This window comes from Mucilaginibacter sp. (genome assembly GCF_039921305.1).
In the GTDB taxonomy this organism is placed as follows: Bacteria; Bacteroidota; Bacteroidia; order Sphingobacteriales; family Sphingobacteriaceae; genus Mucilaginibacter.
In genome coordinates this window covers 1-57,671 of the sequence record NZ_JBDSCA010000034.1, presented here as the reverse complement: position 1 = coordinate 57,671, position 57,671 = coordinate 1, and the positions used below count along the sequence as shown (strand labels likewise).

The following is a 57,671-nucleotide window of genomic DNA, read 5'->3' as shown; positions in this document are numbered from 1 at the left end:
CGGCATAACCAGGGCTACACAAGATAGTCATCCGTCAAAGAATCAACGTATGCCTTCTTTCGCTATGCAAATTTAATAGAAAAAATATATTCAAAAAAACTTGTTTTTAATGACAGTACCTTGCGGCGATAAATAACCACCCGGACTAATATTCCGCAAACCAATTATCCCCGAAAAGGGCGCCCTAACCTCTGTTTTAGATATCTGAGCCTTAGCCAGATCAGCCTGCGCTTTATATGAGTTTAACGAGGTAAGCGAAATATCATACTCCTCTTTACTAATAGCCTCTTTGCCTAACAATACCTTGTTACGATATTCGGTTTGTTCAGCTAGTTTAATTTGTACCTGTATTTGCTTTAGCGAAGCTTGAAGGTCCAGATCATAAACCTTAACCAATAGCTGCCCTTTGTTAACGTGGCTACCTTCGCTAAAATAAATTCCGGTTACATTACCCGCGGTTTCGCTGCGTAGGTCTACCTGCTCATTGGCTGCTATGCTGCCCGTTACATCTATCGAATTGGCAAACGCTGTATCCTTAACGATCATCACATTAACCGGAATTGGGCCACCCCCTTTTTTACCTTTTTTGGCACCGCTGGTTTGCGCGCTGGCTTCTTTAGCTTTGGCGCTAAACAGTCGGTTATAAAACAAGTACCCTATTACTAAAATTAACAGGGGATAAATAATGTACTTAGGCTTCATGGTTATGGTTTGATATTACTTTTTTAACTTTTTTGCGGAATGATACCAGGTTCGAGTCTAACGGCTTTAGGTTTACCGCCATTTGTTTTAATACTTCATTAAATATATCTAGTTTTTCAGAGCTAATACCTTCAGTGGCTTTTTTATTGAGTAGCTCAAATGATGCTTTAATAGCTGGGATATCTTTTTCTGCCTTGGCTGTTATTTTGATCAGTTGCTCGCGCCTGTCGCTGGGGTTAATTTCGCGGTAAACGTAACCCTTAGCGGTAAGTGTATCTATAATATTCACCATCGCCGATTTATCTTTCCCCATAATTTCGGCCAGTTTTTTTTGCGTTGGCTGACCCTGGTGCTCGGCTATGAGTAGTAAAAGATAGTGGTAACGGCTAATATCCATATCTTCTACCCGCTTTGAAAAAGCGCCCAGGTAAATTTTTACCAGTTGCATTAGCTTGCGCGAAATAGGTTCTTCCAATGGTGTGTAATTTATGCTTATACAAAGCTATTTAGTTAGTATATAAAATAGTTATATGTATCAACCATATTACAGACTTTTGCCGACCTATAAGTCTGTTTTGTATCTGTTTGTATTTTCGTAAACTTGCTAACTATGAAATATCGTTTCCTCGTAGTTTTTTATATATCGCTAACATACATCATGAATTTAAACGCATCGGCGGCAGCTCAACCAACCTCAATTAATTATACAGTCACTTTTCCAGAAGTTCAGGCTCATTATATTAATGTTGAAATGACCATTAGCGACTTAAAACAAAACACCGTTGATGTTAAAATACCCATTTGGACACCCGGCTCATACCTGATTAGGGAGTTTGCCAAAAACGTGGAGGGTTTTACCGCCCTGGCTAATGGCGTGCCGCTAACTGCTTATAAAACCAGCAAAAACACCTGGCACATTCAAAACGGGACGGCTACAACCATTAAACTAAACTATAGGGTATATAGCTACGAAATATCGGTACGTACCAGTATTGCCGATGCCTCTTCGGCATTTTTATCAACCTCAGGGTTATTTATGTACCCTGCTGGAATGCTGAACCAGCCTTCAACCATACATATCGTACCCTATCAGGGCTGGAAAACCGTATCAACAAGCTTAGATCCGGTTAACGGAGATCAGTTCACTTTATACGCTCCCGATTATGACACTTTGTTTGATTCGCCTATCCAGGTAGGTAACCAGGATGTATTTGGTTTTGAAACCGGCGGTGTTAAATACGAAGTAGCCATGTGTGGCGGCGGCAATTACGATAAAGAGCGTTTAAAGCACGATCTGGCAAAAATTATTGATGAAGAAACTGCCATCTTCAATGAGAACCCCAACAAGCGTTACGTATTTATAGTTCACAACTATTTAAAAGGTGGCGGCGGGCTTGAGCACTTGCGCTCGACAGTTTTAGGCGCAACACGCGACGGTTATACCAACGAAACTACTTACCATAACTTTTTAGCCTTAGCCGCGCACGAGCATTTCCACTTATGGAACGTGAAACGCTTAAGGCCCATGGCGCTTGGTCCATTCGATTATGAAAACGAAAACTATACTACCAATTTATGGATAGCCGAAGGTTTTACCACCTATTATCAATCAGTGATCGTTAGGCGAACCAACTTATACCCCGCGAAGGATTTTTTGAACATTATAGCGGCCGATTTAAGCTTAGTTGATAACCAGCCCGGCACCAAAATGCAATCGCTAAGTGAAGCCAGCTTTGATACCTGGATAAAACTTTATCGCCCGAACGAAAATTCGACAAACACCACCATGAGTTATTATAACAAAGGTGCTGTTATCGCGATGCTGCTTGATCTGGAAATTATCCAGCAAAGTAAAGCCAGGCAATCATTAGACGATGTAATGAAATACGCGTACCAGGAGTACTATAAAAAGCAACAGCGCGGCTATACTGATGCTGAGTTTAAAACCACGCTCGAAAAATTCACCGGAAAAAACCTCGATGGCTTCTATAAAAAGTACATTAACGGTGTCGACAGTATAGATTATTCAGCATACCTTAAGTATGCCGGTTATAGGGTGATTGATACCTTGGTTGATACCAACTATGCATACCTTGGTATTAAAGCAACAACTACCGCTACCCGGCACGTGGTTAGTGTTGTAACACGAAACAGCCCGGCTTGGGTAGCCGGACTTAGCTTTAACGACGAGATCATTTCCATTGATGGCAAAAGCATCCCCGATCTGGATAAATATATTCTTACTAAAAAGCCCGCAGAAGCTATCATGATCGATCTGATTCGGGATGGTTTACCTAAACAGTTCAAAATAACCTTATCCCGTAATCCGCAGGTTAAATACAAACTGGAAGAGATAGCCCAACCAACTGATGAACAACTTGCCGTGCGTAAAAAGTGGATGAAGCTTTAATGGAAATTTACTGCAGATAATATCTTTTTAATTAAAAAAAATTAAAACAATTTCTCTTGTATTAACTTTTAATATACAGTAAGATAATTGTAATATTTTTTAACTTAAATAAATCTGCCATGAACTCATTATTGTATATCGTAGCCGTTATTCTTATCATAGGATGGGCTTTAGGAGTGTTTATGTATTCGGCCACTGGTTTAATACACGTATTGCTGGTAATAGCTGTTATATCCTTAATATTAGGATTGATCAGAAGGCCAACTGCTGTTTAAACAGAGTCATTATTCTAAGATTCATAAAGCCTGGGAGTTGTATACTCACCCGGGCTTTTTTATGTCTATTCGAGCCATAAAGTGAAAATATACAATTTATTTTCTTTCAGTGAAAAGCAACATAACTAAACTTTACCAATCGTTTTTTTTAACTGTTTGGATACTTTTTTCACTGTAGTTTTATAAAATCTATTCATAATTATAATTTTTATTTGGTTGGATTATTTAAAGATAATTGCCTGTAATCATCTTAAAACCTTTTTTTAAGAGCATGGTTATATCAGGCAAATAGTTTTTACAATACTAAACACTTATTAATTTATAGCTATGAAAACTAAACTACCAGAGTATCTTCTATGTGAAGACCCCACAAGTGAAAAGGAGAATTTATTTATCTATCATGTTCAAAGCCGGTCATTGGTGCACATCATGCATACAGATGCTATTCCTGATGCAGGGGATATACTATATATCAATCGTCGGCATTTTGATTATACCTACAGCAATAATTTAGGTAAGACAGAAAAGATCATGTTCGTAGCCGAGATTGTAGATTCAAGTAACGTTATTGAGCAATCTATTTTAGAGCAATGTGCCCACTGGTACGCCTGCTACCTGGGCTGGGAAGAAAACTGCGACGATGTAAAGAAATCAATATAACAAAGCCCCTCAAATTTGAGGGGCTTTGTTATTTAAGAGTAAACTCGCATTAACTGCTCGGCTTTAATTAATGCGCGCTCAATGCCATCGCGCTGGTCTTGTATCAACGCTGTCAGTTCTGTAGTTAAATCCGCCCCGTCGGTTAGTACCTCATCATAAGCGGCAATAGCTGCTTTTTCACCTTCTATACAAGCTTCCAAAGCAACATGCTCTTCGTCGCTGCTTAGTTTGTATTTAATATCGGTCCATAAACGGTGCAGCATACCCACAGTGCCGCCGGTTTGATTATCCGAGTCGCCCCCTAAAAGGCGTATTTGCTCTTTTAACTCATTGGCGTAGCCAGTACGCTGTATCACATAATCGGTGAAAAGAGTAGTAAACTCAATCCCTTTAGATTGGTCAGCCGCTTTTTTGTATCCTTCAACACCGTCGTTACATATTAACAGTAAATGTTCTAACTGTTTTTTCGATTTATCATTTGTATTTTCCATGTCTTTATCCTCCTGATATTTGTAAGGTTTGCTTTGTTGTTTATCTACAGTAGTAACACTATATAGACTAACTTGTGTTGAAGCAGCTGCGTTTTTTTTAAGGCGATTAAGCGCCCTTTTTCGTCTTCAAACTATTCATTAATTGATCGTACAGATCATCGCTGCTCGCTTTCTTAACTTTTAGTTTTTTGATGGTTGGGCGTTTACCTTTAGCTTTCTCATGAATGATCTTTAACAGCTCGTCATTATAATCATCCTTAAATTTCGATACATCAAATTTCTCGGCATATTGGTTGATCAGCGTTAAGCCCATATCCAATTCCTTTTTCCCAACTTCTTTATCACTTGGTACATTTAAATCTTCGGTTGATCGTATTTGCTGCCCAAACCTGATCCGGGTAACTACCAGCACATTTTCCACAGGGTGAACTATACAAAGGCTTTCGGTACTGCGCAACACAAAGCGTGCAAGACCCGCCTTCTTTGATTTTTTAAGCGCCTGGATCAACAGCGCATAAGCCTTGCTGTTTTTGCTATCTGGCTCTGTATAGTACGATGTTTCATAGAACATGGGGTTCACGTCCTCAATATCAACAAAGCTTTCAATGGCAATTTCGCGGCTTTTCTCGGGCGCGGCATCTTCAAAATCGCGCTCCTCCATAATCACATAATCTTCGTCTATCTTGTAGCCTTTAACTATCTTATCATAGGGCACTTCTTTATGCGTTTGCTCATTAACCCGCTGGTAGCGGATGCGTGAATGATCGCGCGAATCCAGCATGTCAAAATCAAGCGAACTGGTTTGCACCGCCGAATATAATTTGATGGGGATATTAACCAACCCAAAACCAATTGAACCTTTCCAGATAGATCTCATAGCTAAAAATTATATAGCTATAACTAATGAGCGCTCAAAGGGTTTGCGTTGAGGGTGAGAAATCAGATCAGCTTGGTACGGCTAAGAATGATCGAAAGGTGCTCGGTCAATATCTGCCCCATGTTATGGCAGTGTTTAAAGGCCGGACTATTGTGGTGGGCTCCCAGGTCGGCTGCAAGGCTCAATACCTTTTCTTTGGGCGATATCTCTTCCGCGCGCATCACATCCAGTAATTTATTCAGCCGTAATGCAGCGGTACGCGCTCTGTGCGATATTAAGCTGCGTTCCTCTTCCTGATATTGGCGCATGGTGGTTTCGTTAATATATTTCATGCCCAGGTTTACCAATACATTGTTCTCCTTAAAAAAGTGAGGCAGGTAAAATTTCCGGCGGCCTTCGTATGATTGCTGATCGAAATCAATAGCCCGTATCCGGTATTGGTTCCCCTCAATATCGGGTGTAATATCAACCACAAAATTGTACGATCGCATATCGCCCAGCAATCGCGCAAAGCAACGCTCATTAAACTTCACAAACTCCTTACATATCCTGATCTGGTTAAATTTGGATGTTTGCAGCCGGTGATCAATAAATACATCACCTGGCAAACCTGGAATATGCTCTTCTATTAAAGTATTACCGTTGGATAAATAGATGATCCGGTTAGGCGATAAGATATGCTCCAGCTCTAACCCATAAACCCGAGATGCATCGGCAGTTTTGATGTAGAAGTGATCGTAGTTATCATTCAGCTTATTGATGATCCTGATACGGAACGGCCTTGAATTACCAAACGTACAGTAATCAATCCGCGCTACCGAAAGGTGCTCCATTACGGCAATATCACCATCGGTATGCAGCAGGGCATAAATATAAGTAAGGCTCGGGAAAAGCTCCCGCATTTCGCTCTGATCGTAATAAACCGTTTGCCAAAGCGTATCGGTACCATCCTTATTTAACAGAGGTGTATGCAGGTTAAAGCGTAACAGATCCGAATACTGAACCGGCAATTTTACCTCTCTGTCATACTCTATCAGGTAATCCCGTAAGGTATCAATAATGGGGTAGAAGTACTTTTTGCGTGATGGGACATCTTCTCTCGGTTGTTCAGACATGGTTCAAACTTATACCTTTAAAGGTAATGTTTTAAAGGTATAAGTTGAGTATGCTGCTTTAGTTAACTATTTCAAACACGGCCTTCACCTGGAAACTCAGTTTTATGGTTCGATAACCAATATCCGTTTTTTGTGCGTCGGACATTGATAGATAACCTATTGAGGTATTACTTTGCGGGGTAAAATAGCCGTATCCGGTATTCGTATCCATTTCATTTACATCAATAACACCCCCTAATTTTTCACCAATACCAGCCAATAAATAAGTGGCTTTTTCTTTGGCAGCAAGTAGCGCCTTTAATTTCAATTCCTTTTTTAACGCCGGGGCTTTAGAGTATTCACTGCTTTCAACACCTGTATTTTGAATGCCTTTTTCATCCAGGCTGCTTAATACCTTGTTAATCGCATTTAGATTATGCAGTTTAATGCGGTACTGTTTGGCAGCTAAAAAGTTGACATCTTGCTTTCGCTGGTAGTATGTATAGCTCGATGCATTATTGATGGTGAAATCTTCTTTTGGTATGCCCGCTTCGGCGATTGCCTTTTCCAGTTGTTTCTCTAAAACATCAATACTTACTCGGTTTTTGCCATCCATATATTCCTTTAGCGATATCCCAAAGTAAATAATATCCGGCGTTACCTCGGCTTCAGCTACTCCGCTAACTTCAATTTTACGACGTAAATCAACGTTTTGCGCGCTTGCACCAAGGTTTACTGCAATTAATAGGGCTAATAATGTTTTTTTCATGATGGGTTGGTTTTAAGCTAATTAACAACATTAATTAGCTTATCCAATCCCGTTTAACATTTTTTAACGTGTGCTCTCAATAAACTACTTAGCTATCTCAAACACCGCCCTGATCTGGAATGTCAATTTGATCTTTTTATAATCAATATCCGGCGATGCTACATCAGCAGTGCTTTTGGCCATGTACATTACATTGCGTGTCATGATACCAACATTGTTATTGTCGTCTACTTCGGTAACCTCAATGGCGCCGCCAATCTTTTCGCCAATGCCGCTTAATAAAAATGTGGCTTTATCCTTGGCCGCTATAAGCGCTTTCAGCTTCATTTCCTTTTTAACCTCGTCCATTTTGCTGTAGTCGGTTCCTTCAATGCCTGTGCTTACAATCGCTTTGCTATCCAGGCTGCCTAATACCTGGTTTATTTTATTAAGGTTATGCAGTTTAATGCGATACTGTTTGCTGGCCAAAAAGTTAGGGTCCTTCTTTTTTTGATAGGTAGTATAACCCGCTATGTTGTTAATGGTGAAGTCTTCCTTCGGGATACCGGCATCGGCTACAGCCTTAACCAATTGGGCTTCCAAAGCATCAATACTAATCCGGGTTTTACCATCCATATACTCCTTGAGCGATATGCCGAAGTAAATGATATCAGGCGTAACTTCGGTTTCCGCGGTCCCGGTCACTTCAATTTTGCGGCGCAGGTCAACACTTTGCGCGCTCGCGTTCAACGTAAATAATACGGCTATGGCTAAAATTATTCTTTTCATGGTGATTGCTTTTTTTAAGATAGACGAATCAAAGTTCGAAAGTGTAACACACTTATTTAAGATATGTTCTAACCCTATGATTGGCAGCACAATAATTTTCATCCATTTAACTATATTTGGACATAAACTGATCTTAAACATGAAACTAAACTATAGCCACTTGCTGGCTCTTGCTTCTGCTTTAACCTTGGCGGGATGCGGTACCAAAACAACCGAAACCAAATCATTTGGCCCCATAACTGCCGATGATATTAAAGGCCACATAGCCGTTTTAGCTAACGACTCACTTACCGGCCGCAAGCCATTCACTTCCGGCGAAACCAAAGCGACAAACTACATAGCCGGCCAGTTCAAAAAAATGGGATTAGAGCCCGGCAACAACGGCAGCTATTTTCAGGATGTGCCCATGGTCGAAATTGCCAGTACCCCTACTCCAACCATGGAGATAACCGGCAAAACCAACATCAGCCTCAAATCACTCGAAGATTTTGTAGTACTGAGCCGCCGTGAGCAGGATAGTGTTCAACTCAAAAACTCACCCTTAGTATTTGCAGGCTACGGCGTTGTTGCCCCCGAATACCACTGGAACGATTATGCGGGACTAGATGTGAAAGGTAAAACTGTAGTGGTACTGGTTAACGATCCAGGCTTTAAATCAGGCGATCCAACTATCTTCAAAGGTGATACCATGACCTACTATGGCCGCTGGACCTATAAATATGAAGAAGCTGCCCGCCAGGGTGCCGCCGGACTCATCATCGTTCACCAAACCGAACCCGCGAGTTACGGCTGGCCGGTGGTTAAAAACAGCAACAGCGCAGCCAAACTATACTTGCAACAAGCCGATAAACATATGGGCCGCTGCAAAATGGAAGGCTGGATAACCGAAGCCGCCGCCAATAAACTATTTGCCGCCGCGGGCATCACGGGCGATATCCGCGCGCTGGCCCGCAAAAAGGATTTCAAAGCTATACCCCTGAACCTAAACCTATCGGTAGGGATCAGTATCAAGCGTAAATATGCCATGTCGCACAACGTAGTAGGCATCATTAAAGGCAACACTCAGCCCAACGAAAGTATCATCTATACCGCTCACTGGGATCACTTAGGTATTGGCCCGGCTGTAAAAGGCGATTCCATTTATAACGGAGCCGATGATAACGCCAGCGGTGTAGCAGCGCTATTAGGCATCGCTAAAGCATTTACTCAAAGCAAAGATAAGCCTAAACGCACCATCGTATTCCTATCGGTAACGGCAGAAGAGCAAGGGCTATTAGGTTCAGAATATTACGCCACACACCCCATCTTCCCCATCAACAAAACTGTGGCTAACTTAAATATGGATATGCTTGGCCCTTTCGGGGAGACTAAAGACGTATCCATCACCGGCAAGGGCCAGAACGATTTGGACGAGTACGTAGCCGACCAGGCCAAACAATTCAACCTTACCGTAACCGGCGATACCCGCCCGGGCGCAGGTAGCTATTACCGGAGTGATCACTTCAACTTTGCCAAAGTAGGCGTACCTGCATTAGATATGAACAATGGGGTAGATGTGGTTGGCAAAGGAGCCGAATGGGGCAAAGCCCAAAAGAAAGACTTTAACGAGCACAACTACCACCAGGTAACCGATAATTACAGTGCCGATATGAACTGCACCGGCATGGCCCAAGCTGCCAACATCCTGTTCAACATCGGTACCAAATTGGCAAGCGAAACCACTTTCCCCGGCTGGAAACCAACATCAGAGTTCAAAGCCATACGGGATAAATCAAGGGGTAAATAGCACAGTAATTCTAACCATCAACCAACTTACCACGTGTCATTTGCGAGCCTGCCTGTCGGCAGACAGGGTACGAAGCAATCCCAACTTACAGAGCCACTCTGCAAGTTGGGGATTTATATTAATAACCAAACTAACTACAGTAACATTTAAGGGGGGAAATAGTAGGATTTAAATGAAATAATCATCATTAAGTCATTCCCCCAACACTGGCGCGAACGTCCCGCTCGTGACTACTATTTCGAGGCCTCCGGCCTTAAGTGCAGCAAGGGGGAAATAATAAGAATATTTCATCTTGATTCCTGAGTCTTACCTCTTGATTCTCTTTCCATACAATATACAAAAAAATCGCCAAAAATCCAATTATGCTATCTCCTGTGCCATCTGCTCTACCCTCGATAAAGCACTTAAAAAGCTCTCCAGATGAACAGGCTTTGATAAATAATCATTCATCCCCGCTTTTAAACAATCTTCTTTATCCTCAGGCATGGCATTGGCCGTCATGGCAATAATAACGGGCTGTTTCATTTTACTGTTCCTTATCATTTGGGTGGCTTCCAGGCCGTCCATCATTGGCATTTGTATGTCCATTAAGATCACATCAAACGTATGTAGTTCCGTTAACGATAGTACTTCCAATCCGTTCTCTGCCATCATCGGCTGGTAACCCAGTTTGTTCAATATCCGCAATATCAGTTTCTGATTGATCAGATTATCTTCGGCTACCAGTATATTAAGCGGGTACCTCTCGGCAAACTCAGGGGTTAATAATACCGGCATGGTTTTTTCGGACAATACAGGTTCTGGGTTTTGTTGCAGGCTGGTTTGTATTACCTTGCTTAGTTGTTGCTGCTTAACGGGCTTGGTTAAAACCGCGGTAAATAATCCCGGATATTTACTTTTGGCCTCATCACCTATCGAACTCAGTAAAATAACAGGCAGGTGGGCATATTTATTTTTGATGATAGTAGTTAATCCAACACCATCCATATCAGGCATCTGCATATCGGTTAATACCAGATCAAACCGGTGCGTGCTTAGTAGCTTAATAGCCTCATCTGCCGATTCTGCCATCACCGGTATCAGTTTCCAAAAACTAAGTTGTACTTCTAAAATTTTCCGGTTGGTTTCATTATCATCAACAACCAAAATAGTTTTGCCCTCCTGTCCGCTAACCACATCCGGAAGGCCTGTGATCTTCTCCTGTATACCCACTTCAACCTTCATGGTAAAGTGAAAAACAGTGCCTACGCCAAGCTGGCTTTCGGCACTAATGCGGCCATCCATCAAGTGTACCAGGCGTTCACAAATAGCCAGCCCCAGCCCACTGCCACCATACCTGCGCGTGGTTGACGAGTCTACCTGCGAAAAAGCTTTAAACAAACGCGGCAGCTTATCTCTCGGTATGCCTATTCCAGTATCTTTAATATCAAATACAAGCTCAAGTGTGCCGTCAGTATTTTTGCGCACCAAGTTAATACCCAAAAACACCTCGCCATGGCTGGTGAATTTTATCGCATTACCTATCAGATTGATCAATACTTGTTTTAGGCGCATGCTATCGGCGATCAATTGCAGCGGAATTTCATGCCCTATCTGGTAAATCAGGTCCAGACCGGATTGCGCCGCTCTTCCGGCAAAAATATCCATCACCTCTTCAACACATTGCCTCAAATTAAAATCATGCGGATCAAGCTCCAGCTTACCCGATTCTATTTTCGAAAAATCCAGTATATCGTTAATTACATTCAGCAAAGTTTCGCCACTGCTTTTAATGGTTGCGGCATATTCCCGTTGTTCGGTATTCAATACGGTTTCCTGTAAAAGCGATGCCATACCCAAAACTCCGTTCATTGGCGTGCGTATCTCATGGCTCATCGTAGCCAGAAAAATACTTTTAGCCTGATTTGCCCTTTCGGCATCCTCGCGTGCTTCCTGCTCATGCTGCCTTTGCGATAACAATTCTTCGTTCAAAGCGCGCAACTCTTCACTCTGTGCCTGTAACTCCTCACTTTGTACCTGCATTTCCTCGTTCAGTTCCTGTAACGTTTCTGATTGTGTTTGCAGCTCTTCGGTACGCTGGTTAAGGTTATAAATGTACCTGCGCAATGTGGTTTTTAGTAAATTAAAATCGGTATATAGTTTTTCAATTTCGGTACTATTGGGCATAATGCCTTTATCAGTAGGCAGATCCTGTATATCCCTAAAGTCCGAACTAATAAATGCCGACATCCGTTTATTCAACTCCCTGATATCTCTGGTCAGATACTTTGAAAGCATCAGGCTCAGCAAGGCTATCAAAAGCAGCAATATTGCCGAAATTGTGATCAGTACCTCGTTAAACCGCGCCCTTATTTCACTTATTTTTTCGGTAACTAACTCATTGGTATGGGTATATTGCTCATCAAAAAGGTTAATAAAATACTGTGTTTTTGGTGCGATACCAATTTCTTTATTAACACCCAGTTGCTCGGCATAGTTTAGCAGGTTACTAAAACTGTTTTGATAAGCCACTAATTGATCATAGGTTTTACTCCCTTTAGGTTGCTGATCAATCAACTCCTGTGCCTGCTTAAAAAACAATTGAGCATACTCCATTTTGCCTCGCAACATATAATCCTTTTCATGGCGCCTCAGTTGCAGGATACCGATTTTAGATACCTTGCTCGAATCTTCTATCCAATGGGCATGTTTCCGCATTTCACCCTCAAGGCCGCGGTCTTCAAAACCTTTTTTTAAGAATACAGACTTTAGCGACCGGCCCGAAAACAAGGTCTGCTTACTCAAACTGATCAAACTATCCAGCTCATGGGCAACATGAATATTGTTTTGAATGCTTTTCAGTTTCAGATCGATTAAATGCTTGCCAATGCTGGTTTGCAGTATTAAAAACCGGTCAATATCTCCTTGTTTGCCCAATGTATAAAACGAAGGCTCGTGATAACCCGATAGCATAAATTTTTGCAGGTAACCCGTACTTTCAAGATACTGGATCTGGATATTGGTTAGGTTTGCCGAAAAAGAGCGAAGCTCAGTTTGCCGCCTATCTATAAACTGATAAGTAACCATCCATATTAAAATGGCTATTGTAAACGATAAAAAGCTTAAAAGAAGCCTTGCCTTAAAGGATTTAAGCAATTGAATATGGGGAAATTTCACCCGCAATTTTACGTATATTGTAATATTTGGCTGTTAACACGGTGTTAACTTTTTGTTTTCATCAATGCGGCTTTATGTTACCCGATGTACATACGCGCCCACCCAAAACGCAAAAAGTCCATGAACTAAATCACAGACTTTCACAATATCACGTTTCACCAATCAACTAATTCACCAGTGAACTAATCAACCAACCTACTCTTCCACCATCTCACTGTTCAAACTTTGCTCTTCAATATGCTCGTGTTTAAAATAGTGTTTCTGATAGATCAATATCAAAATAACGCCAACCGAAATAGCCGAATCGGCCAGGTTAAATATCGGGCGGAAAAAGATAAAATCCTGACCACCCCAAAACGGTAACCATTGCGGAAAATATCCGCTGATTAGCGGAAAATAGAACATATCAACCACACGGCCATGAAATATCGGCGCGTAACCATATATCACCCCGTAAAATGTCGAATCAATAATATTACCCATAGCGCCTGCAAATATGAGCGCCAGGTTCATGATCAAACCACGGTGATATTTATGCTTTATCAGGTAAACCAAACCATAACCAATACCACAAACCGCGGCAATGCGGAATAGTGTTAAAGCCAGCTTGCCTAAATCGCCGCCAAGCTCAAGGCCCCAGGCCATACCGTTATTTTCGGTATAGTGCAGCATGCCCCTATGCCCCAAAAATCGAATTTCCTGCCCAATGTACATATTATGCTTAACCCAAATTTTAATTAATTGGTCGGCAATAATGATCAGTGCGGCAGTTAAAAAAGGTTTTAAGTAAGCTACCTTCATTTATTGCTTTAATTTGGCTTCCATGCTCAACGTAGTGTGAGGTACCACGCGTAAACGCTCTTTAGGTATCAGCTTGCCGGTTTCGCGGCAAATGCCATAAGTTCTGTTTTCAATACGCATTAAAGCGGCTTCCAATTGCTCAATAAACTTTTTCTGACGGGCTGCCAATTGGTTGATCTGCTCTTTTTCCAGCGTAGCCGATCCATCTTCCAAAGTTTTGTAAGTACCCGCGGTATCATCAGTACCGTTCGAATTTGGGTTGCTTAACGACGAAGCTAAGTTGTTCAATTCCTCTTTAGCGCCTTTTAACTTATCTAAAAGTAATTGTTTAAACTCTTGTAATTCCGAGTCTGAATATCTGGTTTTTTCGTTTTCTGTCTTCATTATACTTTCCTTATAACAATCAATATTTCATTTTCATCAATCAGGGCTTTATCGCCATTGCTTAATTCATCATCAAGCGTTAAGTTATCTGCCAAAATTTCGGCGCAAATATAGGATAAATTCTTACTTACCGCACTCTTTATAAATGTGTTATCTGTTTTAACGCTTACGCTTATTTTATCGGTAACCTCAAAGTTTTTCTCCTTACGCAAATTCTGTATCCGGTTAATCATCTCGCGCGATAACCCTTCCTGCTTCAGCTCTTCGGTAATCGTAACATCTAAAGCCACGGTTAGTTTGCCTAAATTTGCAACTTGCCATCCCGGTACATCCTCAGCAATAATTTCAACATCGCTTAGTAGTATCAGGTATTTAGTATCAAGTATCGAGATTTCGCCTTTAGTTTCTATTTCTGTAATTTGTTCAGCGGTAAAATTAGTGATCGTTTCAGCCACTATTTTCATATCCTTACCAACCTTAGCGCCTAAAGCTTTAAAGTTTGGTTTTATCTTCTTCTTTACAAACCCGGCGGTATCGTTTATATACTCAATGTTTTTGATGTTCGTTTCCGATAATATCAGCTCTTTAACCAACTCAACCTGGTGCTCAAAGTTTTTGTTTAAGATAGGCAATAATATCCGGCCCAAAGGCTGTCTAACATTAATACTTACTTTTTTACGTAATGATAATACCAGCGACGATACATCCTGCGCTATCTGCATCCGTTCTTCCAGGTCTTTATCAACCAATTTCTCGTTGTAAACCGGGAAATCCGCTAAGTGAACAGATTCAACACCTTCTTTACCCGTGCTGCTGTTCAAATCGCTAAACAAACGCTCCGCGAAAAACGGCGCCACCGGCGACATTAACTTGGCAATGGTAGTTAAACAAGTATATAACGTTTGATAGGCCGATAACTTATCATTCGAATTATCAGATTTCCAGAAACGGCGGCGGCTTAACCTTACATACCAGTTGCTCAAATGCGCGTCCACAAAATTCTGGATAGCACGGGTAGCCTTGGTAGGCTCAAAATCGGCATAAAACTCATCAACCTCTTTGGTCAAGGTGTTTAATAACGATATGATCCAGCGGTCAATCTCCGGCCTGTCGCTTAACGCGATCTCGGCTTCACTGTAATTAAAGTTATCAATGTTAGCGTAAAGCGCGAAGAAAGAGTAAGTATTATAAAGCGTACCAAAAAACTTACGCCTTACTTCGTCAATACCCTCAATGTTAAACTTTAAATTATCCCAGGGCGAGGCATTGCTGATCATGTACCAGCGGGTAGCATCGGCGCCGTATTGGTTAATGGTTTCAAACGGATCGGCGGCGTTACCTAAACGCTTGCTCATTTTGTTGCCGTTTTTATCCAGCACCAAACCGTTGCTCACCACGTTTTTAAACGCGATGCCTTTGTTGCCAACCTTTTTATTAACCGCTTTAACCTCGTCGCTTGCTTCGCTCAGCATTACCGCGATGGCATGCAGGGTAAAGAACCAGCCACGGGTTTGATCCACACCTTCGGCAATAAAATCTGCCGGGTAAGCATCCGCGAATTGGTCCTTATTCTCAAACGGAAAATGCCATTGCGCATAAGGCATAGCGCCGCTATCAAACCAAACGTCGATCAGATCAGGCTCGCGGAACATCTTTTGGCCCGTTGGCGATACCAATACCACATCATCCACATAAGGACGGTGCATATCTGCCAACCTGAAACCTTTTTCCATAAAGCCGGCGTCAGCGGCAGCATCTATCTCCGCATTCAATTCTGCAATCGAACCAATACATTTCTCTTCGCCGGTTTCACTTCTCCATATCGGCAGCGGAGTACCCCAGTAGCGTGAGCGCGATAAGTTCCAGTCCACCAAATTTTCCAACCAGTTGCCAAAACGGCCCGTTCCGGTTGATTCTGGTTTCCAGTTAATGGTTTTATTCAATTCAACCAGCTTATCCTTAACCGCCGTAGTTTTAATGAACCAGCTATCCAGCGGATAGTACAAAATAGGCTCATCCGTACGCCACGAGTGCGGGTAGCTGTGTTCGTATTTCTTAACGTCGAAGGCTTTATTCTCAGTTTTTAATTTGATTGATATTAAAACATCGGTCGGTTTAAAGCCCGGTACTTCGCGTTCTTCTTTGCTGTAATACTCTTCTTTAACATAATAGCCGGCATAGTCTGTCACCTCGTCAACAAACTTACCTTGCTTGTTCACCAAAGGCACTTCCTTGCCTGTTTCGTCATGCACCATTACACTCGGTACATTGTTTTCTTTACAGGCCCTAAAGTCATCCGCGCCAAAAACCGATGCGGTGTGTACAATGCCCGTACCATCTTCGGTAGTCACAAAATCCGCAGGTATCACACGGAAAGCATTCGCCTCCAAATCGGCATTGGTTACATAGGGCATCAACTGGTGGTAACGCAATTCCAAAAGGTCCGAACCTTTAAACTCACATAATATATTCCATTGTGTCAATCTACCCTTTTCGGTAAGGGTTTTTGGATCCCTTGAATAGTAAACTTGTATTGCGTTTTCAGTGTCTAAATAGGGTAAATATTCTTTAAAGCCTTCAACTATAGCTTCATCATCCCCTTGAAAATAGAAGTATTTCTTAAATAGGTTTTTTGCTAAGATTACATTTACCTTTTTGTAAGTATAAGGATTGTATGTCTGAACTAAAATATAATCAATGTTAACCCCCACCGCTAAAGCACAATTCGAAGGCAATGTCCACGGAGTAGTGGTCCAAGCTAAAAAATAAAAGTCGTCTCCAAAATATTCCTGATTGCTTAAATATTGGGATAACGTTTTCTCACCAAAAAGGGTTTTTTCAATGAATTTTTCAAGCAATTTTTTAGTGACAGGATTTTCGGTGGCTAAACTTTTTTGAAAATCCAACTTAAACTGCGCCACAATGGTAGTATCCTTCACCATTTTATAAGTACCCGGCTGGTTCAGCTCGTGCGAACTCAACCCAGTTCCCGATTTTGGCGAATACGGTTGCACGGTATAACCCTTGTACAACCAGCCCTTTTTATAAAGCTCGCTCAGTATCCACCAAAGGCTTTCAATATATTCATTTTTGTAAGTGATATATGGGTCGTCAAGATCAACCCAGTAACCCATTTTTTCGGTCAGGTCGTTCCAAACATCGGTATAGCGCATCACCTCCTTGCGGCAGGCATCGTTATAATCCTCAACCGAAATTGATTTACCGATATCGTCCTTTGTGATCCCCAACGATTTTTCAACCGCCAGTTCTATAGGCAAACCATGCGTATCCCAGCCGCCTTTGCGCTTAACCTGGTAACCTTTTAAAGTTTTATAACGGCAAAAAATATCCTTAATACTCCGCGCCATCACGTGGTGGATCCCCGGCATGCCATTGGCGCTCGGCGGACCTTCATAAAACGTGTACGGCTTACTGGCCGGCCTGCTCGTAATACTTTTCTCGAATATGTTGTTCTGCTTCCAAAACTCCAATACTTCGTTCCCTATTTGCGATAGATTAAGCTGCTTATATTCCTTGTACATCAATACGGTACCTCAATTTTTAAGAGGTGCAAATTTAAGGAATATAATATAAAAAAGGGAAGTTTTTTGGTTATCCGCATCCATTTTTAAACCAACCAACTCTCAAACTGTGTCATTGCGAGGAACGAAGCAATCGCACGGAAGCCGGGCAGTCATATAAGTTGTTTGGGCGCTCCCTTCGGGCCTGGCTTTACGCTCATACTGCACAGGCCTTAACCACTGGCTGGTATCCGCTGCAATCCATAACGCGAAACCGTACCTGATAAATATTCTGAGATCGAATATCTCATATCCAAATCAACCATTAACTTTACACCATGAATCCCAACTACCGCAAACCCCTCATACTTTTCGTAACAAGTTTCGCACTCATTGGTGCAGGTATGGCTTGTAAACTATGGCATTTGCTACCCGTAAATATATCCGGAACCATTTTCGGCGCGGGTATGCTGGTGCAATTGTTCTCTATCCTGTGGTTGATATTTGTGATTTTGAAGCCGAAGAAGAAATAATAATCAAAGTGAATTTGATCTAATTCTTAAATTGATCTTTCCCCTCCATGTCAGCGAAGTACTTGTGCGGCTTGCGCACAAATGCCTATGGCAAAAAATCTTTTTGTTGATTTAGTTTTTTGGTTTGGATCAAGCCGAAGACATATGGAACGATACCAAAACAACATATCAACAAAGCCATTAAAAAACACACTTTCTTCATGAGAAATAGGCTCTTTCAGGAATAAAATATTCGTTATGTATCAATATAATAGATAAATGCGAAGATATTTTTTTAATACTATATTAATAACTATATTGTGAATATTAAATACTGAATATATCGTTATGAAAAAAATATTTTTACTTTTTTCGTTTGTTTTCGTTTTTCAAGCAGTGCTTTATGCACAGCAAGCACAAAATACAGATGAAGAACCCTTCTTTTATGAAGTTTCGGGGTTAATATATGTAAATCATTATGATGCAGCTAATAAGATACCAGAAACCGACTATTTTAAAATTCCAAGAGAGCCTTTAAAATTTAAGATTGTAGGAAAAGAAAAAAATATACATAATCAAAATGATTATGTAATTATTAAATTTTTACCTATTACGGTAGATAATATTACAAAAGGAGGGAAGTCTCTTACTGGTGATGATGTATTTATTAATTCAGAGGACAACGATGAATATTTTTGGATTAATAAGGCTGATTTAGATACTTATCTGGCTAATGGACTCATCAAAAAAAGCTATGTAACTCCCAATATAAAATTTGATTATGGGGCAAGTGTCTCTCTACCCTTTAAATACAGATTAAGTACAGCCGGTCAAAACTCAAAAATAACTCCTGACGTAACACTTGGTGGTTATGCTGGTTTTAAATCGAGGATAAGCAAATCCCAACCTTATTATGTTACATTTCCTATACTTACCCTAGGCCTTTCAACCATTTCAATTAATGATAATACTGTTACACCGACTTCTCCAGGTTCAACATCTCCTTCTGTTGCGGACGGGCTGGTCTTAGGTGTTACAGGAAGTACAGGCATTGTGTTCCGATTTGATGATTTCCAAATAGGATTTATTGTTGGAATAGATAGAGCAACTGGAGAAATTGGGAAAAATTGGATATATAATGATAAACCGTGGTATTCTCTCAGCATTGGATATACATTTCTTCGCAAACCAGATGTAGGGAAATAGCTCAACGTAATAGGGGGATTCTAATAAATCCCCCTATTACTCCCACCATCAATCGGTATCGTGGTCCCGGTAATATAAGCCGCTTGTTCCGATGCTAAAAAGGCAACCAGCGCCGCCAGTTCTTCCGGCTTACCAATGCGCCCAACAGGTATCCCGGCGGTACGTTCTTTAAGCGCCGCTTCATAATCTCCCGCTGGCAAAGTTTCCTTAACGCGTCCGGTGAGTATCAATCCCGGTGCAACATTGTTTACGGTTATCCCATAAGGGCCAACCTCGTCGGCCAGCAGCTTAGCCATGCCAACCACACCCATCCGCATACTGGTTGATAGCACCGAATTAGCCATAACCGATTTCACCGACGCGCTGATGATGTTAATGATCCTTCCACCGCCCGCCGCTCGCATGTGTGGTATCACCATCCGGCTGGTACGTGCAACGCTTAACAGGTTCTGGTTAAAGGCAGCCAGCCATTGTTCATCATCAAAACTCTCAAATTTATTGAAGGGTGGCCCGCCAGCGTTGTTTACCAAAATATCAATGCCGCCATAGGTTTTAAGGCACTGGTTAACTATATTTTGCAATTCATCGGGCCGGGTCACATCAACCGGCACGGCAAGAATATTCGGCTGATTGGTCTCCTTGCTGATCTCGGCAGCTGTCCGCTTCAACTCCGCCTCATCCCGCGATCCAATAACCACCGTTGCGCCCTCCTCAGCCAGCATGGTTGCCACCGCCCGGCCCAAACCTTTACTGGCGGCAAGCACCAGCGCTACCTTATGTTGCAGATGTAAATTCATAGTAAAGTAAAGTTAACAACATAGGTGTAATTAGTACACAATATTATAGAACTAAAACCCAATATAAAACGTTATCTTTATGAATAGCAAACACATCACATGAAAAAAGTATTGGCTCTTACCGCGGGTTTTGTAGTTAGCACAAGTTTATATATGCTCATATCCACGTTTTTGTTCGAAAACTCACTTATCAAATCCATAGCACCATCGTTTGTATGTGGCGTTGGCACTATGGCCATCATCGCATTGTTTTTTAACAAACGCAGAATGCAATTGATCCCGATAAAGGTAAAAAAGAATTAAATATCCTGCGCCTGGGTATCAATGGGAATACCTTTTCGTTTATCGATATACTTTTCGGCACTCAATAAAAAGGCAGGTAACAGGGTAAGGTTACATATCATGGCCACCAGTAAAGTTACCGATAGCAGTATCCCCAAAGCAACCGTACCCCCAAAGGTTGAAGCCGCGAAAACCCCAAAGCCAAAGAATAATATAGTCGCGATATAGATCATACTGATCCCCGTTTCGTGAATAGTATCGCTGATGATTTGCGAAATACTTTTGCTGGTAGTACGCAATTCGTTACGGTAGCGGGTTAAAAAGTATATGGTTTGATCGGACGAGATCCCCATCGCGATACTGAATATTAAAATTGTGGAAGGCTTAAGCGCGATACCCAGATACCCCATCAAACCCGCGGTAATTACCAGCGGAATCAAATTAGGCAGTATCGAAATAGCGATCATCCGGATGCCACGGAACAATATCCACATCACCAAAGCGATCAGTACGATAGCCAAACTCAAACTCTCGTAAAGGTTTTTCACCATGTAATTGGCGCCCTTCACAAATATCACACTGCTGCCCGTTAGCTCCACATGGAACTTCGCCGGATTAAATATCGAATCAATCCTCGGCCTCAATTCATTGAATATCACATTCAACTTTTTAGAGCCAACATCCACCATCTGGAAGCTTACCCGGGTAATCTGTTTGGTGCTATCCAAATAATTGCGCAGCATGTTTTTGCCCTTACCCGCGTTGGCTGCATAACTTAAAATAAAGTTTTGCTCCATACCATCCGGCAAACGGTAATAGCTGCTATCGCCGCCATAAAATGCCTGGGTTGAGTATTTCAAAACCTGTGTCAGCGATATGGAACGACTAAACTCCGGGTACGCCGATATCATATTCTCCAGCTTCTCCACCTTGTGGATGGTGCCCAGGTTCATCAATCCATTCTTCCGTTTCGAGTCAATGCTCAACTCCAAAGGTAAAACCCCTTTAAAGCTCGATTCAAAAAATTTCAGATCGGTAAACGTACTGCTCTTTTTGGGCAGGTCGTCAACAATATAACTGTTTACGTTAATATGTAGTAAACCGTAAAAGCTTATTAGCAATAAAACAACAACGCCAATGTAAATAGCCTTGCGGCGATTGTGTACTAAATAATCAATTTTGGTTAATAGCGCTCTGATAAACTTACCATCCTTAATTCCGCTTTGGCTTTTACCGGGCGCAGGCAGGTAACTAAATATAATAGGGATCAGGATCAGCGTAAGCGCGAAGGTTATCATAATACTAACCGATGCAACCAGGCCAAACTCAGTGAGTATCTCACTTTTGGTAAAGCATAACACAGCAAAGCCAATAGCGGTAGTTACGTTAGCGATGAAGGTGGTGATACCAACCTTTTCTATCACAACATGTAGCGATAGCATCTTATCCCCGTTAAGGGCAAACTCATGGTAGTATTTATTGAGCAGGAAGATGCTGTTCGGTATCCCGATGATCACAATAAGCGGTGGTATAATTCCCGTTAAAAGGGTGATATTATAACCCATTAAAACCAACAGACCCAAACTCCAGATCACCCCAAATACCACTACGATAACCGAGAATAAAACCGGGTAAAGCGACTTAAAAAAGATGAGCAATATTAAAGCCGTTATCCCCAACGATAGGCCCAAAAACAAAACAAACTCGTGCGATACCAATTTACTCACCACCGTGCGGATATAAGGCTGCCCCGAAATATGTACTGTGATATTTTGCTTAGCTTCAAACGGCTTAACCTCGGCTAAAATGGCAGCTATAACCTTATCGCGTTGCGGAGTGTTCAATATTTTACTATCCAACGATATCGCCATCAAAGTCGATTGCTTATCACCGCTTAAAATCAAGCCCTTATAAAAAGGCATTTGATAAATCTGGTTTTTTACGCTATCAACCTCCTGTTGCGATGTTACCGTATCGGTGATCAGTGGCTTCAAAACAAAGCGGTGTTCAAGGGTGTCTTTCTGTAGCTTATAAATATTGGCCATCGAAACTACGCCGGTAATGCCTTTAATGTTATGGATCTTATCGCCTAAACGGTACCAATCGTTAAAAAAACTTTGTTTGAACAGGTTTGGCGATTTTACACCCAAAACCATAGCGGTAGCATCTTCACCAAACATTTTACGAAACTTGGTGAAGTTGATATAAGCCGAATCGGTAATGGGTAATATTTTGCCTGCGTTATAAGTGAGTTTTACTTTGCTGGCCTCAAAACCCATAAAAGCGCTTAGCCCTAATACAATAAAAAGTATGGGCAGTCGGTTTTTAAGTATGAGGTTGGCTAATTTTTTCCAGATCATATAACGCGCAACAATTTTAATAGCGGGGTGCAAACCTACGAAATTTGCTTTAAACAATATTTATTGAACGATATTGTGACAATATGCTAATTTAGTGTACGATGAATAAACTGTGGAAAAGCTTTAGTTACGCGTTTAAAGGATTGGCCTATGCCTACCGCACGCAGCTCAACCTCCGTATCCATTTAGTAATAACCGCTATCACTTTACTATTGGGATGGTATTTAAACCTCACTGCAAACGAATGGCTTTGGATACTGCTTTGCATCACCATCGTATTATCCGCCGAATTGCTCAACACATCCATCGAAACCTTAACCGATATGGTTTCGCCAGGCTATCACGAAAAGGCCGGCCATGTTAAAGATATCGCCGCCGCCGCTGTTACCATTACCGCGGTATTTGCCGTTATTACGGGATGCCTGATTTTTATCCCTAAACTCATCCTGCTGTTCCATGCTGCATAAAACCCGTGGCATTGTTTTTAAAACCACCAATTATGGCGAAAGCAGTGTAATTGTACAGGTATATACCGAAAAATTCGGATTACAATCTTACATCATCAATGGCGTAAAAAAGGCCCGGGCTAAAATCAGCCGCAACATGCTGCAGCCCTTGTACCTGTTGGATATGGTAGTTTATCACAAAGGCAGCGGAAGCATACAGCGTATTTCTGAATTAAAGAATGCGCCTACCCTAAATAATATTGCTTACGATGTGGTAAAAACCAGCATAGTGATGTTTTTAAACGAAGTGCTCTACAAATCTGTAAAACATACCGATCCCGACGAGAACCTGTTCGGCTTTATCTTCCACGCCATCGAGTGGTTGGACCACGCCAATGAGGGCCTTGCCAACTTTCACATGCTATTTCTACTAAAGCTTACCCGATACATGGGCTTTTATCCGGAAGTGAACGTAGATATCAACGCCGATTTTTTTGATATGAAAGAGGGTGTGTTCAAACGTTACAAGCCCGATCATGCCTTGTACCTTTCGCCACCCCATACCCAAAACTTTAACAAACTCCTGCAATACTCGTTCGAAAACATGCACGTGCTTAAGCTGGCTAAAGATGAGCGCCGTTACCTTATAGCTAAACTATTAGAATACTATGCCCTGCACATTGAAGGTTTTGGCTATGTGCATTCGCACGAGATACTCGAAGAGGTTTTGAGTTAGGCAATTTTAGCCATCACTTTGTTGATCACCTTTTCAAGCTCATCAATATCAAAAGGCTTTGCCAAATAAGCATCCGCACCAGCATTTGCCGCCAAAGTATGAATATCATTATTAGCCGAAAAGTAAATTACGGGGATGTTTTTAAGCAGGCTATTAGCCTTTAGCAGTTGCGTAGCCTGCATGCCACCTATGTCGGGTATCCAATTATCCATCAAAACAACATCAGGCTCAATACCTGTTACCTTTTCTAAAATATCGTTGCAATTGGTAAATGTGTGAACCTCCCAATCCTTTTCTTCTAAAATGTAGGTGCAAATAGAAAGGATGTCCTCGTCGTCATCAAAAATGATAACTCGTTTCGGGGTAGTAGCTGGCATTACAGGATATGGATTAGATGTAGATCAAATATAGAATTAAGCGCTAAATAACTAATACACATCAATATTAAAAATGTTTTAAAAATGTGTTTTAGCCGAAAATAAAAAAAATGAAAAAACATTTGGCATAAATGATTAACACTTCTATATTTGCAGTCCCAAAACGAACGAGGCATTAGCCAAAAAGTTTGGAAAGACGGGAGTTTAGCTCAGCTGGTTCAGAGCATCTGCCTTACAAGCAGAGGGTCACTGGTTCGAACCCAGTAACTCCCACTTTAATAAAAAAGCACTTACAGTTTAAAAGCAGTAAGTGCTTTTTTATTTGCATACAATATGCATATAGACGCTATCTATTTAGTCTTTCTTGTGCCGTCTCGGTGAATCCATATATTTAATCAACATAATTCTTTAGAAGGAAAACCTATTAGAACTCTTAAATTGCAGTGTATGTGGTGCTATTAGTGTTATCAAACACTGCTATCTTTATTCCAACCTATTATTTATTATGATCATAGAAATCAATGTTATTCGTATCAATTTCATATTGATGCTGCATCGATAGTGTAACGTTTAGCTAATAATGTTCATACAACGTTATCCGTATATAAACTAACACTATAATATGGATCATTTAGACAAAAAATTGCCTTTTTATTACTAATCATGACTTATGTTGTCATAATTCGGCAAACTAATATCGAAACTTATAATTGTTAAAACAACAATTAATTAACATTAGCTTATCTAGGTTTTATTAGCCCCTATTGTTTTTTTAGAAACAACCAATGCCGGGACCGCTAAGTTTACGAAAGAAATACTCGCTTCAAGAACGGGAAATACCGGATTACCCCTGGTATTTTTTATTGTTGTTTTGTGCCCTATTCAGGACTGGTAATTGGAACGCACATCCTTTGATAATGATAGTTAGGAGCATAATAGTAGTATTGCCATATGGATAATACGCAATAACATAGCGGAAATACCCGATCCTAAAAAATAAAAACCCAAGCTGGGGCTGGTTGTTAACATACAGTCATCAGGCAAAATACCTGGTAAAAACATCTACTTATTATACTATGGAACAACTTATATACCCAGGCGGAGCTTTCCCGCTTGGGGCAACCTGGGACGGCAAAGGCGTGAACTTTGCGCTTTATTCTGAAAACGCTATTTATGTTGAGCTATGTCTGTTCAAGAGCATTAACGACGAACAGGAACACATCAAGATTCCGGTTACCGAACATAACAATTTGATCTGGCACGTTTATTTACCCGGAATTAAGCCCGGACAATTATATGGCTACCGGGTACATGGGCCGTATGAACCCGAAAACGGGCACCGGTTTAATCCCAATAAATTATTGATCGACCCGTATGCCAAAGCTATTTCGGGCATAATTGAATGGAACGATGCACTTTTTGGCTATGAGATGGGCAATGCTGACGAAGATTTTAGTTTCAGTGAGCTAAATAGCGCCCTCTTTATCCCAAAATCGGTGGTTATTGATCATAAATTTGATTGGGGTGATGATAAAGCGCCAAAAGTGGCTTATTACAACACCATCATTTATGAGGCGCATGTTAAAGGTTTCACCAAATTGCACCCCGATATTCCAGAAAACCTGCGCGGTACGTATGCCGGCTTGGCTCAGCCCGCAAGCATTGCTTACTTAAAAAAATTAGGTATAACCGCGATTGAATTAATGCCGGTGCACTATTTTTTAAGCGACAGGCATTTGCGCGATAATGGGCTTACCAACTATTGGGGCTATAACACCATTGGATTTTTTGCCCCGGATGCGCGATACGCGGCTGGCGATAAAGTAAACGACCAGGTTTTTGAATTCAAGAATATGGTTAAGGAGCTGCATAAGGCCGGAATTGAAGTTATATTGGATGTAGTATATAACCATACCGGCGAAGGAAATCATATGGGCCCAACGCTGTCTTTTAAAGGGGTTGACAATGCATCGTATTATCGTTTAACCGACGACAATAAACGATACTATAAGGATTATACCGGTACTGGGAATACTTTGAACGCCAACCTGCCTAATGTGCTGCGCCTGATGATGGATAGCCTGCGGTATTGGATATTGGAAATGCATGTTGATGGCTTTAGATTTGATTTGGCTGCTACACTTGCGCGCGAATTGCACGAAGTTAACCGCTTAAGCGCCTTCTTTGACATAATACACCAAGACCCGGTTATATCGCAGGTGAAGCTGATAGCCGAACCTTGGGATATAGGTGAAGGCGGGTACCAGGTGGGTAAGTTTCCGCCGGGATGGGGAGAATGGAATGGGAAGTTCCGTGATGATATCCGTGATTTCTGGAACGGTTCTGAAAGCATGCTGGCCGACTTTGCAGGTCGTATAACGGGGAGTTCAGACCTCTACGAGGATTACCGCCGACCAACGGCGAGTATCAATTTCATAACGGCACATGATGGATTTACGCTAAACGATCTGGTATCGTATAACGAAAAACACAACGAGGCCAATGGCGAGAACAACAACGATGGGGAAGGACACAACCGATCATGGAATTGCGGCGCCGAAGGACCAACGGATGATGCGGATATAAATGAATTACGCTCAAGGCAAAAGCGGAATTTTTTAACCACACTTTTTTTATCGCAGGGCGTACCTATGCTGGTTGCCGGTGATGAAATGGGGCGCACCCAACAAGGTAATAATAACGCCTATTGCCAGGATAACGAGATCTCATGGCTCGACTGGGAACATCAGGATACTGAACTGCAGGAATTTACCCGGCAACTGATTCATTTGCGGCGAGAGCATGCTGCATTCTCCAGAAAAAGCTGGTTCAAGGGTGAGCCGCTAAAAGACGATGGCATTGAAGATATTGCCTGGTTTTTATCCGATGGTTCACAAATGTCTGAAGAGCACTGGCAGCAAGACTATGCCAAATCTTTAGCGGTATTTTTAAACGGCCAGGGTTTGCATGCGGTAAACTCCGAAGGTAATAGGGTTGTTGATGATAACTTTTATATCATATTTAACGCTCACAACCAGCCTTTGGATTATAAACTTCCAGAAAAAAAATACTCGGCAAACTGGCAGGTGCTTATTGATACCAGTAAGCCTGTTTTTAATCCAACAAATAAAGTTTATGAAGCCGCTGAAACAATTCATGTTGAAGGACGCTCAGTTATTTTATTGCAGCATCAGTTAAAGTAAAATTGCGGAAGCAAATATTTATAAACGATAGATAGGGGGTAGCTTTTAATGATGAGGGCTTGGCCGGGCGAGTTGCCGCTCCCTATCCTATCAATAATAAATTGTCTGTGCCCTTCTACAGTACGCTGCTTGTAACCAGTTTATCCGCGGCTTGCTGTTGATATAACAGCATTATATTGTAGTAAGGCGCTTTTTCTTGCGATTTCTGTTCAGCCAGATCATAAACCCGGTAACGGGTAATGATGCCGCTATCAAGCCCGAAAAGAACCAAATAATTTTACCTGGCAAGCCTAATCCAAAATTGCCGATATGTAAATTGCGGTTACTTTGAGCAACCTTATCGTATGCAGTATAATTCCGGTAAAGATCAGACTTTAAAATCTTGCCCGTATACTGGTTAAAATAAATAGTATTTTGCCTGCGCACCATCATAGCAGGGTAGCGCATCAAAACACGTATGGGCGCTACGCTATCTGCAGACGGGGTGATAAAGGTTTCCCGGGCACCTGGGTCTGATTTAATAAGATAGGCATAGGCGCTATCCAGACTATAATGTTCGCCTGTTGCCGGTTTTTTTGACTTTACTTTCTTTTCCTTTTTTGGCACAGCCTGGCCCGTTAAAAAAGCAACCGCGCCTTTGGCCGAATCATAGCAAAAAAAGATGCCCGTTAGTGAGATAACGATCAAGACAATTACCGCATAAAAGCCCAAAACGCTATGTAACTCCCAATTTAACAATTTCCAGTTCTTAGTTCGGAAATTTATGGTGACTGCCTTTTTAAAAAACCGTACTTGCTTAGGCCACCATAAAATAAGGCCGCTAATGCACATGATAAAAAAGATCAGCACGTTGCACTTGATGATCACAGCACCAACATCACCTAATAGTAAATGCGTATGTAGCTCCTCATCTATCGAAAAGAAATCGCGGCTCAAACTCTTTACCGCTATAATTTTGGCTGTATAGGGATCAACGCTAATGGCCTTCTCTTTTTTACTGTAGAAGATAATGGCCGCGTCCTTATCTTCCTTAAAGCGGATACTGGTGATCTTTTCTTTCGGAAAATGGGCCCGGACGGTATCATTCATTTGAGTAAAGGATAACCGGATGTTGCCGGCGTTTTGCACATGATAAAAATCATGCTGAAATATTTCCCGGCCTTCCTGCTCAAAAACATATATCGCGCCGGTAATTCCAACAATAAAAACTACCAGGCCACTGGCTAAACCTAAAATAAGGTGGAGTTGCCTGATGATTTTTTTAAATGTCCATTTCTGTTTAGCCATAACGGGTTGTAATTATCAATTAAAATTTAAGTGCGAGACTAAAAGTACCGCGGGTGGGATTTTGAGGCGCTAAGCGGAAAGACCAGTATTGTTCGTTGGTTAAATTATCCAGTTTAAAACCTATACGGAATTTAGGGCGATCGTAAAATGCCGTTGCATCAATTGTGGTATAGGATGGTATGGTAAACTGAAAGGCAGTTGTATTGGATTGGTAAGATGCACAGGCATAATTACCCCCTACACCAAAACCGAGGCCCTTGATTGGCCCCTGCGGTACGCGGTAGCTTAACCATACGTTAGCCATTTTGGCCGGGCCGGCATTGGCGGGACGCAAGCCCAGCACCGAAATGGCTCCCTGAGTGATCTTACTGTCGTTATAAGCATAGCCTGCAATGATGTTAAATCCTGTAAATGGGTTGGCTATCAATTCAACCTCGATACCTTTACTTAGCTGGGTACCGGCCTGGGTAGAGAAGCCCGGATGAGCGGTATCGTCCATCGTGGTATTAGTTACCGAAATATTATAGTAGCTTATAGTTGAGCTTATTTTATGTTCCCAGAGATCAACTTTGGCGCCTCCCTCCCATTGGTTAGCATATTGGGGTTTAAATGGGCTGCCATCAAAGCTGGTTGCTGTTCCATTGCTGAACCCGTTCATGTGGTTCCCAAACAGAGAAACCTGATCTTTCACCAATTGATATACCAAACCGAATTTAGGTGAAAAGGCCGTTTGATCAAATTTTCCGGTGGTTTTGTCATCAGCCGGGGTGTAAGAACCGTAATTGCTGTACCGGTCTACACGGATACTGGCCATCGCGTTCAGTTTGTCAGTAAGGTTAAATACGTCGGATACATAGGCAGCGTACGAGCCTTGATGTACTTGTAAATAAGAGCCTGCCGTTGGTGGTAAAGCGGCGATAAGCGCTGATACTTTATCGCTATTGAAGTTATTGTAAGCGGCACCTGGATGTTTATAATTGATGGCTGGCATGGTAACACTATAATTGGTGTTATTGCTTCGCTGATCATAATATTCAAAGCCGGTTACAACACGGTTACGGAAACCCGCGATCTTAAAGTCACCGATAAAATTCTGCTGCAGGTTAGTAATGTAATAAGGATAATCTTCTTTGATCGCCTGCTGTTTAATGGCCGTATCCGAAATACTGAGTGCGGTAACGAAGCCCTTCGTAGTCGAAAACGTTTTATTGAACATCGTTTGCGACTTCCAGTGATCAGATAACTTGTAATTGATTAATACATACATATCGATCTGATTACTGGTGTAGTCCAGGCTGTTATTGGCGAATGAACGGTTATAATCGATACTCAGATCGCGGATATTGTATATTTTACCCTTAGTATCCGGTGTCAAACGGTAAGCCGAGGTAGCGTTAAAACTGCCGATCTCGGCATTTACCTGCACCGATAGGCGTTCATTGACCTGATAGGTCAGGCTTGGTGCAATAAAAACACCACGATAAAATCCAGCATCCTGAAAACTATGCTCATTATGCAATGCAGTATTCACACGTAACAATAAGGTCTTTTCCGTATTCAAAGGCATGTTCACATCAGCGGTTAACCTGTTCAGGTCAAAACTACCCGTCTGGTAAGATATCTCGGTTTTTGTGCTATCAAAGGGTTGTTTAGTTACCCGGTTAAAAAGGCCGCCGAACGAAGCCAGGCTGCTGTTAAATAAAGTGCCTGACGGCCCCTTAATAGCTTCAATCTTCTCGATATCAGCCGGGTCTACACTGTTAAAATTATAGCCTGCAACGCTGTTTCGTACAAAGTTGGCAGTTACAAAACCGCGCGACAATAAAGTGGTACGCCCGTTGTTATAAACCAGGGGCACACCGGCGCCAGGGATATTTTTAAAGCCATCCACATAACTGGTTACTACCTGCTCTTTCATTAATTCACTGGTCACTACGGTATAAACCTGGGGGTTCTCCAGGTTCTTCAGTGGTAACCGGGCAACATCCTCGGTTTCCTTTTTCAGGAATTTGTTATACTTCGCGCTCTTAATAATTACCTCCTGCAAATCTTTACTGCTTTCGGCCATTACAAAGTTAATGGTCAGTGTTTCACCAGCGGTCACCGTAACTATCTTGGTTTGGGTTTGCAACCCGATAAAACTGGCGATCAAGGTGTATTTTCCGGATTTGACATTTTTGATTACGTAGTGACCATTTTGTCCGGCGGTGGCCCCTTGATTAGTTTCCTTAATGGCCACACTAACAAATTCAGCGGCCCTGCCATCGGCAGTTTTAACATTGCCTTTTACTGAGCCGGTTTGCTGGGCAAAAGCCGAAGTTGTTAAAAACAATATGGAAAAAGTAAGGAACAGTTTAAATGCAGTTTTTTTTGCACACGAAACACCGCGAAACAGAGAATAAGTCATAGTTTTGTTCAAATGATAAAGGGTTGATAGCTCATTATTATTGCCCGGTATAAAGTTTCGACGCAGCATACCGGGTTTTTTTGTGCAAAGTTATTCTTATTTAGATTAATTACAAATAAAGGATTGCCTTTTATGGTAAATCTTTACGTTCAAGGTTTATCTCATAGAATATATTAGTAAAAAATCTTCCCATAGCTTCAAGGCTCATTGGTGTAGGTGGGTTTGATATATGTAAATAAGGCGAGTAGATTTATTAACCGCTAAGTGGCTACATTATTGATAGTTGCAATAAGCTCAAACAAGCGTTAAAGCCGGGTTGGGGAACTTTTCCTGGGCTTGAGCCTGTTAGGTTATCTTATTGGGTTGTGGATGGCATTGGTATTGGGGCTGGCTGGCACAATGTGGAATTGACCTACCGCTTTAGCTCTATTTACTCCCCTACGGGCTTTAAATAACAGGGTTTTCCTTTATATTTGCCAACAGACTATAAAGTAAAATGGCATCAGGTTTTTTTGCGATCTTGGACGACATCGGTGCATTAATGGATGATGTTGCGGTAACGACGAAAGTTGCGGCCAGTAAAACTACCGGTATATTGGGCGACGACCTTGCTGTTAATGCCGAAAAAGCGACGGGCTTTTTAGCTTCACGTGAATTGCCCGTGTTATGGTCTATTACCAAAGGTTCTTTGCTTAATAAATTGATCATAGTGCCCCTCGCTTTATTATTAAGTGCGTTTTTCCCGGTGGCGATTACAATTATATTAGTTTTAGGCGGATTTTACCTGGCGTATGAGGGCGTTGAAAAGATCATTGAATATTTTTTTCATCGTGCAAAAACGGCTCACCAAGTCATTGAAACCAATCAAGAAAATAATAAAGATGCCGAAAAAGCAAAAATTAAAGCCGCGGTAACAACCGATTTTATCCTGTCGGTAGAGATCGTCATTATGGCACTGGGCACTGTTTTAGAAGAAACTTTGCCGGTGAAAATTATCACGGTTTCGGTTGTTGCTGTGCTGGCAACGATAGGTGTTTACGGTATAGTGGCCCTGATTGTGAGAATGGATGATGCCGGGTACCACCTCATTAAAAGCTCACACAACAAAGGCTTGTTCTCAACTTTGGGCGCTTTACTGGTTAAATCTTTACCAGTTGTAATCAAGCTTTTAGGCTTAGTAGGCACAATCGCTTTGATCCTGGTCGCAGGCGGTATATTTCTACACAACATCACCTATTTGCACCATTTATTTACCGGCCTGCCATCAATCCTTACTGAGTTTGCACTTGGGTTAGCTGCCGGCTTAATCGTAGTAGCAATAATAACTGGTGCTAAACGAATACGGTTATCTTTGAGAACATAGGTATTATTTAAAGGATGTGTGTCTGGCCAGGATACATACGCCGTGGGTGAATTATATAGCTTTGACCATTAGTTTTTTATAAACTGACGTTTGATAAACGGTGTCAAATTTATTAATTGCTAATTTTGCCACAGATAAAACATTGAAATGTCTATAACTACCGAAGACCAAAAAATTGGAATGCAGCAGGCAAGTGATGCTGTTGCCATCACACTTAAAAAGATGCGCGAGTTTGCTAAACCGGGCATTTCAACAAAAGAACTTGACAATTACGGCGGCCAATTGCTGGTACAGATGGGCGCACGTTCTGCACCTATGTTAACCTATGGCTTCCCCGGGCATACGTGTATTAGCATTAACGAAGAGGCTGCGCACGGCATACCATCAGCCAATAAAATTCTGAAAGAAGGTGATCTGATAAATATTGATGTATCGGCAGAACTAAATGGCTATTGGGCTGACAATGGCGGATCCTTTGTATTGGGCGAAGATATCCACGGCCATGGCAAACTGATAGAAGCATCGAAAGAGATATTGCGAAAGGCAATCAGCAACATTAAAGGCGGTGTCAGAATATCGGAGATAGGCAGGTTGATAGAGACTGAAGCCAAAAAAGCTGGCTACACTGTAATAAAAAATCTAACCGGACATGGTATTGGTCGCAGTTTGCACGAAGAACCCCACGAAATAGCCAACTACTGCGACAGGTTTAACTTTACGCGTTTCAAAAAGAATTCGGTTGTAGCGATAGAAACATTCATTTCAACACGGTCAACAATTGCCGATACTCAAGCCGATGGCTGGACACTGAGGGGCAATAAAGGTGGCTTTGTTGCGCAGCACGAGCATACCATTATGGTAACTGGCGGCCAGCCGGTGATTTTTACAGCAAAAAACGGCATTTGGGATTAATTATTCGTTTAACGGCATGTAAACCAGAAACAGCAATCCTAAACTTAGCAATCAAATATTTCTCCAGTTATTTGGCTATATCGTAAAGGCATCAAAAACACTAAAGCGGATAATATTGACAAGGTTTGAATAATTGAATGAACCTTCGTTTGCCTAATGCTATCCCCCTGTCAATAAATACATCTCAAAGCCACCAATTAAAGGACAATGATACCTGTCCCCTTTACTTGACCTGTTTGCCCCTCTTATTTCTCTGGGCTTTGCCATACTTTCGAACATTTAAGACCACTGGCTCAACATGACACCTTTGTGATCAGGAGAGATGGGGTGTATTTGCAACCGATAAGACAGAAAACATGACTGAGGAGACAAAAATTAATTACGTGATCTGCGCTGATATTGGCGGTTCGCACATAACCGCTGCGATGATCGATCTAAGGAACTGGTCGATCGTGGATGGTAGCTATACAAGGATGATCGTAAACTCAAAGGGCAGCAAAGCTGATGTTTTGAGCACCTGGATAGCCGCACTCAAAAACACCAGTGTTGGTTCGGGGCAATCAGCACAACATATTGCATTAGCGATGCCAGGGCCGTTTGATTATGAAAACGGGATCTCTTATATTACTGGTTTAAACAAGTATGAAGCTATTTACGGTCTCAACATCAAGCAATATATCTCAGAAGAAATGGGATTAGAGCCTAAAAACATAAGGTTTCGTAATGATGCCGAGGCTACAATAGCTGGTGAAGCAATGGCAGGTGCCGGTGTAGGTTTCGAAAACGTGATGGGCGTAACACTGGGTACCGGATTCGGGTCGGCGCAATATCGCGATGGCCAAACAAAAGATCTCAACCTGGGCGGACAGTCATTTAAGGATAGCATTGCAGACAATTATTTATCAACACGGTGGTTTCTGAAACGTTATTATGAGCTAACGGGGCTTTCTGTTGTGGGTGTTCATGAATTGGCAGAGCTCGCTCCGATAAGCCAAACCTCAAAAGGTATATTCAAAGAATTTGCCGTTAATATGAGTGATCTATTGATGGATCCTGTTTTTTTGCTGAAGCCTGATGTGCTGATCCTTTGTGGAAATATCGCCAAAGCGTCTGGCCTATTCCTCCCCCAGTTATGGAAGCGACTTAACATTACCATTAAATTAGCGCAGTTGGGCGAAACTGCAGCGTTGATCGGTGCTGCGGCATTGTTTGATTCTGTTCAAGTTAATGGTGAATTAAATCAATTAAAATCCGCCAGGTAGGTAGGATATATCATTGCACCTACCGAGGGGCATCTAAATAAACTGAACGACCTGGGTAATCGTGCTAGTTCTGCGATTTACTCTATCGCAATTAAGAATAATTGGTGTCGCAATCGTATTATTAAATCAAGCAAAAAGAATACTCATTATGGACAAAAATTTTGCTTTTCCCCAAAAAAGAGCCAATAATGCCTTTTTAGCTTAGTATTCCCCCGCTGTTTGACCCAACGCACCCCTTCGAAAAGTAAAGCTACCAATTACTTTTGAAACCATAATTGTTCCCGATCAGACCAATTTTCGGCAGTAACAATTTTAACCAATTATTTATTTTAACTCATCAAATTATGGGAATTTGTACTTTTTTAAGTAAAAGGAGAAACGGGGCGCTGTTATTACTCGCTCTTTGTTTCTTTTCTTTTTCCGCTATGGCTCAGAATAAGTCCGTAAGCGGAAAGGTGGTAGATGCCGGCACCGGCGAAGCCTTGATCGGCACGGCTATCTCGGTCGTTGGCACAAACACCGGTGTTGCTGCAGATGTTAACGGTAACTTCACACTCAATGTTCCGCCAAACGGCAAACTACAATTTAAAAGTTTAGGCTATATAATAGTCACTTTAAACGCCGATTTTACAAAGCCGATGTTAGTCAAATTATCTTCAGACAATAAAAATCTGGATGAGGTAGTTGTTGTGGCTTACGGTACTCAAAAAAAGGCCACCGTTACCGGCGCCATTGCTACGGTAACTTCAAAGGTATTTGAAGACAGGGGCCCGACCAATAACCCGATAGCAAACTTACAGGGACAAATTCCCGGAGTTGTGGTAACCAGAACATCGGCACAACCAGGAAGGGAGAACTGGAACTTTCAGATAAGGGGAGCTACATCGGTTAATAACCAGGACCCTTTGGTTATTTTAGATGGAGTTGCTTTGAACAATAACAATGAGCTAAACTCTATCAACCCTGATGATATTGAGAGCATGTCTGTTTTAAAGGATGCCTCGGCTTCCATTTACGGGGCACGCGCAGCCTATGGTGTTGTACTGGTTACCACCAAAAAAGGGAAGGCTGGTAAGATGCAAGTTCAATACAGTCCAACCATTTCCGAAAAACTAATTGGCTTGCAGGCTAATATGACCAATGTTGAACAATGGGCGAACGGTTTGAAAGAGGCAAAAATAAACGACAACTATGGAGTAGTGCCTACCACTGATCTATGGTACCAGATGTCAAACTTCGCCCTGGCCAACAACGGCACAGTTGTTTTGGCATCTCAGATCCCAGGATATAATGGCTCCGCTATAACTGCCGGCCTATTCTATAACGGGCTTCCTGTCCCTCAATTCGGCGATGTTAAAGAACTGGACTTTACCGATACCCGCATGTCACAAATTCTTTGGGGCAGAGCTACCTCTACTCAGCACTCCCTTACCTTATCAGGCGGAGGAGAAAAAAATATTTACCGTGTATCCTTAGGGTATTTGAATGATGGTAGTCAACTGCAATTTGGAAATAATGGTAGCCAGCGTTATAACCTAAGATTTAACAATAGTTATAAATTCAATGATAAAGTTAGTTTGGAAACTAATGTATCGCTCGAAAAAAACGACGTGCAGCAGCCTACCCTATACACTACGGGCAGCTATAGTGCATTAGGCAACGGTTTTCAACCGGGTATACCAGCGTTTACCCAATCAGGCAGGCCATACCAATGGGGTGGAGTAATCAGCCCTCCGGGCCAGTTAAGGGATGGTGGCGACAATTTGGAATATAATACTCGCGCATTGCTTAATACCACGCTGAACTACAATTTTTTAAAACACTTAACCTTCACCGGAACCGCGGGTTATAATGTTTGGTTTCAGGATGACAGGGTTCAGGCTAAGTCCATACAATTTTATTCGTACGATGATAAATACCTGATCTCTACTACACCAAGTATAGGTACAGCCGGAAACACCACGGGTAATGAAAATTATTTCCGCCAAAACATTAACGATCCTTATTATAATCTGATAGCCAGGGTGACTTATGCCAATACTTTCTATAAACACCACGACGTACTGTTGATGCTCGGAAGTTCGTACGAGAGAGATGAATATGATTTAACCAATTCACGAACTTATAACCTGGGAAGTGATGATATACCTTCGCTGGGTAGCGGACTCTCAAGCGGAACGTCTGGCTTTGTTGTTAATGATGAGAACCGCAACCATTTCGCTTTGGGCTCCTACTTTGGAAGATTTACCTATGCTTATGACGGAAAATACCTTTTGGAGGCTACCGGAAGATATGATGGCTCATCAAAGTTTATCGATTATAAACGTTGGAAAGGTTTCGGAGGTTTACAACTGGGATGGCGCATTTCAGAAGAGTCTTTTGTAAAAAAATTAAACATTTTTGATGATCTAAAACTACGTGCCTCTTATGGTACTACTGGTAATCAGGCTGGTATTGGCTTATATGATTATATTCAACAATTAAGTGCAAGCAGCAGTAACACCTTACTGGGTTCGAGTATTGCAACTCAGGTTAGAACAACCGGATCTCTGGTATCTTTAGACAGAACATGGGAAACGGTCAAAAAATCCAACCTGGGATTAGATTTTGGCATTTTAAAAGGCCATTTGACGGGCACATTCGAGGCATTTAGAAATTTTAATGACAATATGCTCATCGGTGTAACGTATCCGGGTGTATTGGGTGCAGGTGCCCCCCAATCAAACAATGGAAACCTGAAAACATGGGGTTGGGAAGGTATTATCACCTGGAAAGATCACATCGGCAAACTGAATTATACGATATCAGGAAACATAACCGACAGTCAGAATAAATTGGTTTATTATAATGGTAACCCTCTGCTTGGTGCAGGTTATAACGGAGCCGTTGAAGGCTATCCGCTTGGATCTTATTTCGGCTTGCAGTATGCCGGGCGTATACAAACACAAGCCCAGTTAGATGCCTATAATAAATATTATAACCCTGGAAACATTGTTAACACAATAGGCATACCTATAGCCAGTCCGCTTTCAAATCTTCCAGGTCAAAATTCAGGCTTGCGCCCGGGCGATAACATGTTTGCCGATGTAAACGGCGATGGCAAGCTTACAACAGGAACTTCCACTTCGGATATGGGTGACCTGGTTTACCTGGGAAGTGATGTTCCCCGTTATACTTTCGGCCTTAATATAGGCCTGCAATGGAAGGGTTTTGATTTATACACCATTTTTCAAGGCGTAGGCAAACGCACCATATTCCGGGCCAATGGCAGTGCCAATAACTGGCGTACCCCCTATACCGCCCTTGGACAAGCACAATCCACCTTTTGGATAGGTAAAACCTGGACACCTGATAACACAGATGCATTATATCCAAATTTGCATACCAACGGTATCAATGGCTATAACTACCAGGCATCCACTTGGTCTGTAGAAAATGGTGCTTATGTCCGCCTGAAGAATGTGACACTCGGTTATACCTTGCCTAAATCACTTTTACAACGTAGTAAGGCCATCAGCGCCTTAAGGGTCTACATTTCGGGCAGCGACCTATGGGAAGTAAGTGGTATTCACGATGGATGGGACCCGGAAACAACCCGTACCACACAGGGTAATGAGCGTTATCCATTCTATCGTTATCTAACACTGGGCGCAAACATCACTTTTTAATTAAACTGACATGAAAAATATAAATAATAAATTTTCATATTACCTTATCTCAGCGCTGTTACTAACTCAGCTGGGTTGTAATAAACTTACAGATTTAAAACCGCTGGATACCTTATCTGATGCGGCCTACTGGACAAAGGCAAGTGATTTTAAAACATTTGCCAATCAGTACTATGGCTTCTTACATAATTTTGGCAATTCATTTGCAGATAATGCCCATTACGATGGCCGGGCCGATGTGTTTGGCGGCGGTGGTGCATATGGCGCAGGTACCAATACCGTTCCGGCTACGGATGGCAACTGGACCAATAATTACAACAATATTAGAAGTTGTAACTATTTATTAGAGAAGGCCACAGTTTATTCGGATCAGGCTGGTATTGCACAATACGTTGCAGAAGCAAAATTCTTCAGGGCCTATTGCTACTTTGAATTATTACAGCTTTACGGCGGTGTACCGTTGATAACTAAAACGCTCGATTTAACTTCGCCTGAACTGTATGGCGCAAGGGCCAGCCGTGATGTGATCGCTGATCAAATTATTGCCGATCTTGAAGCAGCCATACCAAATCTGCCGGCTGCTATTCTGTCATCATCTACTGACTATGGAAGAGTGAGCCGCACTGCAGCACAGGCATTTTTAGGGCGTGTGGCTTTGTATGAAGGTACCTGGCTTAAGTTTAGAAATGGAGATGCAACACGCTATAACCTGTTGCTTGATAAATCAGCAGCAGCTTCAAATGCTGTGATCACCAGTAACCAATTCGCATTGTTCGGCACCGCGGCATCCAATGCTTTGGGTGGCAACAGTACAATTTTAGGTGATTCTGCACAAAAGTACCTGTTTATCCTGGAGAATCCGAAATCAAACCCTGCTGGTGTAACCAAAACGGCTAATCACGAATATATTTTATCTTATCGGTATGATGATGTGCTAAAAACGATCGGCACAAATATCAGTCGTCAGGGTACCCAAATTGGCCCGCAGCATAAATATATTAATGCATTTTTATGCCAAGACGGTTTACCAATTGAAAAATCATCATTATTTCAAGGCTTTCAAACCTATGGTTCAGAATTTGCAAACCGGGATAACCGTTTGAAATACACTACCAAAATTATGAACATGTATTATTGGTACGGCAACGTTAATTATCGTATTACATGGCTTAACGATGTGGCAGATAATGCTAACTCTTTGGGCAAGATCACCCAGATAGGTGGTTATGGCAATCAAAAATGGGTAACCGAGAGAAATTGCCCGGATACCAAAGAGTCTGAAGACTATCCTGTGATACGTTATGCTGAGGTTTTGCTCAATTATGCGGAAGCCATTTACGAGCGTAACGGAAGTATTACCGACGCCGACCTTAATAAGTCTATCAACCTGGTGCGCCTGCGTGTCAACAAAAATATGCCGCCGCTTACTAATACTTTTGCAACTGCTAACGGTTTGGATATCCAAACGGAGATCAGGCGCGAACGCTTTATTGAACTTTATTATGAAGGGTTCAGGTTCGATGATATCAAACGCTGGCATAGTGCCGGTACTGATTTGGTAAGCAACACCGGGGGAACAGCATACGGAAACGCGAGTGCTTTTGTAAGCCCATGGCCAATCGGTATCAAGTATACCGGAACACAAGCACAAATTGGCCCAAATGCGTTAGCCCCGGCACCTACCAATGCGCGTGATGCTAATGGTTCGCTGATACTTGACAATACAGCACGGTCGTTCTCCGAAAAAAATTATCTGTATCCTATACCGTCAAGCCAAATTACCCTTAATCCTGCCATCGTTCAAAACCCAGGCTGGCAATAAACTCTTCCCCCGGTTGCGCTCTAAACTCAACCGGGGTTTTACACATCTTAAATGAAGCCTTTTAAAAAACATGAAAATAAAGTTTAGTATCCGAGCATTGATAATATTGATGGCGTTTGGAATGATACCTTATTTAAATTTCGCACAAAATTCACCCCCTAAGGTAATCAGGCCGGGTGAATTATGGCCGGATAATAACGGGAACCACATTCAGGCGCATGGTGGGGGAATTATAAAAGTTAAGGACACCTATTTTTGGTATGGGGAAGAACGCGCAAATGGGCTGGACAGTAACAAACGCTATGTAAGCTGTTATGCTTCGAAAGATTTGACGAACTGGACCTTTAAAGGTGATGTAGTACAAATGACGGATCCTGATAACTTAGGTTCTGGATGGCTTCTTGAGCGGCCCAAGGTATACTATAACCAAAAAACGCAAAAGTATGTGTTGTACTTTCACATGGATAATAAGACCTATAAAGTGGCTAAGGTGGGTATTGCTGTTTCGGATAAACCCGACGGAAATTTTAAATACCTGAAAAGTTTCAGGCCCCTTGATCATGAGAGCCGCGATATTGGCCAGTTTATTGATGATGATGGTACAGCTTATCTGGTATTTGAAGACCGCCCTTTTGGATTCCGTATCGCAAAACTGGCCGATGATTATTTAAGTATTGAAAAAGAGATATGCCTGATACCGGCGCACATGGAAGGTGGAGCTATTATTCATTACAAAGGCTTGTATTATGCCATAGGCTCTGCATTAACCGGATGGAAGGCTAATCCTAACAAATATGCCACGGCTACTTCCTTAGCAGGGCCATGGTCGGACTTTAAAGATATCGCCCCGGCCGAAACCAATACGTATGGTTCGCAATCTACTATGATTATTAAGGTAGTGGGTGATAAATCGACAACGGCCATCTTTATGGGAGACATATGGAAACCAAAAACACAGTCCGACTCCAGGTATCTTTGGATGCCTCTTGAGATTGGTGAAGGCAACCTGCGACTGCCGGAACCCAAACCATGGGAACTTAACATTAAAAGCGGGGAATGGAAGTATGCAACCGGGCAATAATCATTATTGATTTTAGTAGACTAAGATGAAGCCATAATGGCTTCATCTTTTTTGTTAATAGGGATTATATAGCGAGACGAATAATCTGTAGCGCTTAATTTGATTTGCCACTCTAAATATTTGTTGTTAATAACAATAAAAAGACATAAATTCAAGGCTTTAAGCCTCTGGGGTTAAAACCAAACCTAAAAATAAGTGGATACTTATAGTATCCTATAAACCAATAACGAAAGTAAAATTTTGATATATAGAATATCTTTAATTTATTTCATCAGAAATGAAATATAGGGGCAACATAATATTTTTAATTTTCCTCTTATTTAATGTCGCGGGTTACGGACAGTCGGTATCGTACATTGGCATTGAAAACGGATTATCAAATAATACGGTAACCTCTATCCATAAAGACAAATTCGGTTTGATGTGGTTTGGCACATTAGATGGTTTGAACCGCTATGATGGTTATTCTTTCAAAGTATTCAGAAATAAATTCGGAGATCCATCATCTCTGCCTAATGATATTATCAATACTATCAGTTCCGACAATTCAGGTAATATATGGGTAGGCACTCAAAAGGGCATCGGCATTCTTGATACAAAGACCCTCCAATTCTCAAAAGTTACCTACAAAAATGCAACCGGGCAAAACGCAGGAATCAGTACCTGGATTAACAGTGTACAAAAAGACCTGTACGGAAATATGTATATAGGCGCCACAGAAACAGGCTTACTAAAGAGCAAAAATGCTTCGGGCGAAGCAGTACAGATACCGCTATCAAAACAGCTTCCCGGTCACGCCTTTCATTATACGGTGTCCGCCATTTTTGCGGGTGAAAATAAAAAGGTATGGGTTGGTCTGGATAATTTGGGTTTAGGCTTGTACAATCCAGAAAACGACAATCTGAGTATTGTCAGCAAGGATATATCTTCCATTACTACCATCTGTCAGGATTCCTTTGGCAGCCTGTGGTTGGGGACTAAACACGGACTGTATCATTACGATATCAAAACAGGGCTCTTCTACAAATTCGATCTAAAAGAACAATCGCTTAATGACTGTAATGTATCTGGATTGATCTTCGACAAAAAAGGTCAGTTATGGATAGCGACTAACGGCGAGGGCATGATACAGGTTGAAGGGTTGCGTGGGAAGACTTATCGCATTATGCGGAAATATAAATCAGGAGATATTTCAAGCGATGCTTTGTTTACGATAATGGAGGATGAGCAATCACGGAAATGGATAGGAACACTTAGAGGAGGCATTGATATTATAGATGAGAAGAAAAACCAGTTCAGAACTTATGCCCACAGTTCGGGTGATCCAAATAGCCTGGTCAATAATTTCACTTTTTCTTTTTGTGAAGACGGAAATCATAATGTTTGGATAGGTACTGACGGAGGCGGATTAAGTATCTGGAACCGCAGTAATGGCAATTTCACAAATTATGTTTACGCTCAGCGGAAAGATGATGTTATTAAAAGTAACCGGATACCCAGTATTGTTAAAGATGACCAGAACAACATGTGGGTGGGGACTTATGAAGGAGGCATTTCTAAATATGATGCAAAACTAAAGAAATTTGAAGTGGTTGCCTTTGAACACCCTACAGAGTACCACTCGCTATGGCGTCTTTATAAAGACCATAGGGGTGATATATGGTCAGTATGTTTAAGAGGAACCAGGGTTTCGGGCCCACAACGGTTATTTAAGTACAACACAGAAAAGGATCTTTTTATATCGGTTTCTTTTGAGGTTAAAGAAGACATACTCGCTATTACAGATGATAATGATGAAAGTTTCTGGGCTGGCGGATTTACCGGCATCATACATATAAATAAGAAAACAGGTGTCAGCAAAAATATTGACCTGCAAACGGCAGTAAGGTCACTTTATAAAGCACGGTCAGGTTTGTTGTGGATCGGAACTTACGGCAGAGGGTTGTTTTCATACAATACGGTAACAGGGCAGTTTAAAAACTATACCGAAGAAAACGGTTTATGTAATAATAAAGTGCTGAACATAGAGGAGGACCGCAAGGGTAACATTTGGGCGAGTACTTATAATGGGCTGTCCAAATTGAATCCGGCTAACGGCAAGGTTGAAAGTTTTTACGCGGTTGATGGGCTACAGTCAAACCAGTTTTACTATAATGCCTCCGCTCGTCTCAGTTCCGGAGAATTGCTTTTTGGCGGAATTAAAGGGTTTAACGCATTTAACCCCGACAGCATCAGGCAGTTTCATGATTTTCCGCCATTGATAATCTCGGGACTGCGTATAGCCAATAGCGCTGTAAATGTAGACAGTGATATTTTCCCTGGCGCCGAAAACTTTTACAATATCGATCATATCCGTTTGCCATATGATAAAGCCATTATTTCTTTGGATTATGTTGCGCTGGAATATTCTCTTCCCGAAAAAATACAGTATGCATACTTTTTAAAGGGGCGCGATAAAAACTGGAATAACGTTGGCAATCAGCGTACCATCAATTACTCCCATTTAAACGAGGGCGATTATGTGCTCAAGATCAGATCAACAAATGCATCCGGGTTTTGGAACAACAGCGAAAAAACAATTTACATCACGGTGTTACCGCCGTGGTATCGTACCTGGTGGGCATATCTTTCTTATCTCATTCTTATCTGTTCTGCAATTTACGGTTACCTTTTCTATCAAAAAAAACAGACCCGTTTAAAGCTGGAAGTTGAGTTTGTTAAAGAGTTGAACGAAAAGAAGATCGCTTTTTTCACCAATATCTCCCATGAATTGAGGACTCCGCTAACGCTGATCGTTAATCCTATTAAAGAATTACTGCACAGTAATGGGGCGAACCTGGACCTTGTGGATATTAGTTCTGTTTATAGAAATTCAAGGAGGCTCCTGAGCCTGGTTGATCAATTGCTGTTATTCCGGGCATCCGAAGATGAGATCGCAGAACTTAAGCCAGCATTTTTAAACCTTAAAGAAGTATGTTTCGAAGTGTTTCTTTGCTTTAATAACCAGGTAAAAGCCAAAAACATCCAGTATGATTTTGAGTGTTCGAATGATGTTATCAATATCTATGCTGATCGCGAAAAACTGGAAATTATCCTTTTCAATCTTTTATCAAACGCTATAAAATATACCCCTCCAATGGGAACGGTTTCTCTCTGTATCAAGGAGGATCACGCAACCGTATCTATTTCTGTTAAAGACAATGGCCAGGGTATTCCGGTAGAAACAGGGGATCGGTTATTCGATAAATTTTACAGACTTCAGAATGACGATGATGGCATTAAGGAAAGCGGTTTCGGTATTGGATTGTTCCTGGCGAAACGATATACCGAACTACATAAAGGGCAGCTTGCTTATACCAGTGAGTTAGGCAAAGGAACAATATTTACTATTGCGTTGCCGGCTTTAGATCCGGCCCTGCTTCCCGCTATGTATGATCATTATGAGCATCCTGTTACAGGATCGGTGTTGCTGAAAGAACTGATTGCCGATACTACAGAAGCCCCGGTCAACAACACAGCCTTAGCCAATAATGATGTTGGTGATATTATGGGAGGTATTGTTAACAAAAAGTACGTGATACTGCTGATAGATGATGATTTGGAGATGCGTAACTATGTTAAAAGCTTGCTGAAGGATGAATATATTGTTTATGAAGCTGCCGATACGGAAAGCGGATATGAAACAGTGCAGAAAGTTGACCCTGACATTATTGTATGCGACGTAGTTATGAAAGGCACATCCGGGGTAGAATTTTGTTCAAGAATGAAAGAATCGCCCTCGTTCAGTCATATACCTGTTATTCTTTTAACCGGAAGCTCTTCACCTGAGATCAAATTGAAAGGGATAGAGTGCGGAGCAGATGATTACATTACTAAACCTTTTGAAAGCGACCTTTTGGTAGCCCGGATCAAAAGTATGCTCAAGGGAAGGGATACGCTGAAAAACTATTTCTTTAACGAAATAACCCTGAAAAACAACAGCCAGAAAATACCGGCTGAATTTAGCGAGTTCCTATCCAAATGTATCAAAATTGTAGAGGCGCATTTGGAAGACGAAACGTTTTCTATTAAGACATTTACGGATGAGATGGGTATGAGCAGGTCCAAACTGTTCCGAAAGATCAAATCAATCTCCGGACTTTCAAGCAGTGAATTTGTCCGCTACATCAGGCTCAGAAAGGCGGCTGAATTGATGATTCAAACCGATATGCAGATCAAAGAGATCGCATTTAGAATAGGTTTTCAGGATATTAAACATTTCAGGGAGCAGTTTAATAAGCTATTCAAAATGAACCCATCCGAATTTATCAGCAAACACAGAAAAACATTCAGTTTAAATCACAATCTGGGATCGGGCATAGCAAACCAAAGGCATAAACACTAACAACCTGATCATCTTCTCAAGTTCGTTTAAAAAGTAACATTTTACTTACAAACTATCAGGCAATGATACTACCCCTTACTTGACCTGTTTACCACCTCTTATTTATTCGGATAAGAAGCAATTTAGCATCGTTAGAATGCACTCAGCTTTCTCCATTTACTAATCTGTTTATAATAACGGGCAGAATATACAGCCGAGCCAATTAACGACTATTACCCATGAGAAAAATATTCTTTTTATTGTTGTTTTCGTTTAGTACGCTTTACCTGTTCGCCAATATTAAAATTTACCCGGCCCCGGCGCAAAGTGAACTTAATAATGCATTCACAGTAAAGGTTAGGCAAAACGGTGGACAATGGCTGTCAGTAGATGTTTATCTGGCAAGGGTAGCCAACACAATTGGAGGGACAATTAAACAGGAAATGAGTTCTTTCGCTTACTTTGATTTTCGGGGAGAGGTGGAGGTTTCAATTACCTCAAATAAAATCCCGGTTAAATCAGTCAGCTTGCGCCCCTTGTCTTTTGGAATTAAACCAACAATAGCCGGAAACACGATCCTGTTTAAACTCCAATCACCTAAAAACCTTTCTTTGGAAGTAAACGGCAATATTTTTAATAATATTCATTTATTTACCAACCTGCCGGATGACTTTGTGCACAACGCTTCAGATTCAAACCTGGTTTATTTTGGCCCTGGAATTCATCGTATCGGCGCACTTCGTGTCGCTTCTGGAAAAATGGTTTATATAGCAGGAGGAGCTATTGTTCAGGGTCAACTGATTATGGATAAAGTAAACCATATTAAAATAACAGGCCGGGGCATTTTAACACAACTGCCTTTGGCGGGAGATGTTGTTTCCGGAGGAAATAAACCCGGCCGTAAATTGAACAGAATGAGAGGTGATGGTATCACGATCAATTACTCCAAAGATATCGAGGTTAACGGGATCATCCTACTTCCTCACAAGTATAGCGTCTCTATTGGGCAGTCATCAGGTGTAACCCTTAAAAATCTGCGCTCATTTAGTTCTGAGGGCAATGCTGATGGGATTGATATATTTTGCAGCAAAAATATTTTGATTGATAGTGTATTTATGCGTAATTCTGACGATTGTATTGCGATATATGGTCACCGCTGGTCGTTTTTTGGCAATACAAATAAAATCAGGGTTTCAAACTCTATACTTTGGGCGGATCTTGCCCACCCTGTTTTGATAGGAACCCACGGCGACTCGCTACACCCGGATACACTTTCTGATATTACTTTTAAAAATATTGAAGTTCTTGATCAGCACGAAAATCAGATAGATTACCAGGGTTGTTTAGCTTTAAACGCCGGTGACAGTAACCTTATTGATCGGGTTTCTTTTACAGATATCAATATAGAAAATATCCGGAAAGGGCAGTTGGTCAACCTCCGCGTTATGTTCAATCGTAAATACAATACATCTCCGGGCAACGCTATTCAGAATATTCTTTTTAAGAATATATCCTACAAGGGCACCCATGCTAATTTATCAGTAATAAGTGGCTACGATGATACCAGAAAAATTAAGAACGTTGTATTTGAAAACCTGTGCATTAATGGTAAAATGATATCGGATCACATGGCGGGTAAACCCGGGTTTTATAAGACCGGAGATATGGCGAACATGATGATAGGTGAACATACTGAAGATATTAAATTCGTAGTATCCCAATAAATTAATAGCGACAGATATTGGCTTGAATGAGGGACGAAACCAGCTACCTCCCTCTCATTTTTCAACTGCAATTCTTCCTGAAAATCACTTATGGTTAAGTAGGCGCTTAACCCTGTCGCAGAGGGGGGCTAACAGGTCAAATTTTGCTGCCCCTCATTTGGCGCTTATGAGGGCATATTATTTTGTATCGAATAATACTACCCGGCTTCTTTCTCCCCTGTAAATGACCCATTTACCCATCCTCCTCTCTCCATCTTAAAAATAGATTTGTTGAACAATTATAACCTGGCAGCCAATTCATGCCGTGCTGATCTTTCCTGAAATACCGCTCAAATACCCTAATTGTTTGACTGTTGATTAATGTTTGCTATCGGATCAATTAACCATTTTATAAACCAAATTATGTCCAAATGAAAACAAAAATTGTAATTCTAATCAACTGTCTACTTTTAATTCTCATGGCATCCTGCCAGAAACAGGCGCCCCTCTCTTCAGATAAAAAGGATGCTGCAGCTTCACTATCCGGCCAAAACCTGAATACAAAGAGTTCGTTAGCCGGAGGTAGTACAGGTGTATACATCCATCCGGGGTTATTACACACCGAGTCTGATTTTATCAGGATGCAAACCATGGTAAATGCTGGAGCACAACCCTATTTAGACGGGTGGAATAAACTAACGGCAAACTCGCATTCCTTATCCACTTATGTAATGAAAGGTCCTGTAGATACGGTTTACAGGGGCTCCGGATCGCCGGAAAACTATTCGAAGCTGTACAATGATATCGCGGCAGCATATCAAAATGCCTTGAGATGGAAGATAAACGGCGACGTTGCCTGCGGCAATAAGGCGATAGCGATTATGAACGCCTGGTCAACATCCCTTAAAGCGATATCCGGATCGGCAGATCGATGGCTGGCTGCCGGGATTTATGGTTACGAATTTGCCAACGCGGCAGAAATCATGCGGCCTTACAGTGCCTGGGCGGCATCTGATTTCACGAGATTTCAAAATATGATGCTAACTGTATTTTATCCGATGAATCATGATTTCCTGGTGAATCATAACGGGGCGTGTATTACAAATTATTGGGCCAACTGGGATTTATGCAGTATGGCTTCTATCATTTCTATCGGCATACTTTGCGATGACAGCGCTAAGTTTAACGAAGCCGTAACCTATTTTAAAACCGGAGCAGGTAACGGATCAATCGACCATGCTGTGCCTTTTCTTTATTCTGGAGGTTTGGGCCAGGGCCAGGAAAGCGGAAGGGACCAGGGACATCAATGTCTGGATATCTCGCTTTTAGGAGCTTTCTGCCAGATGGCCTATAACCAGGGGCAGGATCTTTTTGGGTATGAATCCAACAAATCATTAGCTGTATGCGAGTATACCGCCAGCTATAATTTGGGTAACACCGTACCTTTCACAACCTACAACTGGGGAACCGGGACAACCTGTAGCGCAAGCTCCCAAACGGTTATCGCCGTGGGTGGCCGGGGCGACATTCGGCCAAGTTGGGAGTTGATCTACAATCATTTTAATAAGGTTGTGGGTGGTATATCAACAACCTATAGTAGTCAGTATGCTACAAATGTAAGGCCGGAAGGCGGTGGTGGTGATTATGGACCAAACAGTGGCGGGTATGACCAATTAGGTTTCGGAACGTTGACCCACACGGTTGGTACCCAACCTATCGCAAATGGAACTTACCATCTACTTAACCGTGCCAGCGGTAAATATCTGGATAATTTGGGGGCTACAACAAATGCCGCCAATGTAGGTGAATGGGCCAGCAGCACCAGTAATAATCAAAAATGGACTTTAACTTATACTGGTGGCTATTATAAACTTACCTGTATTTCGAGCGGTAAATGTTTGGATAGCAATGCCAATACTGCCGATGGGTCCAATGTAACACAATGGGCATCAAGCGCAACACCCAACCAGCAATGGGTTATTATTCCTGTAGGTTCGTATTACAAGGTAGTTAACCGCACCAATGGCAAATGCCTTGATACCGGGGGCGGAACAGCCAACGGATCGATAATGCAGTTTTGGGGAAGTGGTACCAGCAATAACCAGCAATGGACCATTGCTCCATAATTGAATATAACAAGGCCTCGAAAGGGGCCTTGTTATTAACCGAAAAACTTGCATCAAAAATCCATCAGATAAAATCAAAAAGAGGCCTGCTATAGGTTTCTTCGCATATGCTTAGTACACAGGTAATCAGCCCCCTTTGTTTGGCACAATACCCCCCCTCTTAAAAATAATATTACCAATATGTTTGGTCCACAATTATACCCGGATACCATTCCAGTTCATCATTATCAATATCGGTAGTGCCTGTTACCAGGCCTGACAACCTGAGTGTTGAACTGATCTTTCGGGAACCGAATAAATTATAACCAATTAATCAAAAAAATGCAATTAGCCATTGGGAGCCAGGCCTTAGTAGCCAACAGGAACACCATGTTTAACCATTTCACATTATAATACTAACCAAAACCAATCATATGAAAAGAAAAATTCTACTTTATTTAAGCTTGATTTTCCTGATCTGTTCCATGCTCGTATGGAACACAGTTGCAAATGCGCAAACATTTGCCCACCCCGGAGTCCCCTTTAGCCGGGCGGATCTTGATCAGCTCAAAGCAAACATTACAAAAGAACCCTGGCTCACGGGTTATAATGCACTGAAGGGCGACTCGCATTCGCAGCTTGGCTATGGTATGCATGGGCCCTTTGCTACGGTAACCCGCGCGCCCAATTTAAACAACTCGGGATGGCGTGATGATATGAACGCTATTCATAACCTGGCATTTATGTATGTTTTTACAGGAGATAGTGCCTATGCCCGTAAAGCTACCAATATGCTGGATGCCTGGGCAGTTACCAATACGGTATGGGGCGGCGGCGAAAACATGCTTGATATAGGAGATATGGCACCTTATTTTGTGGCAGGAGCTGATATATTAAGGAGCACTTTCCCAGGATGGACGGCTGCAAATGATGCACACGTTAATAATTATTTCAGAAACGTTTTATACCCAACTTCATGGGTTCCTAACCCTTTGAGGGATTGTAATAAAGGAGCCTTGCAGTTGCAAATAGCGGTAGGTATTGCCGCCTACTTAGGCGACTCTGCCTTGTGGAATAATGCCATTACAGTATACCGGATGGACGCGGGTGGCGGGCTGAGGGCCAGCTTACCCAACGGCGAGGTTGGCGACTCAGGCAGGGATGATCACTGGTGGGTGGAAATTCAGGCACTGGGATGGAGTGCAGAGGTAGCCTGGAAACAAGGTATAGATTTGTTTGCCGAGTTTAACAATCGCCTACTGGCTATCAGCGAATTATATAGCCAATATAGCCAGGCTCCTACTACGGTAAGCTTTATTCCTTTTGGGGGATATTCAAACTATTGGGGCAATTGGGGTGTGCCTCCGGGCAATATACGTCAAAGTCCCTTTAACAATATTATAAAAGCAGCTTACTCTCTTCGCAAGGGTATTGCTAATCCATATACAGAACAAATGCGTGCACTGGCCGGCGAAGGCGCCTGGTCCTTTTTGTATTTAAAATCTTCAGATACATCACATGCAACGCCCTTAACCCCGGTTATATATCCCGCTACATTGGCAGTGCCCGTTAGCTCTTTGAGTAATACAGATATAGGTAATACCGGTATAGCAGGAAGCGCTAACTACAACAACAATATCTGGACGGTGAATGGCGCCGGGACATCTGCCTACAGTGCTACAAATTTTACCTTTAAACAAGTTCACGGTGATGTGGGCATTATTGTTAAAGTTGAAAGCAGTTCACTTAATTCGGCTAATACCGGGGTAATGATACGTAGCTCGCTTGCAAGCAACTCCAATTATATATCAGTAAGCCTGAACGGAAGCGCAGTAACTTCAGGTGCTTTCGGACAGAGTGCCCAAAGCGCATATGTTCACTATGTGCCCAGAACAACACCCTGGTGGTTAAAAATTGAGCGGGTTGGTAACAGGGTGTTTACCTACCATTCGCAAGATGGGGTAAGCTGGACGAATAATGCTTTATATCTTACAACATTACCAGCCGATGCTTATATTGGTCTTTATACGGTTTCCAATAATACCTCGGTTTTAAACACAGCTACATTCAGTAACGTAGCCATTAACAATACATCGCCGGCAGGTTCGCCCGATATAAGCAGTGCAACCGCTGCCAACGCTACAGTAGGTACAACGTTTAGCTATGCTATAACTGCAAATGGTAGCCCAACAAGTTACAGTGCAACTGGTTTACCTGCAGGTTTAAGTTTAGATGTTAACACCGGTATAATTTCGGGTACGCCCACTGCATTGGGTACAACCGTAGTTACTTTAGGCGCTACCAATGCTAATGGAACAGGAACCGCAACACTGGTAATAAATGTTGCCAATAGCGTTGCACCAGATGCGCCTGCAAACTTAACAGGGACAGTTGTTAACGCTACCAACATCAACCTTGTATGGACAGCCGCCGCTAATTCCAATAGCTATTCTGTAAAACGATCGCTTTCGCCCGGTGGGCCGTTTAGTACCATACAGTCAGGTATAATCGCTACATCGTATACAGATGCCAATCCCGTACCCGAGGTAAATAACTATTATGTAGTTACAGCTTTGGCAGGAACACAAGAGAGTGGCAATTCAAATGTTGTTTTTGCCTCTGTACCACCTGCTGCACCAGCCCAACCGGTTGTGGTTAATAAAAACAAAGAAATTGATTTAAGCTGGAACAGCGCTTTGGGCGCGGCTACCTATAATGTAAAACGCGCCACAATAAGCGGAGGCCCTTACACCACTATAGCTAATGTTTCAACTACTGCTTATGCTGATGTTAATGTAAGTAACGCAAGCCCTTATTATTATGTAGTTTCATCGGTAGGCCAAACTAAAGAGAGTACAAATTCAGTAGAAGCGTTCGGCGTCCCTGGTTCAAGCTCTTCTACCTGGAGTGCGACACCTCAAACAGATTCGCTTAAACTGGCTTCCAACTGGAACGAAAATATTTCGCCTGTAAACCCTGCCATCATTAACTTTCATTCATCAGCAGATACTACTTTGATAAACGACATTAATGGGCTTGTGGTTTCCAGGATACAGTTTAATACAGATGCCGGTGCACCTTATACAATTGCCGGAAATTCTATTCATTTAAAGAACGATCTGGTTAACACTTCATCAGTAACACATACCTTGAGTATACCGGTGGTGCTTGATACGCTTTTAAATGTTAATGCGGTTGGCAGCGGCGGACGTGTTGCTCTTACAGGGGTACTAAGCGGAAACGGCAGCCTGGTAAAAAATGGGATAGGCTTTCTTGCACTTTCGGGCGCCAACACTTATACAGGCAATACAACCTTAAACGGTAACGGACAAAGCTGGCCCCCGGTATATGGAATTGAAATGGCAGGCATAGGTACCGGAACCACTTCAGTACCTACTTCCGGTCCGTTGGGAACAGGTAAGATAATTATGAACGGAGGTGCACTAATTACAGGAACCAACGCTACTGTTTATAATGACATTGTTGCGGTAGCTGGTACAAAAAGTTACGTTTATCAAACCGGTGGTGCCATGAATCTTTATGGAAATATTACCGGCACAGGTACGATATGGCAAGATGGCAATGTTACTGCCGGTTTGCACCTTTACGGAGATAACAGCAATTTTGCAGGTACATTTGTATCGGCATTACGCAGTGGCAACTCACGCACACGTTTTGAAACGCCCCAGTCTGGAAGTGCAAAAGCGTACTGGAATCTGGATGCTAATGGCATCGACTGTATGGGAGTAACTTTTGGGACAGGTACGCTGAATTTTGGCGCGCTATCAGGAAGGGGTTATATCCGCAACGACGGCGGCGGCTCACCCTTGCTTAGTATTGGCGCATTGAATCAGAGCACAACATTCGGCGGAACTATCGCGAGCTTTTTTAACATAGAAAAAGTAGGTACAGCAAATTTGGCTTTCACCGGAAACCATACTTATGGAGGTACAACTACCATAAAAGCCGGAAAGTTTCTGTTAAATAATGACCCTGTAAGCGGCGTGTTTGGCAGCCCGGTTATTGTTAATGCCGGTTCATTTGGAGGAACGGGTAAAAGCACGGGGCCAGCAACTATCGGTACCGGTAGCGGGCCAGGTGCGATATTAGAGCCGGGTAACCTGGGAGTAGGTACGCTCATCGTGGCTGCCCTTACATTAAACTCAGACGCAACGTACAACGCAGAACTTGATTATGGAGCTGTTAAAGGCGATAAGGTTACCGTTAGTTCGGCAACGCTGGTTAACCAGCCGGCATTATCAGTAAGCGGAATAGCCGGAACATTGCCTTTGGGTACTTCTTTTACCGTTATTGATAATACCGGCAGCAGTCCGGTGTCCGGAACTTTCAATAATCTTCCGGAAATGGGCCTTGTTAACGGCGGTGCGTACAACTTCCGCATCACTTATAAAGGGGGTACGGGTAATGATGTAGTGCTGCTTGATGATCGTACTAAAGGGGTAACCATTACCAGTGTGCTAACCGATACAGTTTTAATTGGTAAGCCTTACAATTATACAATCGCGGCTATTAAATCTCCCAATGTTTTCTCGGCAAGTGGCCTTCCAGGCGGTCTAACTGTAAATACAACTACGGGTGTTATTTCGGGAGTGCCTATGCAGTCGGGTTTATTTCCGGTTGTTATTACAGCATCTAACGGCAGCACTACCGATACCGCTAAACTTGCTTTAACTGTACAAAGTAACATCGTTAGCAACTTATCGGTTATCGCTGGCGATGCTCAAACCATAGTTGCCTGGAACGCGATCGTTAAATCCAATTTCACTTACCATGTTAAGCGTTCTTTAACACCCGGTGGCCCTTATACCACCATTGCCAACACAAGCGCTTCGAGCTATATAGACGTTAATGTAAACAATGGCACAACTTATTATTATGTAGTAGCTTCGGCAGATAGTACCAGTGAAAACGCGAATTCAGCAGAGGTTAGCGCGAAACCGTTTGTAAGCCAATACAGCTATTGGCCCTTTGACGAAGGTAGCGGTACTACAACTACTGACATTTGGAATAGCCGTAAAGGAACATTAAACACCGCAGCTACCTGGGTAGCAGGTAACTTTAATACCGGTGTTCACTTTGATGGCACAGCCAATAGTTATACCACGCTTTCTGCATCTGTAGTAAGTACGTTAACCGATTTTACCATTTCTGCCTGGGTCAAACAGGATGTAGCTTCTACCTGGGGGCGCGTTTTTGACTTTGGCACAGGAACTACAAACTATATGTTTATGAGCCCCAAAGGTACAACAGGGTTTCCACGTTTTGCCATTACAACAGGCAGCGGAGAGCAGGGAATAAACGGTACTGCTGCTATACCAACCGGAGTATGGACACATATGGCCGTAACTCAATCAGGATCAGTAGCTATTCTGTATATTAATGGTATAGAGGTAGGACGTAATAGCACAATGACACTGACCCCTTCCAGCATGGGTAACACCACCCAAAACTATATCGGCAAATCACAATGGGCTGCCGACCCTATATTGAATGGAACTGTGGATGATTTCAGGATATATAGCAAAGCATTAACAGCCGCCGAAATCAATGTGCTGAAAAATGTGGCTGCGCAAACCGTTACATTTAATGCCATAGCTCAACAAACCGTTGGCAACGCGGACGTTGATCCTGCTGCTACAGCTAGTTCGGGGTTACCGGTAAACTATACCAGTAGTGATACCACTATCGCCAAGATAGTTAATGGGAAAATACATACAAAGGGAGCCGGATCGGTTACCATAACCGCGGTACAGGCCGGTAATGCCTTTTATTCAGGAACAGCTAAAAACCAAATTTTAACTGTAGTAGGGCCTCCGCCAATACCTGTTCTTACTGCCACAGTTGCAGATGGCCTGGTTCCATTAAGCTGGAGCTCCAGTACCGGAGCTACCAGTTATAACCTTAAGCGTTCAACAGTAAGCGGCGGGCCATACACTACGCTTAAATCGGTAACAACAGCCAGCTATACCGATAGCACTACAGTGAACGGAACAGCCTATTTTTATGTTGTTTCTTCAATTAATAACCTGGGCGAGAGCGCAAACTCAGCACAGGTAAAAGTGACACCGGCAATAAGTCCCAACAGTAGTTATTGGCCATTTAATGAAACCAGTGGCGCCACTGCTATTGATGTTTGGAATGGCCGTGTAGCTACACTAAACAGTGGAGCCACCTTTGTAGCAGGAAACTCTAATAATGCACTTCATCTGGATGGTACAGCCAATGGTTACGCTACATTGCCTGCCGGGGTGGTTAGCTCGCTAAGTGATTTTACCATATCTACCCGTGTGAAAATGGATGCGATCACTACCTGGATGAGGTTATTTGATTTTGGTAGCAGCACCACAAATTACATGTTCCTTTCTGTGCAAACAGCGCTTGCTTCAGGAAAGTCCACGGTTCGTTATGCGATCAAAAACGGCGGGACAGAGTTAAACGTAAGTTTCGCTTATGCCTTCCCGCTAAATACATGGGTACACCTGGCTGTTACACAATTGGGTAATACCGCTAGCTTGTACATCAACGGATCTTTGGTGGCAACTAACACATCTCTTACTATAAAGCCTTCAAATCTTGGTAACACAACTTTAAATTATCTGGGAAAATCACAATTTAGTGCTGATCCTATGTTGAAGGGTTCGATAGACGATTTTAGAATTATCAACAGAGCTTTATCAGCGGCGGAAATTGCCAAATTGCAGAATGCGGCCAATCAAACTATTACCTTTAATGCCATTCCTCAAAAACATGTTGGTGATGCTAACTTTGATCCATTGGCAGCCGCATCCTCTGGCCTTAGTGTAAGTTATATCAGTTCTGACACAACAATTGCAGCGATCACTGGTGGAAAAGTTCGTATTAAAGCTGTTGGAACAGTAATTATTACTGCATCACAAACTGGCAGCACCAGTTATAATGCCGCGCTCCCGGTGTCTCAAACATTAACAATAGTAAAAGGAGATCAGACTATAGCTTTTGCAAATCCTGGTACCAAACATGTTGGCGACACTGATTTTGATCTCTCGGCAACAGCATCTTCAGGCTTAAGCGTGAGTTATATCAATTCAGATACGACCGTAGCATCTATTGTTAATGGAAAGGTTCATATTAAAGCAGCGGGTACATCCACAATTACCGCTTCACAGGCAGGAAACGGTAACTATAATGCTGCGACATCTGTCTCCCAGTTATTAACCGTTATAAAAAACAGCCAAACCATCACGTTCAATCCAATAGCTCAACAACATGTTGGTGATCCGGATTTTGATCCGATGGCAACCGCGTCTTCCGGTTTAACCGTGAGTTATAGCAGCTCGGATACTACTATAGCAAGTATTGTTAATGGGAAAGTGCATATCAAAGCGGCTGGTACATCGGTTATTACCGCTTCGCAAACTGGCGATAATAAATATGCCAGTGCAACTCCGCTTAACCAAACACTGACTTTGATTAAGAATGATCAAAGCATCACATTCAATCCAATAGCTCCACAACATGTTGGTGATCCGGATTTTGATCCGAAGGCAACCGCGTCTTCCGGTTTAACCGTGAGTTATAGCAGCTCGGATACTACTATAGCAAGTATAGTTAATGGGAAAGTGCATATCAAAGCGGCTGGTACATCGGTTATTACCGCTTCGCAAACTGGCGATAATAAATATGCCAGCGCAACTTCGCTTAACCAAACGCTGACTGTTACAAAAACCAGCCAAAGCATCACATTCAATCCAATAGCTCCACAACATGTTGGTGATCCGGATTTTGATCCGACGGCAACGGCGTCTTCCGGTTTAACCGTGAGTTATAGCAGCTCGGATACAACCGTAGCAACAATCGTTAATGGTAAAGTACATATTGTTGCGGCCGGTACAAGCACCATTTCGGCTGCTCAAGCTGGAAATAATGTATTTAATGCCGCTACAGCTGTAAATCAGGTATTAACCGTGATCAAACTTGATCAAACCATCACCTTTAACGCTTTCCCGGCCAAAAGTGTGAATGATACTGATTTTGTAAGCGGTGCCACTGTGACTTCGGGATTACCTCTATCTTATGTTAGTTCAG

At 42.1% G+C, this 57,671-nt stretch carries 36 protein-coding genes and 1 tRNA gene; 21 read left to right on the top strand and 16 right to left on the bottom strand.

The annotated features are described in order from the left end of the window. Positions 1-90: 90 nt before the first annotated feature. Both ABIN91_RS10200 and ABIN91_RS10195 read right to left on the bottom strand, forming a co-directional pair. Positions 91-702, bottom strand: coding sequence for an efflux RND transporter periplasmic adaptor subunit (locus ABIN91_RS10200; RefSeq protein ID WP_348050991.1), 612 nt, complete (start codon positions 700-702; stop codon positions 91-93). After that, positions 692-1,177 carry a MarR family transcriptional regulator gene (locus ABIN91_RS10195; RefSeq protein ID WP_348050990.1) on the bottom strand — a complete coding sequence of 162 codons (486 nt, stop codon included), beginning with the start codon at positions 1,175-1,177 and terminating at the stop codon, positions 692-694. Before ABIN91_RS10195 ends, ABIN91_RS10200 begins: the two co-directional genes overlap by 11 nt. Before the next feature lie 183 nt (positions 1,178-1,360). On the opposite strand from ABIN91_RS10195, the gene ABIN91_RS10190 reads away from it, so the two are divergent. From ABIN91_RS10190 to ABIN91_RS10180, 3 genes are all read left to right on the top strand, one after another. Then, entirely contained in the window at positions 1,361-3,112 is a 1,752-nt protein-coding gene (locus ABIN91_RS10190) for a PDZ domain-containing protein (RefSeq protein ID WP_348050989.1), read from the top strand. Between the two features lie 119 nt (positions 3,113-3,231). Beyond that, the gene (locus ABIN91_RS10185; RefSeq protein WP_348050988.1) at positions 3,232-3,387 is read left to right on the top strand and encodes a lmo0937 family membrane protein; all 156 of its coding nucleotides are present in this window, start codon (positions 3,232-3,234) and stop codon (positions 3,385-3,387) included. Between the two features lie 327 nt (positions 3,388-3,714). Beyond that, positions 3,715-4,047: a hypothetical protein gene (locus tag ABIN91_RS10180; RefSeq protein ID WP_348050987.1), complete on the top strand. Its 333-nt coding sequence runs from the start codon at positions 3,715-3,717 to the stop codon at positions 4,045-4,047. Positions 4,048-4,079: 32 nt separating this feature from the next. Here the strand turns inward: ABIN91_RS10180 and ABIN91_RS10175 are convergent, their stop codons facing one another. The 5 genes from ABIN91_RS10175 to ABIN91_RS10155 form a co-directional block, all read right to left on the bottom strand. Beyond that, positions 4,080-4,538, bottom strand: coding sequence for a PA2169 family four-helix-bundle protein (locus ABIN91_RS10175; RefSeq protein WP_348050986.1), 459 nt, complete (start codon positions 4,536-4,538; stop codon positions 4,080-4,082). 106 nt (positions 4,539-4,644) lie between these two features. Then, positions 4,645-5,415: a Ku protein gene (locus tag ABIN91_RS10170; RefSeq protein ID WP_348050985.1), complete on the bottom strand. Its 771-nt coding sequence runs from the start codon at positions 5,413-5,415 to the stop codon at positions 4,645-4,647. 62 nt (positions 5,416-5,477) lie between these two features. Beyond that, positions 5,478-6,530, bottom strand: coding sequence for a hypothetical protein (locus ABIN91_RS10165; protein WP_348050984.1), 1,053 nt, complete (start codon positions 6,528-6,530; stop codon positions 5,478-5,480). A 58-nt stretch (positions 6,531-6,588) separates the two neighbouring features. Beyond that, positions 6,589-7,278 (bottom strand): SIMPL domain-containing protein, encoded by a 690-nt coding sequence (locus ABIN91_RS10160; RefSeq protein WP_348050983.1) that lies wholly within the window; start codon positions 7,276-7,278, stop codon positions 6,589-6,591. A gap of 84 nt (positions 7,279-7,362) precedes the next feature. Further along, positions 7,363-8,046 (bottom strand): SIMPL domain-containing protein, encoded by a 684-nt coding sequence (locus ABIN91_RS10155; RefSeq protein ID WP_348050982.1) that lies wholly within the window; start codon positions 8,044-8,046, stop codon positions 7,363-7,365. Between the two features lie 139 nt (positions 8,047-8,185). On the opposite strand from ABIN91_RS10155, the gene ABIN91_RS10150 reads away from it, so the two are divergent. Further along, complete coding sequence (locus ABIN91_RS10150) at positions 8,186-9,832, top strand: M28 family metallopeptidase (protein ID WP_348050981.1); 1,647 nt, start codon at positions 8,186-8,188, stop codon at positions 9,830-9,832. 360 nt (positions 9,833-10,192) lie between these two features. Here ABIN91_RS10150 and ABIN91_RS10145 read toward each other — a convergent pair whose 3' ends face one another. From ABIN91_RS10145 to ileS, 4 genes are all read right to left on the bottom strand, one after another. Further along, a complete protein-coding gene (locus ABIN91_RS10145; protein WP_348050980.1) occupies positions 10,193-12,898 on the bottom strand; it encodes a response regulator in 2,706 nt (901 codons plus the stop codon). Positions 12,899-13,183: 285 nt separating this feature from the next. Then, positions 13,184-13,789 (bottom strand): lipoprotein signal peptidase, encoded by a 606-nt coding sequence (locus ABIN91_RS10140; RefSeq protein ID WP_348050979.1) that lies wholly within the window; start codon positions 13,787-13,789, stop codon positions 13,184-13,186. Then, positions 13,790-14,173: a TraR/DksA C4-type zinc finger protein gene (locus ABIN91_RS10135; RefSeq protein WP_348050978.1), complete on the bottom strand. Its 384-nt coding sequence runs from the start codon at positions 14,171-14,173 to the stop codon at positions 13,790-13,792. After that, on the bottom strand, positions 14,173-17,715 hold the full coding sequence (gene ileS, locus ABIN91_RS10130) for an isoleucine--tRNA ligase (protein ID WP_348050977.1): 3,543 nt from the start codon (positions 17,713-17,715) through the stop codon (positions 14,173-14,175). Before ileS ends, ABIN91_RS10135 begins: the two co-directional genes overlap by 1 nt. A 317-nt stretch (positions 17,716-18,032) precedes the next feature. On the opposite strand from ileS, the gene ABIN91_RS10125 reads away from it, so the two are divergent. Both ABIN91_RS10125 and ABIN91_RS10120 read left to right on the top strand, forming a co-directional pair. Beyond that, positions 18,033-18,227: a hypothetical protein gene (locus ABIN91_RS10125; RefSeq protein ID WP_348050976.1), complete on the top strand. Its 195-nt coding sequence runs from the start codon at positions 18,033-18,035 to the stop codon at positions 18,225-18,227. A 327-nt stretch (positions 18,228-18,554) separates the two neighbouring features. Continuing rightward, positions 18,555-19,412, top strand: coding sequence for a hypothetical protein (locus ABIN91_RS10120; protein ID WP_348050975.1), 858 nt, complete (start codon positions 18,555-18,557; stop codon positions 19,410-19,412). A 20-nt stretch (positions 19,413-19,432) separates the two neighbouring features. On the opposite strand, the gene ABIN91_RS10115 is transcribed toward ABIN91_RS10120, so the two are convergent. Next, on the bottom strand, positions 19,433-20,209 hold the full coding sequence (locus tag ABIN91_RS10115) for an SDR family oxidoreductase (protein WP_348050974.1): 777 nt from the start codon (positions 20,207-20,209) through the stop codon (positions 19,433-19,435). Between the two features lie 99 nt (positions 20,210-20,308). Here ABIN91_RS10115 and ABIN91_RS10110 point away from each other — a divergent pair, with 99 nt between their 5' ends. Next, positions 20,309-20,512, top strand: a complete 204-nt coding sequence (locus tag ABIN91_RS10110; RefSeq protein WP_348050973.1) for a hypothetical protein — start codon at positions 20,309-20,311, stop codon at positions 20,510-20,512. Here ABIN91_RS10110 and ABIN91_RS10105 read toward each other — a convergent pair. Continuing rightward, on the bottom strand, positions 20,509-22,851 hold the full coding sequence (locus ABIN91_RS10105) for an MMPL family transporter (RefSeq protein WP_348050972.1): 2,343 nt from the start codon (positions 22,849-22,851) through the stop codon (positions 20,509-20,511). The two genes, ABIN91_RS10110 and ABIN91_RS10105, sit on opposite strands and share 4 nt — an antisense overlap. A 101-nt stretch (positions 22,852-22,952) precedes the next feature. Between ABIN91_RS10105 and ABIN91_RS10100 the strand changes: the two genes are divergently transcribed. Together ABIN91_RS10100 and recO are read left to right on the top strand one after the other, a co-directional pair. Then, positions 22,953-23,318, top strand: coding sequence for a diacylglycerol kinase family protein (locus ABIN91_RS10100; RefSeq protein ID WP_348050971.1), 366 nt, complete (start codon positions 22,953-22,955; stop codon positions 23,316-23,318). After that, positions 23,308-24,033, top strand: a complete 726-nt coding sequence (recO, locus tag ABIN91_RS10095) for a DNA repair protein RecO (protein WP_348050970.1) — start codon at positions 23,308-23,310, stop codon at positions 24,031-24,033. Before ABIN91_RS10100 ends, recO begins: the two co-directional genes overlap by 11 nt. On the opposite strand, the gene ABIN91_RS10090 is transcribed toward recO, so the two are convergent. After that, on the bottom strand, positions 24,030-24,410 hold the full coding sequence (locus ABIN91_RS10090; RefSeq protein WP_348050969.1) for a response regulator: 381 nt from the start codon (positions 24,408-24,410) through the stop codon (positions 24,030-24,032). The two genes, recO and ABIN91_RS10090, sit on opposite strands and share 4 nt — an antisense overlap. A gap of 198 nt (positions 24,411-24,608) precedes the next feature. Between ABIN91_RS10090 and ABIN91_RS10085 the strand changes: the two genes are divergently transcribed. Both ABIN91_RS10085 and glgX read left to right on the top strand, forming a co-directional pair. After that, a tRNA-Val gene (locus ABIN91_RS10085) sits at positions 24,609-24,683 on the top strand. Between the two features lie 803 nt (positions 24,684-25,486). Beyond that, positions 25,487-27,613, top strand: a complete 2,127-nt coding sequence (gene glgX, locus ABIN91_RS10080; protein ID WP_348050968.1) for a glycogen debranching protein GlgX — start codon at positions 25,487-25,489, stop codon at positions 27,611-27,613. A 171-nt stretch (positions 27,614-27,784) separates the two neighbouring features. Here glgX and ABIN91_RS10075 read toward each other — a convergent pair whose 3' ends face one another. Further along, positions 27,785-28,900, bottom strand: a complete 1,116-nt coding sequence (locus ABIN91_RS10075) for a PepSY-associated TM helix domain-containing protein (protein ID WP_348050967.1) — start codon at positions 28,898-28,900, stop codon at positions 27,785-27,787. Between the two features lie 19 nt (positions 28,901-28,919). Continuing rightward, complete coding sequence (locus tag ABIN91_RS10070) at positions 28,920-31,307, bottom strand: TonB-dependent receptor (RefSeq protein WP_348050966.1); 2,388 nt, start codon at positions 31,305-31,307, stop codon at positions 28,920-28,922. Positions 31,308-31,803: 496 nt separating this feature from the next. Between ABIN91_RS10070 and ABIN91_RS10065 the strand changes: the two genes are divergently transcribed. The 10 genes from ABIN91_RS10065 to ABIN91_RS10020 all read left to right on the top strand — a co-directional run. Then, positions 31,804-32,670: a DUF808 domain-containing protein gene (locus ABIN91_RS10065; protein ID WP_348050965.1), complete on the top strand. Its 867-nt coding sequence runs from the start codon at positions 31,804-31,806 to the stop codon at positions 32,668-32,670. Positions 32,671-32,817: 147 nt separating this feature from the next. After that, positions 32,818-33,582, top strand: a complete 765-nt coding sequence (gene map, locus ABIN91_RS10060) for a type I methionyl aminopeptidase (protein WP_348050964.1) — start codon at positions 32,818-32,820, stop codon at positions 33,580-33,582. A 356-nt stretch (positions 33,583-33,938) separates the two neighbouring features. Next, on the top strand, positions 33,939-34,844 hold the full coding sequence (locus ABIN91_RS10055) for an ROK family protein (RefSeq protein WP_348050963.1): 906 nt from the start codon (positions 33,939-33,941) through the stop codon (positions 34,842-34,844). Positions 34,845-35,269: 425 nt separating this feature from the next. Next, positions 35,270-38,512 (top strand): TonB-dependent receptor, encoded by a 3,243-nt coding sequence (locus tag ABIN91_RS10050; RefSeq protein ID WP_348050962.1) that lies wholly within the window; start codon positions 35,270-35,272, stop codon positions 38,510-38,512. A 10-nt stretch (positions 38,513-38,522) separates the two neighbouring features. Next, entirely contained in the window at positions 38,523-40,334 is a 1,812-nt protein-coding gene (locus ABIN91_RS10045; protein WP_348050961.1) for a RagB/SusD family nutrient uptake outer membrane protein, read from the top strand. Positions 40,335-40,404: 70 nt separating this feature from the next. After that, on the top strand, positions 40,405-41,415 hold the full coding sequence (locus ABIN91_RS10040) for a family 43 glycosylhydrolase (protein ID WP_348050960.1): 1,011 nt from the start codon (positions 40,405-40,407) through the stop codon (positions 41,413-41,415). A gap of 277 nt (positions 41,416-41,692) precedes the next feature. Beyond that, positions 41,693-45,799, top strand: coding sequence for a two-component regulator propeller domain-containing protein (locus ABIN91_RS10035; protein WP_348050959.1), 4,107 nt, complete (start codon positions 41,693-41,695; stop codon positions 45,797-45,799). A gap of 218 nt (positions 45,800-46,017) precedes the next feature. Further along, a complete protein-coding gene (locus ABIN91_RS10030; protein WP_348050958.1) occupies positions 46,018-47,502 on the top strand; it encodes a glycosyl hydrolase family 28 protein in 1,485 nt (494 codons plus the stop codon). 458 nt (positions 47,503-47,960) lie between these two features. Further along, positions 47,961-49,607: an RICIN domain-containing protein gene (locus ABIN91_RS10025; RefSeq protein WP_348050957.1), complete on the top strand. Its 1,647-nt coding sequence runs from the start codon at positions 47,961-47,963 to the stop codon at positions 49,605-49,607. Positions 49,608-50,020: 413 nt separating this feature from the next. After that, a partial coding sequence (locus ABIN91_RS10020; protein WP_348050956.1) for a LamG-like jellyroll fold domain-containing protein occupies positions 50,021-57,671 on the top strand: 7,651 nt, incomplete at its 3' end.

Coding starts and splice junctions, on each gene's coding strand:
- map (WP_348050964.1), top strand. CDS start 32,818: ATGTCTATAACTACCGAAGACCAAAAAATTGGAATGCAGCAGGCAAGT.
- ABIN91_RS10050 (WP_348050962.1), top strand. CDS start 35,270: ATGGCTCAGAATAAGTCCGTAAGCGGAAAGGTGGTAGATGCCGGCACC.
- ABIN91_RS10100 (WP_348050971.1), top strand. CDS start 22,953: ATGAATAAACTGTGGAAAAGCTTTAGTTACGCGTTTAAAGGATTGGCC.
- ABIN91_RS10075 (WP_348050967.1), bottom strand. CDS start 28,900: ATGGCTAAACAGAAATGGACATTTAAAAAAATCATCAGGCAACTCCAC.
- ABIN91_RS10070 (WP_348050966.1), bottom strand. CDS start 31,307: ATGACTTATTCTCTGTTTCGCGGTGTTTCGTGTGCAAAAAAAACTGCA.
- ABIN91_RS10165 (WP_348050984.1), bottom strand. CDS start 6,530: ATGTCTGAACAACCGAGAGAAGATGTCCCATCACGCAAAAAGTACTTC.
- ABIN91_RS10135 (WP_348050978.1), bottom strand. CDS start 14,173: ATGAAGACAGAAAACGAAAAAACCAGATATTCAGACTCGGAATTACAA.
- ABIN91_RS10065 (WP_348050965.1), top strand. CDS start 31,804: ATGGCATCAGGTTTTTTTGCGATCTTGGACGACATCGGTGCATTAATG.
- ABIN91_RS10025 (WP_348050957.1), top strand. CDS start 47,961: ATGGCATCCTGCCAGAAACAGGCGCCCCTCTCTTCAGATAAAAAGGAT.
- ABIN91_RS10110 (WP_348050973.1), top strand. CDS start 20,309: ATGAAAAAAGTATTGGCTCTTACCGCGGGTTTTGTAGTTAGCACAAGT.
- ABIN91_RS10175 (WP_348050986.1), bottom strand. CDS start 4,538: ATGGAAAATACAAATGATAAATCGAAAAAACAGTTAGAACATTTACTG.
- ABIN91_RS10045 (WP_348050961.1), top strand. CDS start 38,523: ATGAAAAATATAAATAATAAATTTTCATATTACCTTATCTCAGCGCTG.
- ABIN91_RS10185 (WP_348050988.1), top strand. CDS start 3,232: ATGAACTCATTATTGTATATCGTAGCCGTTATTCTTATCATAGGATGG.
- ABIN91_RS10030 (WP_348050958.1), top strand. CDS start 46,018: ATGAGAAAAATATTCTTTTTATTGTTGTTTTCGTTTAGTACGCTTTAC.
- ABIN91_RS10090 (WP_348050969.1), bottom strand. CDS start 24,410: ATGCCAGCTACTACCCCGAAACGAGTTATCATTTTTGATGACGACGAG.
- ABIN91_RS10145 (WP_348050980.1), bottom strand. CDS start 12,898: ATGGTTACTTATCAGTTTATAGATAGGCGGCAAACTGAGCTTCGCTCT.
- glgX (WP_348050968.1), top strand. CDS start 25,487: ATGGAACAACTTATATACCCAGGCGGAGCTTTCCCGCTTGGGGCAACC.
- ABIN91_RS10115 (WP_348050974.1), bottom strand. CDS start 20,209: ATGAATTTACATCTGCAACATAAGGTAGCGCTGGTGCTTGCCGCCAGT.
- ABIN91_RS10140 (WP_348050979.1), bottom strand. CDS start 13,789: ATGAAGGTAGCTTACTTAAAACCTTTTTTAACTGCCGCACTGATCATT.
- ABIN91_RS10120 (WP_348050975.1), top strand. CDS start 18,555: ATGAAAAAAATATTTTTACTTTTTTCGTTTGTTTTCGTTTTTCAAGCA.
- ABIN91_RS10035 (WP_348050959.1), top strand. CDS start 41,693: ATGAAATATAGGGGCAACATAATATTTTTAATTTTCCTCTTATTTAAT.
- ABIN91_RS10200 (WP_348050991.1), bottom strand. CDS start 702: ATGAAGCCTAAGTACATTATTTATCCCCTGTTAATTTTAGTAATAGGG.
- ABIN91_RS10155 (WP_348050982.1), bottom strand. CDS start 8,046: ATGAAAAGAATAATTTTAGCCATAGCCGTATTATTTACGTTGAACGCG.
- ABIN91_RS10125 (WP_348050976.1), top strand. CDS start 18,033: ATGAATCCCAACTACCGCAAACCCCTCATACTTTTCGTAACAAGTTTC.
- recO (WP_348050970.1), top strand. CDS start 23,308: ATGCTGCATAAAACCCGTGGCATTGTTTTTAAAACCACCAATTATGGC.
- ABIN91_RS10190 (WP_348050989.1), top strand. CDS start 1,361: ATGAATTTAAACGCATCGGCGGCAGCTCAACCAACCTCAATTAATTAT.
- ABIN91_RS10180 (WP_348050987.1), top strand. CDS start 3,715: ATGAAAACTAAACTACCAGAGTATCTTCTATGTGAAGACCCCACAAGT.
- ABIN91_RS10170 (WP_348050985.1), bottom strand. CDS start 5,415: ATGAGATCTATCTGGAAAGGTTCAATTGGTTTTGGGTTGGTTAATATC.
- ABIN91_RS10105 (WP_348050972.1), bottom strand. CDS start 22,851: ATGATCTGGAAAAAATTAGCCAACCTCATACTTAAAAACCGACTGCCC.
- ABIN91_RS10160 (WP_348050983.1), bottom strand. CDS start 7,278: ATGAAAAAAACATTATTAGCCCTATTAATTGCAGTAAACCTTGGTGCA.
- ABIN91_RS10055 (WP_348050963.1), top strand. CDS start 33,939: ATGACTGAGGAGACAAAAATTAATTACGTGATCTGCGCTGATATTGGC.
- ABIN91_RS10150 (WP_348050981.1), top strand. CDS start 8,186: ATGAAACTAAACTATAGCCACTTGCTGGCTCTTGCTTCTGCTTTAACC.
- ABIN91_RS10040 (WP_348050960.1), top strand. CDS start 40,405: ATGAAAATAAAGTTTAGTATCCGAGCATTGATAATATTGATGGCGTTT.
- ileS (WP_348050977.1), bottom strand. CDS start 17,715: ATGTACAAGGAATATAAGCAGCTTAATCTATCGCAAATAGGGAACGAA.